The organism is Stutzerimonas tarimensis, from assembly GCF_042648805.1.
GTDB classification, from domain to species: Bacteria; Pseudomonadota; Gammaproteobacteria; order Pseudomonadales; family Pseudomonadaceae; genus Azomonas; species Azomonas tarimensis.
The window spans coordinates 110494-166226 of record NZ_JBHRXZ010000017.1 but is presented as its reverse complement, the minus strand read 5'-3'; the positions used below and the strand labels follow the sequence as shown (position 1 = coordinate 166226).

Here is a 55733-nt window from a genome sequence, read left to right as displayed (position 1 = left end):
TCGCTGGCCGGGCCATGGGCAGCGCGACGCTCCAGAAGGCTTGCCACGGCGAATGCCCCAGCACCCGGGCCGCTTCCATCAGGCCACGCCCCTGGGCCAGGAAGGCCGAGCGTGCCAGCAGGTAGACATATGGATAGAACACCAGTACCAGCACGGTGATGACACCGCCGGTCGAACGTATCCGCGGAAAGCGCACGCCACTGCCGAACCACTCACGCGCCAGCGACTGCACCGGCCCGGAAAAGTCCAGTACGCCGATGAAGACAAAGGCCAGTACGTAGGCGGGAATGGCGAAAGGCAGCATCAGCGCCCAGTCCAGCCAGCGCCGGCCGGGAAACTCGCACATGGTGGTCAGCCAGGCGAGGCTGACGCCAAGCAGCACCACGCCGACACCGACCCCGACCAGCAGCGTCAGCGTGTTGCTAATCAGTCGAAGCAGCTGGGTTTCCCAGAGATGGGACCAGATTTCGCGGTCGACCTCATGCCAGCTGAGCAGCAGCACGCTCAACGGCAGCAGCACCACGGCGGCGACAGCGAAGGAGAGCAGGTACCAACGGCGCTGAACGGGGTAAGCCACTAAAGCCTCGACAATCCGTGTGAGCCCCTTCGCCCGTACGGGAGTCTCAGGGGAGCGGTGGAGGCTGAATACTCAGCCTCCCCATGACCTAGTTCCAGCGTACCCGGTCCATCATGCGGATGGCTTCAGCCTGACGCCTGCCGGCGACCTCGACCGGAATCGCGTCGGCCTTGAAGTCACCCCAGGAGGCCACTTCGCTCGACGGCTCGACGGCCGGATTGGCCGGATACTCCATGTTGATCTGAGCGAACATCGCCTGGGCCTGCTCACCGGTCATCCACTCGACCAGCTTGAGTGCCGCCTCGGAATTCGGCGCGTGGCGGGTCAGGCCAATGCCCGACAGGTTCACGTGCACGCCGCGATCTTCCTGGTTGGGAAAGAACAGCTTGGCCCTGAGGTCCGGCTTCTGAGCATGCAGACGGCCGAAGTAGTAGGTGTTGACGATGCCGACGTCGCAAAGGCCAGCATCGATGGCCTGTATCAGGGCGGTGTCGTCAGCGAAGACGTCGGTGGTGAGGTTACCGACCCAGCCCTTGAGGGTCCGCTCGGTCTGCTCGGCACCAAGGGCTTCGATCATGGTGGCGGTGAGCGACTGGTTGTAGACCTTCTTGCTGGTGCGCAGGCACAGGCGGCCTTCCCAGTTCTCGTCGGCCAAGGCTTCATAGGTGCTCAGTTCGCCCTCCTCGACACGCTCCGGCGAATAGACGATGGTGCGCGCACGCAGGGTCAGGCCGGTCCAGGCATCGCTGGAAGAACGGTACTGGGCAGGAATGTTGTCCTTGATCGTCTGCGAATCGAACGGCTGGAGAATGCCCATCTCCTCGGCCTGCCAGAGGTTGCCGGCATCCACGGTCAACAGGAGGTCGGCTGGGGTGTTGGCGCCCTCAGCCCGGATCCGCGCCATCAGCGGAGCTTCGCGGTCGGTGATGAACTTCACCTGGACCCCGGTTTCCTTCGTGTAGGCATCGAATACTGGCTTGATGAGTTCGTCGATGCGCGAAGAATAAACCACCACCGCATCGGCGGCCTGCAGCGAAGCCGAAACCACACCTAACGCCAGCGCTGCGACAATTCCTTTAGCTGCCTTCATGGATGGTGCCTCTAGATCAGTAAAAGAGACCCCAAATAATAGTGAATCTTATTTGCCTTATCAATAAGGCATTGTGATTGTCAGGGCTTTGCCAGCACCGGCAGGTCTCCGCTGGTGCCCAGCGCCTGTCGCATGAATAACGCCTTGGCGGCAGGCAACGCCTCGACCTGGCGCAAGCCGATATTGCGCAGCAGCCGCAGCGACAGATTGTCGGCGTCGAACAGCCGCTCGAAGCCTTCCATGGCGGCCATCATCGTCAGGTTCTGTGGCATTCGTCGTCGCTCATAACGGCTCAGGACCCGTGGGTCGGCGAGCTCTTCACCCCGCCCTGCTGCCTGGAGCAACACTTCAGCCAGCACGGCTGCGTCGAGAAAGCCGAGATTCACGCCCTGTCCGGCAAGTGGGTGAATGGTATGGGCAGCATCGCCAATGAGCGCGAGCCCGGGTTGCACATAGCGCTTGGCATGACGCTGACGCAGCGGCAGGCAAAGTCTGGCGTCAGCCTCGAGCACGGCACCCAGGCGATACTCGAAGGCCTTGGCCAGGGCGTCGGTGAACGCCGCGGTCTCGAGCGCCATCATCCGCTCGGCCACAGCCGGCGTGCATGACCAGACGATCGAACACCAGTGATCCTGATCGCCTGCGCGCCGCAGGGGCAGAAAAGCCAGCGGACCGTCTTCGGTGAAACGCTGCCAGGCGGTGCGCAGATGCGGCTCGGCACAGCGAACGCTGGTGACGATGGCGTGGTGCAGGTAATCCCATTCGCGGGTTTCACAACCGGCCAGGCGCCGTACCGCCGACTGGCCGCCATCGGCGGCGACCACCAGAGGCGCCTGCAACTGGCGGCCGTCGGCCAGGGTGAGCGTCCACCGCGAGCCCTCCCGCCGAAGCCCCTCGAGCCTGGCCTCAGCCTGCAACTCCACCTGGGCACCGGCGTGCAGGCATTCGAGCAGCGCATCCTGGACGATGCGGTTCTCGACGATGTGCCCAAGCACTTCGGTATGCAGCGAGGTGGCAGCGAAGTGGATTTCGCCAGTGCCGGTACCGTCCCAGACATGCATGTCGGTGTAGGGGCTCTTTCGCCGCGCGGCAATGCCGTCCCAGGCGCCGAGGCGTTCGAGAATCCGCTGGCTGGCAGCTGACAACGCACTGACTCGAGGCTCGAAGGGGTCCTGCTCGGAAAAGGCCTGGGGCTGCAGGGAAGCGCCATCGAGCAGCAGGACGCGCAAGCCGCTGTCCTGCAGCGCCAATGCCAGGGCGCTGCCCACCATACCGGCCCCGACGATGATCAGATCAGCCTTCATCCCGCCTCCTCGCCCCTGTAGCGACCACCGTGGCGGCCATCATCGCACTGCCAGCCCCATGGCCTGGCGCGCGAACTCACGTTTGGCGGCCGGCAGCAGGTCCAGCGCCACCAGACCAAGGCCCCTTCCTGCCGCAAGCGCGGCCCCCGGATGACCGAACAGCCGAACCAGGCGGTCGGAAAAGGTCATGGTCAGGCGCTGATCGGTGCGCTGCGCGGCCAGGTAAGCCTGCAGGGTGGCCAGATCTCCCGGCGGCGCCGGACTGCGCAGCAAGGCTGCGGCCAGTGCCATCGCATCCCGCAGCGACAGGTTGTAACCCTGGCCGGCAATGGGATGCAGGCTGTGCGCGGCGTTGCCCAGCATCACCAGGCCCGAGCGCACCTGCTCATCGGCTTCGACCAGCGCCAATGGATAGAGATGCCGTTCGCCGATCTGGCGAAAGCCACCCAGGCGATAACCGAAGGCTCGCTCCAGCGCCCCGGCGAAGGCCCGGTCTGAGTCTTCGGCCAGGGCCTGGGCGTCCGCGTCCGGCCGTGACCAGATCAATGCGCAGCGATTCTCCGCCAGAGGCAGCAGCGCAACCGGCCCTTCATCGGTAAAGCGCTCGAAGGCCTGACCCGCATGACTAATCCCCGGGGTGACATTGGCGATCACCGCCGATTGACCATAGCTGCGCCGACGCACTTCGATGCCAAGCTGCTCGCGCAGGCCCGAGCGACCGCCGTCGGCGAGAATCGCCAATGCGCAATCCAGGTGACGGCCATCAGCCAGGCTGAGCCGGTAGCCACCCGCCTGCGGGGTCAGCCACTCGACCTCGGCCGGGCAGTCGCGGATCACCACTTCATCGTCCAGCGCCTGCCAGAGACAACGTCCGATCCAGGCGTTCTCCACCACGTAACCCAGCGCCGAGACGCCCTCGCTGCGCGCATCCAGCCGCGTCGCGCCGAACCGACCGCGTTCCGAGACATGGATCTGCAGGATCGGCTCGGCACGCTCGGCGATGCAGGGCCAGATGCCGAGGCGCCGGTACAACTGGCTTGTGCCCCAGGAAAGGGCCGAGGCCCTGGCGTCGTAGCTGGGCTGGTATTCGCCCCCTGGGATGAACGGTTCGATCAGGCGAATCCGCCATCCCCGTTCCCGCGCACCCTGCTGCAAGGCCAGCGCCAGGCTGGCACCTACCAGTCCGCCACCGATGATGGCGATATCGGTTTGGCTCACCGGGCGCGGCCCGCAGCCATCAGCGCTTCGATCTCGACGACTGTCTTGGGCACGCCGTGCGTGAGAATCTCGCATCCATCGGCCGTCACCACCACGTCGTCCTCGATGCGGATGCCGATGCCGCGCCATTGCGGCGCTACGCTCTGGTTATCGACGGCGACGTAGATCCCCGGCTCGACCGTCATGCTCATGCCGGGCTCGAGCACCCGCCACTCGCCAGCGACCTTGTACTCGCCGACGTCATGGACATCCATGCCCAACCAGTGCCCGGCGCGATGCATGTAGAACGGCTTGTAGGCTTCGCTTTCGACGAGCGCGTCGACTTCACCCTCGAGCAACCCAAGCTCGACCAGGCCAGCGGTGATCACCCGTACCGTGGCCTCATGCGCCTCGTTCCAGCGGCGTCCGGGCGCGATGTGCCTGAAGGCTTCTTCATTCGCCGCCAGGACCAGCTCGTACAGCGCTTTCTGCTCGTGAGAGAAATGCCCGCTGACGGGAAAGGTCCGGGTGATGTCACTGGCATAGCAGTCGATTTCGCAGCCGGCGTCGATCAGCACCAGATCACCGTCCTGAAGCAACGCATCGTTCTCGCGATAATGCAGGATGCAGGCATTGCGACCAGACCCGACGATCGAGCCGTAGGCGGCGCGCTTGGCCCCTCCCTGGCGAAAGGCATACTCGAGTTCGGCTTCGAGGTGGTACTCGTTGAGTCCGGCGCGGCAGGCCTGCATCGCCCGCACATGCGCTCCGGCGGACACCTGCGCGGCGTAACGCATGACCTCGACCTCGGCCTCGCTCTTGAACAGGCGCAGATCGTGCAGCAGGGGCTCGAGCATCACCAATTCGCGCGGCGGCTGGGCACCCTGCCGAGCCTTGGCGCGAATGGCGTTGATCCACTCGAGCAGTTGCTGGTCGAACTCGGGATGGCTGCCAATGGCGTAGTAGACCCGCGAGCGCCCCTCGATCAGTCCGGGCAGGATCTCGTCGATATCGCCGATGGGGAAGGCATCGTCGGCGCCATGATCGCGCACCGCGCCTTCCTGCCCGGCGCGCAGCCCGTCCCAGAGCTCTCGCTCCGGATTGCGCTCGCGGCAGAACAGCACGTATTCGCCATGCTCGCGCCCGGGGATCAGCGCCATCACGGACTCGGGCTCGGAAAAGCCGGACAGGTACTGGAAATCGCTGTCCTGGCGATAGTCGTGCTCCACATCGCGGTTACGGATATGCACCGGCGCCGCTGGCAGGATGGCGATACTGTCAGGCCCCATCTTTTCCATCAGGGCCTGGCGGCGACGTGCGTATTCCAAGCTCGGGATGCGGATCATGGGCAACCTCGGTCAGTGCAGGGAGGGTTTCGGCTGGTCGACAGGCGCCTTGGCGCACTCGGTGAACAGCAGCAGCGGCGCGACGCGCAGGTATTCCATCACTTCCATGTAGTCGTTCTCGCCGTCCTCGGACTCCTGCAGCACATCCTGGACCTGAGCGATCGCCGCCAGGTCTTCGAGCACCTCGGTGCCCTCCTCGCTCAGTGTCCGCTGGCCTGCCGCCAGCCCGAACCCGGCCAGAAAGCCCTGGCACCACTGGGCCAGCGCGAAAGTTCGCGACGACAGCGGCTCGTCGTCAGCAGGGAGCAGCAGGACCAGCGAAACATCGTCGCCGGTGAGCTCCCCGCGGACCATCTCCTGCAGGCCGACAAGTGCCTGGCGAAGACCGCCCTCGGGCTCGCTGCCGAGCAACTCGCCGGCATCTGCCAACCAGCCCTGCGTCTCGAAACCAGCACCCGCGCAGCTGCGCCCCAGCAGCAGGCCATGCAGTTCGGCAGGAGTGACGGGATTGGCGCTGCCTTGCAGCAGGCCAGCGAAGGCAGCGTAGGGTGAAGCGTTTTGAATCGACATGACGGCTAGGCGCAAACCCTGGCAATGACTAGAATGACTGTTCAGTATCCTAGCATTGGCTGGCAAACCAAGACCACCAAGCCCCTCTCCCGCCCGCGACCCGGTGAGCCCATGGAAGACGCCGACCTGAACCTGCTGGAGAACAAGCTGGATCTGCTGATTCAGCGAATCGCGCGGCTCGAATCCGAGAACCGGCAACTGCTGGATAATGAGCGGGCATGGCGGCAGGAACGCGCCCACCTGATCGAAAAGAACGAAATGGCACGTTTGAAGGTCGAATCGATGATTTCGCGCCTGAAAGCCCTGGAGCAGGATTCATGACTCAGTCGACGACCGTTACCGTGCACATCATGGACAAGGAATATTGCATCGCCTGTCCAGCTGAAGAACGCAGCAACCTGGAAAATGCCGCACGCTATCTGGACGGCCGGATGCGGGAAATCCGCAGCGGTGGAAAGGTCATCGGGTCCGACCGGATCGCAGTGATGGCAGCACTGAACATTACCCACGAGCTTCTCGAGCGCCAGCAGCATCTGCGAACCGAAGCCAGCAGCAGCCGCGACCAAGTACGCCGCTTGCTCGATCGGGTCGATGGCGCCCTCGCCAATAATCCGAAATCGATAGGCGACTGACGGACGGCCGGCACATTGCGGTATACTGGTCGCAACTCCCTGGCATGTTCGCCAGCTGGCGATGACCCTCTCCCGATACGTAATAAAATGGGGACTGTACGTGAGGCCGGTGTGCATGTCCGCCTGACGGAAAGCCTTAAGGTCTTCGGCAGTCACCACCTTGAACTTTCGGGTTCAAGGGCCTACGCCGGCAGCGGCATGCTGGGGAGCCATTCTTGACCCTCTCTGCGCAGGGTCTCTCCCGTCGCGAACTGCGGCGTCTTCTTCGCCAGGCCCGACGCCAGCTCGGCAGCTCGGCGCAACGTCAGGCCGCACGAAAGCTCCGCGGCCAACTGAGTCACCACCCTCTTTTTCGTCGCGCGCGACACATTGCACTCTACCTGCCCAACGATGGCGAAATCGACCCTCGCCCCCTGCTCGAAGAAGCCCAGCGACGCGGCAAGATCGTCTATTTGCCCCTGTTGAACGCCTGGCCGCGGACCCGCATGGTGTTTCAGCGAATCGAGCCGGGCGAAAAGCTTTACCCCAACCGCTTCGGTATTGCCGAGCCAAGGCCATCGCGCGCCCGTCAGCGACCCACCTGGGCATTGAGCTTGCTTCTGATGCCGCTGGTGGGATTCGATCCACAAGGCGGGCGCCTGGGCATGGGCGGCGGCTTCTACGACCGCAGCCTGGCCTTTCGTCAACGCCGGAACAATGCCACGCGCCCGGTGCTTATCGGGCTGGCCCACGAATGTCAGAAGGTTGACCAGCTACCCCTGGAGCGCTGGGACGTCCCACTGCAGGCAACCGTCACCGACGCCGGCTGGTACCCTGAAGCGCAGAGCAGGCTCAGCGCTGTACCTGACTGACCGGCAGAGGCTGGTCAGCCCTTTCGACCATGAGCCCCTGGGTGTAGCCGGTAGTGACCACCCCAAGGCCAAACAACATGACCAGCACCCACAGAATATCCGGCTTGCGCTTCATAGAATCTCGCCTTCCCCTTCAAGGGGCCCTGTTGCCACAGGGCCGCACCGCCCCGCTGCGAAAATGAGCCGAAGTTTACCGCGCGGCATTCTCAGGCAAGGTGCACCCATTCGCAATTGCCATCACCGCGCGTCAAGCTGACGTCAACTGGCGTGACGGCAAACCCCAAGGAGCAAGACCCATGCCGTATTGGCTGATGAAATCCGAGCCGGACGAGTTTTCCATCGAGGACCTCCAGCAGCGTCATGACGCGCGCTGGGACGGCGTGCGCAACTATCAGGCACGCAACTACCTGCGCAGCATGGGAGAAGGGGATCTGTTCTTCTTTTACCACTCCAGCTGCGCGGTTCCGGGCATTGCCGGAATCGGGCGGATCCTCTCCAAGGCTCGTCCCGACCCGACCGCACTGGACAGCACGAGCCCGTACCATGACCCCGCCTCCAGCGCGGACAACAATCGCTGGAGCGCAGTGGACGTGGGCTTCGTCAGCTCGTTCAGAGAGGTGTTGCCACTCAGCCTGCTCAAATCCCAGGAGACACTCGCCGGGATGCCCTTGCTGGCCAGGGGCAACCGGTTGTCGGTGATGCCCGTGAGCGAAGCCGAATGGCAGTCAGTACTGGCCTTGGCGAACTACTGAATGATCAGGTTGTTGAACAGCAGATCGTCCACCAACTGCTGGCCTTCCTCCTGCAGCAATACGTCCTGGACCCGCTTGAGCGCGACCTGCCGCAGCTCTTCCTTTCCGTCCGGACTACCCAGGCTCTCGTCGGTCTGCTCGGCGAAGAGCATGACCAGCTCGTTGCGAATCAGCGGCTCGTGATGCTTGACCCGGTCACTGGCCAGGCTGCTGCTGACGCGCAGCGCCACGTCCGCCTTGTAGTAGGTCAGCCTTGGCCCTTCGCCATAGTTACCGACCAGGGAAGGCGACAGGTTCACATAAGACACCGGGCCGGTTTCCGCCAGCACAGTGTTGAGCAGGGACCAAACCAGCAGGAACAACGCTATCCAGTACTTCACTGGCAACCTCGACAGGGTTCAGGCGGCCGGCGCAGCGGACCACCGAAAGACAGTCTTCAGCCCTTGCGGGGCGCGTAGGCGAAGACATCCGCTCTCATCTGATGCGCATCCATCCCCGCCGCCACCAGGGCGTCCAGGGTGCCATAGACCATCGCTGGCGACCCGCTGGCATACACATGCAGTCCGGCCAGATCGGGAAAATCTTCCACCACCGCCTCGTGCAGCAGGCCGCAGCGACCATCCCAGGCGCAGACGTCACTGACCACCCGATGAATATGCAGCCCGGGCAGCGCCTGCCAGTCCTGCCAGTGCGGCAGTTCGTAGAAGTCATCAGGCACACGCACACCCCAGTAGAGATGAAGGGGATGAGCGAAGCCATTGGCCCGGCAGTGCTCGATCAGGCTGTGCATCTGCGCCATCCCGGTGCCAGCGGCAAGCAATACCAGCGGTCCCGCCGGCAGGTCGGCCAGATGGGTATCACCGAAGGGCATGCGCACCCGGGCGAAACCTTCGCGCTTCAGGTGCGCCAGCAGGGCTTGTGCGGGGAGATCCCGCGCCAGGATGTGCAGCTCGAGATCGCGTCCCGCGTGCGGGGCCGAGGCAAGGGAAAAGGCCGAGTACTCCCCGTCTTCGCGCTGCAGCAGCAGATATTGTCCGGCGTGATAGCGCGGCACCCTGCCTGCCGGGGCGCGCAGCATGACGCGAGACACGTCGCCTCCCACCGCACGGCACTCGACCACCTGACAGACCAGCTCGCGCACGGGAAGCTCGCCCCGTGCCAGCACGCCGTCCCAGTGCAACTGGCAATCGCCCAGGGGTCGGGCAAGACAAGTGAAGACTTCGCCTTCGCTCACTTCCTTGCCGCGCTGGCTGACCCGGCCTTCCACCAGCAGCGCCGCACAGATGTGGCAGTTGCCGTTGCGACAGCTTTGCGGGCATTCGTAGCCCAGCCGCTGAGCCGCCTGGAGAACGGTTTCGTCGGGAGCGACGTCGAGCACCGCACCGGAGGGTTGCAGGGTTACTTTCACGCTGTGTCTCTCTTCATGCGGATCAGCCCGGCGACGGGGGCCCTGGACATCGGCCCGGCCTCGCCGCTCAGTCTATTCCCAGACTATTCCACAGGTCGTCGACCCGCTGCTTGACTGCCTCGTCCTGGATGATGGCTCGCCCCCACTCGCGGGAGGTTTCACCTGGCCATTTGTGGGTGGCATCGAGCCCCATCTTCGAACCCAGCCCGGACACCGGAGAGGCGAAATCCAGATAGTCGATCGGCGTGTTGTCGATCAGTACCGTATCACGCTTGGGATCCATGCGCGTGGTGATCGCCCAGATGACGTCGTTCCAGTCGCGGGCGTTGATATCGTCGTCGGTGACGATCACGAACTTGGTGTACATGAACTGGCGCAGGAACGACCAGACTCCGAGCATCACGCGCTTGGCGTGCCCCGGGTACTGTTTCTTGATGGTCACCACCGCCATGCGATAGGAACATCCCTCGGGAGGCAGGTAGAAATCGACGATCTCCGGAAACTGCTTCTGCAGGATCGGCACGAACACTTCGTTCAGCGCCACGCCAAGGATCGCCGGCTCATCCGGTGGCCGCCCGGTGTAGGTACTGTGGTAGATCGGGTCGCGCCGGTGGGTGATGCGTTCGACGGTGAACACCGGGAATCGGTCGACCTCATTGTAGTAGCCGGTGTGGTCGCCATAGGGACCTTCATCGGCCATTTCGCCAGGATGGATATGGCCCTCCAGGACGATTTCGGCACTGGCCGGCACCTGCAGATCGCTACCGATCGTCTTCACCAGCTCGGTGCGATTGCCGCGCAGCAAGCCGGCAAAAGCGTACTCGGACAGGCTGTCTGGAACCGGGGTCACCGCACCTAGAATGGTCGCCGGATCAGCACCGAGCGCCACGGCCACCGGATACGGGCGGTCCGGGTATTTCTGGCACCACTCGCGAAAATCCAGTGCGCCGCCGCGGTGGCTGAGCCAGCGCATGATGACCTTGTTGCGGCCAATCACCTGCTGCCGATAGATGCCCAGGTTCTGCCGCTCCTTATTGGGTCCGCGGGTCACGGTCAGGCCCCAGGTGATCAGCGGCCCGACATCGCCGGGCCAGCAGGTCTGCACCGGCAGCTTCGCCAGGTCGACATCCTCGCCCTCGATGATCAGTTCCTGGCAGGGCGCGTCCTTGAGCACCTTGGGGCCCATGGACAAGACCTTTTTGAATATCGGGAGCTTGGACCAGGCGTCCTTCAGCCCTTTCGGCGGCTCGGGCTCCTTGAGGAAGGCCAGCAGCTTGCCGATCTCGCGAAGCTCGCTCACGCTTTCGGCGCCCATGCCCAGCGCGACCCGCTGCGGTGTGCCGAAGAGATTGCCCAGCACCGGCATGTCGAAACCGACCGGCTTCTGGAACAGCAGCGCAGGCCCCTGCTTGCGCAGGGTCCGGTCGCAGATCTCGGTCATTTCCAGCACAGGGGACACAGGGACATCGACGCGCTTGAGCTCGCCGCGCTGTTCGAGGGCGCGAATGAAATCGCGGAGGTCGGAATATTTCATCGAAGCTTCAGGCTTCAAACTGCAAGCTTCAAGCCGTCATCAGGAGGCCGCAAACCCGCCGGCCACCTACAGCTTGCAGCTTGCAGCCTGCAGCTTATTTCCTCTTCATGGACATGAAGAATTCGTCGTTGGTCTTCGTGTCTTTCAGCTTGTCGAGGAGGAATTCGATGGCGGCGATCTCGTCCATCGGATGCAGCAGCTTGCGCAGGATCCAGATGCGCTGCAGCTCTTCCTCACCGGTCAACAGCTCCTCGCGACGGGTGCCGGAGCGGTTGATATTGATCGCGGGGAAGACGCGCTTCTCGGCGATGCGGCGGTCAAGCTGCAGCTCAAGGTTGCCGGTACCCTTGAATTCCTCGTAGATGACCTCGTCCATCTTCGAACCCGTTTCCACCAGCGCGGTAGCGAGGATGGTCAGGCTGCCGCCCTCCTCGATGTTGCGCGCTGCTCCGAAAAAGCGCTTGGGCTTTTCCAGCGCGTGGGCGTCGACGCCGCCGGTGAGCACCTTGCCGGAACTCGGGATCACCGTGTTGTAGGCGCGCGCCAGACGGGTGATGGAGTCCAGCAGGATGACCACGTCCTTCTTGTGCTCGACCAGGCGCTTGGCCTTCTCGATCACCATCTCGGCGACCTGCACGTGGCGGGTCGGCGGTTCATCGAAGGTGGAGGCGACCACTTCGCCGCGCACAGTGCGCTGCATCTCGGTCACTTCTTCCGGGCGCTCGTCGATCAGCAGGACGATCAGATGGCATTCGGGGTTGTTGCGGGTAATATTGCTGGCGATGTTCTGCAGCATGATCGTCTTGCCCGCTTTCGGCGGCGCCACGATCAGGCCACGCTGCCCCTTGCCGATCGGCGCACAGAGGTCGATCACCCGGCCGGTGAGGTCCTCGGTGGACCCGTTGCCGGCTTCCATGGTCAGGCGCTTGTTGGCGAACAGCGGGGTGAGGTTCTCGAACAGGATCTTGTTCTTGGCATTCTCGGGGCGATCGAAGTTGATGGTATCGACCTTGAGCAATGCAAAGTAACGCTCGCCTTCTTTTGGCGGGCGGATCTTGCCGACGATGGTATCGCCAGTACGCAGGTTGAACCGGCGGATCTGGCTGGGCGAGACATAAATGTCGTCGGGGCCGGCCAGATACGAGGAGTCTGCCGAACGCAGGAAGCCGAAGCCGTCCTGGAGGATTTCAAGCACTCCATCACCGGAAATCTCTTCACCGCTCTTCGCATGTTTCTTCAGCAACGCAAAGATCACGTCTTGCTTGCGCGAACGGGCCATATTGTCGATGCCCATCTGCTCGGCCATTTCCAGCAGTTCGGTGATGGGCTTTTGCTTGAGTTCGGTCAGATTCATAGAGTCGGGGAGGCGTGAAGAAAGCGTTGAGCTTGAGAAAAGCCGCGCAGCAGAGACGGACAGGTTCGCGATCGAAAGGGCGGGAGTGCGTCGGCGACGGCATGCAGGGGGCGACTGAAAACGTCGCGGCCCCGAATTTAGCACCGCCGGACCGGGGCGTCCAGCGTAACGGTGCAATCAACCCCGCCATCCGGCGGGGCGCAAGGCAGGGCCTTCGATCAGATATTGCTGTCGAGAAAGGCAGCAAGCTGCGATTTGGACAGCGCGCCGACCTTGGTCGCTTCGACATTGCCGCCCTTGAACAGCATCAGGGTCGGGATGCCACGGACGCCGTACTTGGCGGGCGTCTCCTGGTTTTCATCGATGTTCAGCTTGCACACCTTGAGCTTGCCTTGGTAATCCTTGGCAATCTCGTCGAGCACAGGGGCCACCATCTTGCAGGGTCCGCACCACTCGGCCCAGTAGTCCACCAGCACCGGGCCGTCCGACTGAAGCACGTCCTGCTCGAAACTGGAATCGCTCACGTTGGTAATGAAGTCGCTCATGGATCTCTCCAGGTCGTAAAACGGAAACTGCGCGACATGATAGCCCGGCTTTGCAGCCACAGGAAGGCAGGCGCCCTGCCGCGGGGCCGGGCGACACCTTTCGGACATCTTCAGCACAGTGATTCGTTGGCTAAGCAACCCGGGCATGGCACGATTGCGGCCCAGCCAGTGCTTCAGACCTAGTGGCGAGACAGATGGTCTGATCGAGGGTGACGAAAGGAAACCGGGCCCCCGGTCCACGACGGAAACCACCAGACAGGTCTTCAGCATGCCGCAAACCAAGAACTTCCCCCTGATTGCCGCCATCGACCTGGGCTCCAACAGTTTCCACATCGTGTTGGCGCGCCCTACCAATGGTGATCTGCGCATCCTCGAGCGCATGGGGGAAAAGGTTCAGCTTGCCGCCGGCATCGATGAAAGCCGACAGCTCAACGAGGCGGCCATGCAACGCGGCCTGGACTGTCTCAAGCGCTTCGCCCAACTGGTCAATACCCTGCCCGAGGGCGCCGTGCGTATCGTAGGCACCAATGCCCTGCGCGAAGCGCGCAACCGTGCCGAGTTCATCCGTCGGGCGGAGGAAATCATCCACCATCAGGTCGAGGTCATTTCCGGACGGGAAGAGGCGCGCCTGATCTACCTGGGCGTCTCGCATACCTTTCCGGGCCCGCCCGGCAAGCGCCTGGTGGTGGACATCGGTGGCGGCAGTACCGAATTCATCATTGGCGAAAGCTTCGATTCACAGTTGCGCGAGAGCCTGCAGATGGGCTGCGTCAGCTACACCCAGCGTTATTTCCACGACGGCAGGATCACATCCTCGCGCTACGCCCAGGCCTACACCGCCGCACGTCTCGAGCTGATGGCGATCGAGAAGGGCCTTTGCCGGCTGGGCTGGGACGAGTCGGTAGGCGCCTCCGGCACCATCCGCGCGGTCGGCCTGGCGATCAAGGCTGCCGGGCTCGGTAGCGGCGAGATCAACCGTGAAGGCCTGGCCTGGCTCAAGCGCAAGGCGTTGAAGATCGGCGAGACGGAAAAGCTCGACCTCGAGGGCATCAAGCCTGATCGCCGCGGCGTCTTTCCCGCCGGCCTGGCGATTCTCGAAGCGGTATTCGACGCCCTCGAGCTGGCCCAGATGAGCCATTCCGAAGGGGCCCTGCGTGAAGGAGTGCTCTACGATCTGCTAGGCCGCCACCATCACGAAGATGTCCGCGAGCGAACCCTCAAGAGTCTCATGGACCGTTACCATGTGGACCTCGAACAGGCCGCGCGGGTCGAGGCCAAGGCACTGGAAGCCTTCGACCAGGTCTGCGAGGCCTGGAATCTGGACGGCGGGCGTGACCGCGAACTGCTGGGCTGGGCCGCTCGGATCCACGAGGTGGGGCTGGATATCGCGCATTATCACTACCACAAGCACGGTGCCTACCTCATCGAGCATTCCGACCTGCCCGGCTTCTCGCGCCGTGACCAGGCGCTGCTGGCGCTGCTGGTCCGCGGCCATCGCCGCAACATCCCCCAGGCCAGGTTCGCGGAGCTGTCCGAGGACGGCATCACACTGACCCGACTCTGCGTGCTGCTGCGCTTCGCCATCCTCTTCCACCATATTCGCGGGCCGCAGCAAGCCCCGGAGATCCGCCTGCAACCTGGCGACAACAGCCTGGATGTGGTTTTCCCCGAAGGCTGGCTGCAAGCCCACCCGTTGACCCAGGCCGACTTCGCCCAGGAAGCGGAGTGGCTCAAGCGAATCGAATTCGCCCTGACGGTGAGCTGACGGCGGCAAGAACAGCGATTGCAGCGCCTCAGCCATGGCGCGCGGCATTTCGCTCCGCTCGCCTCCAGAGGCCCGGCTTAGCCGCGCACCCTCATGTTCGCCGTGGTCAGCCGCTCGAGCATGGTCGCCTGGGCGTTGCGGGCATTCTGGTTGCCGATGGGACTGTTGCGCAGGTAGCTGCCATCGGACTGCAGCACCCAGCTCTGAGTATTGTCGGTGAGGTAGGCCTCGAGCTCCTTTTTCACCCGGGTCAGCATCTTCTTGCCCTCCAACGGGAAGGAGGTCTCGACGCGCTTGTCGAGGTTGCGCTCCATCCAGTCGGCGCTGGACAGATAGAGCTTTTCGTCCCCGTCGTTGAGGAAGTAGTAAACCCGGCTGTGCTCGAGGAAGCGTCCGATGATCGAACGCACATGGATGTTGTGCGACACACCGGGAATGCCCGGTCGGAGGCAGCACATGCCACGCACGATAAGGTCTATGCGCACGCCACTCTGGCTGGCCTTGTACAGCGCGCGGATGATCTTTGGATCGGTCAGCGAATTGAACTTGGCGATGATGTGCGCCGGCTTGCCGTCATGGGCGTGCTGGCTCTCCTGCGCGATCAGGTCGAGGATGCCCTTCTTCAACGTGAAGGGCGCGTGCAGCAGTTTCTTCATGCGCATGGTCTTGCCCATGCCAATCAACTGGCTGAACAGCTTGGCCACGTCCTCGCACAGCGCCTCGTCGGAGGTCAGCAGGCTGTAGTCGGTGTAGAGCCGCGCATTGCCCGCGTGATAGTTGCCCGTACCCAAATGGGCGTAGCGCACGAAGTCGCCCTGCTCGCGGCGCAGTACCAGCATCATCTTGGCGTGGGTCTTGTATCCCACGACCCCGTAGATCACCACCGCACCGGCCTGCTGCAGGCGGCTGGCCAGCGCCAGGTTGGATTCCTCGTCGAAGCGCGCGCGCAGCTCCACCACGGCGGTCACTTCCTTGCCGTTACGCGCGGCCTCCACCAGCGCATCGACGATCTCCGAATTGGCGCCGCTGCGGTAGAGGGTCTGCTTGATCGCCACCACGGCCGGGTCCTTGGCTGCCTGGCGCAGCATGTCCACCACAGGCGTGAAGGATTCGTAGGGGTGCAGCAGCAGGATGTCCTGGCGAGCGATGACGTTGAAGATGTTCTCGCTGTTCTGCAGCAGCCGCGGGATAGTCGGCGTGAACGGTTGATATTGCAGTTCGGGATGGCTTTCCAGCCCGGTCACGCTGAACAGGCGGATCAGGTTGACTGGTCCATGCACCCGATACAGCTCGGACTCGGCCAGGCCGAACTGCAGCAGCAACTGGTCAGTGAGGTGCGGCGGGCAGTTGTCGGCCACCTCCAGCCGTACCGCATCGCCGTAGCGGCGCGAGAAAAGCTCGCCGCGCAGCGCCCGCGCGAGGTCCTCGACATCCTCGGCGTCCACCGCCAGGTCGGCGTTGCGGGTCAGGCGGAACTGATAGCAACCCTTGACGCGCATGCCGTGGAACAGGTCATCGGCATGGGCATGGATCATCGAGGACAGGAAGACGAAGTTGTCGCCGCTTCCGCAGACCTCCTCCGGCACTCGGATGATGCGCGGCAGCAAGCGCGGCGCGGGGATGATCGCCAGGCCCGAGTCGCGACCGAAGGCGTCCACGCCTTCCAGCTCGACGATGAAGTTCAGGCTCTTGTTCACCAGCAGCGGAAAGGGGTGGGTCGGGTCGAGACCGATAGGGGTCATGATCGGCGCGATCTCGTCGCGGAAGTAGCGGCGCACCCAGGTCTTGAGCTTGGTGGTCCAGTGCCGACGACGGATAAAACGGATCTGCTGCTTTTCCAGCTCCGGCAGCAGCACGTCGTTGAGGATCGAATACTGCCGGGCCACTTGCTCATGCACCAGCTCGGAAATCTGCGCCAGGGCCTGATGCGGCAGCAGCCCGTCGGGACCGGCCTGCTCACGGGCGAAAGTGATGAGCTTCTTCAGCCCCGCCACGCGGATCTCGAAGAATTCGTCCAGGTTACTGGAAAAGATCAGCAGGAATTTCAGTCGTTCCAGCAGCGGATAGGACTCGTCCAGGGCCTGTTCCAGCACGCGAATGTTGAACTGTAGCTGCGACAGTTCGCGGTGGATGTACAGGCTGTTGTCGTCCAGCCCAGGGATCGGCACGGCCGGCACCGGAAGGCTGGCCACCGGAATCGCCTCGACGGCATCGTTCAGGTCCTGCTCGGGCGCTGGTGGCACCAGGGGTGCCAGCTCGTCAACCGAGGTGCTGGAAGCTTCGTCACTCATGAGTCGTCATTGGCCCTTCTTGAGTTGTTGTGCGGCCCGCTTGGCAAAGTAGGTCAGGATGCCGTCGGCCCCGGCCCGCTTGAACGCCGTGAGCGACTCGAGGATCACCGCCTCGCTTAGCCAGCCGTTCTGTATCGCCGCAGTGTGCATGGCATATTCGCCGCTGACCTGATAGACGAAGGTCGGCACCCGGTAGGCCTCCTTGACCCGCCAGAGGATGTCCAGGTACGGCATGCCCGGCTTTACCATCACCATGTCGGCACCTTCGGCCAGATCGGCAGCCACCTCGTGCAGCGCCTCGTCGCCATTGGCCGGATCCATCTGGTAGCTGTTCTTGTTGCTCTTGCCCAGATTGCCGGCCGACCCCACGGCATCGCGGAACGGCCCGTAGTAGGCACTGGCGTACTTGGCCGAATAGGCCATGATGCGTACGTTGACATGCCCGGCCAGCTCGAGCGCCTCGCGGATCGCCTGGACGCGGCCGTCCATCATGTCCGAGGGCGCCACGACCTGCGCCCCGGCGTCGGCGTGGGACAACGCCTGGCGTACCAGCGCATCCACGGTAACGTCGTTCAGCACGTAGCCCTCCGCGTCGATGATGCCGTCCTGGCCATGCGTGGTGAAGGGATCCAGGGCCACGTCGGTGATGACGCCCAGCTCGGGGAAGCGTTCGCGCAGGGCACGGGTGGCACGCTGCGCCAGGCCGTCCGGATTCCACGCCTCGGCGGCGTCCTGCGACTTCTTGTCCGCCGGGGTGACCGGAAACAGCGCCACGGCCGGGATACCCAGCGCCACCAGCTCCTCGGCCTCGGCCAGCAGCAGGTCGATCGACAGCCGCTCGACCCCCGGCATCGAGGCCACTTCTTCGCGGCGATCCTCCCCTTCGAGGACAAACACCGGCAGGATCAGGTCATCCACGCTGAGGGTCGTCTCGCGGACCAGGCGACGGGAAAAATCATCGCGGCGGTTGCGGCGCAGGCGGGTGCCGGGAAACAGCCGGTGGGCAGAAACAAGACTCAAGACAGGACTCCAGGCCCGGCGCACGGGCGAGTGGGACAGTGATACCGCTGGCAGATGACCCCATGATGACACCCGCCGGCCCAGGCGACCATTGTCTCCAGCGGCGCACCGGTGTGCCAGTGCCGGGCGAACGCTCGCTGTGCCAGGGTATCCAATACCACAGACACCACGCTTAACCTGCGACGGAGCAGGCAGTAGCATGATCATCCGTCCCAACTCGAGCAGGAGCCATCCCATGAACAAGAAAGTCGCTGTGATACTGTCCGGCTGCGGCGTCTATGACGGCTCGGAAATCTACGAAAGCGTCGTCACCCTGTTGCGACTCGACCAGCGCGGCGCCAAGGTCCAGTGCTTTGCGCCCGAGATCGAGCAGATGCACGTCATCAACCACCTCACCGGCGAAGAAATGCCCGAACGCCGCAGCGTCCTGATCGAGGCAGCGCGCCTGGCCCGTGGCGAGATCAAGCCGCTGGCGCAAGCCCGTGCCGAGGATTTCGACGCCCTGATCCTGCCCGGCGGCTTCGGCGCTGCGAAAAACCTCTGCAACTTCGCTACCCAGGGCCCCGACTGCCAGGTCAATCCCGAGGTACTGGCGCTCACCCAGGCATTCGCCCAGGCCGGCAAGCCGATCGGCCTGATGTGCATCGCGCCGACCATGGCCACCCATATCTTCGGAACCGGCGTGACCCTCACCCTTGGCAGCGACGAGGCCGATGCCGCCGCGGCGGTTCGGCAGATGGGCGCCGAGCACCAAGCCTGCGCGGTGGACGACATCGTGGTGGACCACAAGCACAAGCTTGTCACTACCCCGGCCTACATGCTGGCGCAGACGATCAGCGAGGCCGCCGCGGGCATCAACAAGCTCGTAGACCAGGTGCTGGAGATGACCGAGGCCCGCTGACGGCCAGGCCTGCAGGCGGCATCCTGGCCGATCGATCAACCGTGCGGGGGCTTGGTTATTGCCTTGCCCCTTCGTACACTGCGCCGTCTTCCTGGACCTGATCGACCAGGCAAAAGCCCCTCCCGAGCGCGACCATGCTGTTACCGCTTTTTATGTCCGACATGCCGGCGGACTATCTCTCCATCCACAGTAGTCATGGCGCCGGTCTGGTGCTGTTGTCCTTTCTCATCGCCTCGACCGCCGGCTTCACCGCCCTGGCGATGGCCCACCGCATCAGCGTCAGTCGCAGCAGCGCCAGTCGCGCGTTGTGGCGTGCCGTGGGCGTGCTGAGCCTGGGCGGGGGGATCTGGTCGATGCACTTCATCGCCATGCTGGCGCTGGAGACCAGCCTGCCGATCCGCTACAGCCCCGGTATTACCGGCTTTTCCCTGGCGGTCGCGATCGCCGCGTCCTGGCTGCTGATGAGGCTGCTGGGTCGCGAGCGGCTCAGTGGTCGGCAATACCTCGGCGGCTCGCTGGTGGCCGGGCTCGGCATCGCCGGCATGCACTACATCGGCATGGCCGCGATGCGCTCGCAAGCCCAGGCGTTCTACGACCCGACCGGCGTCGCCGCCTCGGTGTTGATCGCCATTGCCGCGTCGCTGGCGGCGCTGGCGCTATCGATGCATTATCGCAACCGACCGGACCTGCACTGGCAACGGCTCGTCTGCAGCCTGGCCATGGGCGCCGCCATCTGCTCCATGCATTTTACCGGCATGCACGCCATGACCCTGGCCGTACCGGCCGACCAGGCCAACCTGCTTGCCGACCACCTGCACCAGGACGGCGAGCAGCTGGCCATGGGGGTGGCGATCGGCCTGATCGCCCTGCTGGTGCTTGTTGCAGGTGTTGTCGCCAGTTGGGCCGAGCAACGCTTCAGCCAGCAGCGTGCCATGCTCAACGAGGTGGAACAGCGCCTCGATGCCATCACCCACTACGACCCGCTGACCAACCTGTTCAACGGTCGCGCCTTCACCGAAGTGGTAGGTCAGGTGCTGGCGGCTCACCAGCATCTCCGCCAGGGCGTAGCGGTGCTGTTCATCGATCTGGACAACTTCAAGCGAGTCAACGACAGCCTCGGCCATCGCGCCGGCGATGAAGTCCTGCAACAGGTCGCCCAACGAATCCGGGCCGCCCTCGGTATCCGCGACGTCCTGGCGCGCTTTGCCGGCGACGAGTTCTGCGTGCTGGCATTGCTCGACACCAGTGACCATGCCGAGCAGCTGGCCGAACGGATCCTGGCCCATTTGCGTCCGCCCTTCTCCGTCAGCGGGGCCAGGCTGCAACTGACCGCCAGCGTCGGCATCAGCCTGTTTCCAGAAGACGGACAGGGCTTCGACGATCTCTTCAAGCATGCCGGCCTGGCGCTGGGCCAGTGCAAGGCCAGCGGCCGCAACCGCAGCCTGCGCTTCGATCCCCGCCAGGAGATGCGCGCCGCCGAGGACCTATCCCTCGAACAGGATCTGCGGCGCGCGTTGAACGAAGACCAGTTGGGCATTCACTACCAGCCCATCATCGATTGCCACAGTGGCGAGGTGGTCAGCCTGGAAGCCCTGGCGCGCTGGCAGCATCCCCGCCTGGGCGCCATCAGCCCGGAGCGCTTCGTCCAGTTGGCCGAGCAGTACGGCTTCATCGCCGAACTGGACAGCTGGGTCACCCGGCGGGCCTGCCAGGACTTGCAACGGCTCGGTCGTCCGCGCCTGCGGGTCGCGGTGAACTGTTCTGCACTGAACCTCGGTAACCCCAGACTTCCCGACGCCATCGCCGACATTCTCGCCGATACCGCACTGGCAGCGGAGCGGCTGACGGTGGAAATCACCGAAAACGCTCTGATGAACAACCTCAGCGCCGCCGTCGCCGTGCTCGAGTCGATCCGCGCGCTAGGGGTCAAGCTGTCGATCGATGACTTCGGCACCGGATACTCGTCGCTGGCCTACCTCAGCCGCCTGCCGGTGGACACCCTGAAAGTCGATCGATCCTTTGTCCGCGACCTGGACAGCCAGGCCAATGATCGCGCGATCGCCGCCGCCATCATCGCCATGGCACACAAGCTGGATCTGAAGGTGATCGCCGAGGGGGTGGAGCAGCCGACGCAGCAAACCTTTCTCACTGGAAACGGCTGCGACATGATCCAGGGCTACCTGTTCAGCCGGCCGCTGCCGCTTGACGGGCTGACCGACTGGCTGGCGCAACGCGCTGCGCTGAACGTGCTGGATCCGCAGGCTACCGCGACAGCCTAGTCAGCAATCGGTCCAGGGCGTTGGCAAAGGCCTGGCGGTCGCGCTCGCCATAAGCCGCCTGCCCACCACCGGCCTGCCCCTGCTCGCGCAGGTCGGTGAACAGGTTGCGCACCGCCAGGCGCTCGCCCATGTTGCGCTCGTCGAACTCGCGCCCGCGCGGGTCCAGCGCAGCCACGCCCTTCTTGACCAGCCGGTCGGCCAGCGGCACATCACTGCAGATCACCAGCTCGCCGGGCTCGGCGTGCTCGACCAGGTAGTCGTCCGCGGCATCCGGCCCGCTAGGCACGACAATCAGCCGCACGCAGGCAAAGGCCGGCTTGACCTGGCTCTGCCCGGCCACCAGCACCACCTCGAACTTGCGCTTGAGGGCGAACTTGATCACTTGGTCGCGGGCGCCACGGGGGCAGGCGTCGTTATCAATCCAGACTCGCATCAGGCAACGCTCATCCAAGGGGGGAGTCAGTGGGCTCGGCAACAACCCGCGAGGCGGGTTCGGCCGCTCCTGCCTGGCCATTCCAACGCCTCACCATGCGCTGGAAGAACAGGCTGTTGGGAATGTGCACAAGGTTCGTTTCGCCCGACTCGCGGTGCTCTTCGAGGGTGGTGTAGAGCAGGTTGATGTCCAGCACCCTGCCCTTCACCCCGGGCTTTTCGCCGTTCTCGATGAGCTCCACCCGATCCCCCAGACGAAAGGGGCCCGCAGAGAAGATGAAGACCGCGCACAGGAGATTGGACAGCACACTCCACATGGCGAAGAAGGCCACCGCCGCCACCGCGACGAAACCGGAAAAGGCGGTCCAGAGCACAGTGGCCGACATGCCGAAGCGTTCGAGCACCATGATCAGCGCGACACCGATGATCAACCAGTGCAAGCCGCCACGCACCGGCAACAGGAGTTCCTGCGGCAGCGGATAACGTGCGGCCAGGCGCGCCATGAAGCGACTGACAAGGCGCGACAGCACGAAGGCGAGCGAAATGATCACCAGGACCTGCAGCACGACCAGCAACTGCGCCCCCCATTGTTCGAGCATGGCGTTCACGTGGCCTGCTCCAGTTGCGCCTGCAGGACCTCCAGACGCTCCAGGGCCATCAGCCAAGCTTCTTCGAGCTCGCCTTCGCGCACCTTGAGTTCGGCCTGTTCGGCCAGTAGCTGACGCAGCTCGTCCTTGCGCGCGGCCTCGTACAGCGCGCTGTCGCCAAGGCGGGTTTCCAGCGTTGCCAGCTTTTCGTGCAGCTTGCCCAGCGCCTTCTCCAGCTTGTCCGCTTCGCGCTTGTGCGGTGCCAGTTGCTGACGCAGGGCCGCGGCAGCCTGGCGCTGAGCCCGCTTGTCGGTCCTGTCGGCACCCTCGGTCGAACCGGCCGCCACCTGGGCCTGCGCCTGACGACTGCGGAAATCCACCAGCCAGCGCGCGTAGTCGTCGAGATCGCCCTCGAACGGCACCACCTGCCCTTCAGCCACCAGCAGGAACTCGTCCGTGGTGCTCTTGAGCAGATGACGGTCGTGGGAAACCACCAGTACCGCGCCCTCGAAGTCCTGCAAGGCCAGGGTCAGGGCCAGGCGCATCTCCAGATCAAGGTGGTTGGTCGGCTCGTCGAGCAGCAGCAGGTTGGGCTTTTCCCAGGCGATCAGCGCCAGTGCCAGGCGAGCCTTTTCACCACCGGAGAAGTTGTCTACCGCCTCGTCGCAGCGCGCACCGCGAAAATCGAAGCCGCCAAGAAAATCCCGCAGGGTCTGTTCGCGCTCGTTGGCAGCGATGCGCTGCAGGTGCAGCAGCGGGCTGGCCTTGGGATCCAGGGCGTCGAGCTGGTGCTGGGCAAAGTAGCCAATGACGAGGTTCTCGCCTTGGGTCAGCCGCCCGCCAAGCGGCGCCAGCTCTCCAGCCAGGGTCTTGATCAGCGTGGACTTGCCCGCGCCATTGGGTCCCAGCAGGCCAATCCGCGCACCCGGTGACAGCTGCAGCTTGACCGGCCCCAGCACGGCCTTGTCGCCGTAGCCCAGACGCCCTTCGTCCAGGTCCAGCAACGGGCTCGACACCTTGTCCGCTTCGCGAAAACGAAAGTCGAACGGCGAGTCGACATGGGCCGGCGCCAGTTCTTCCAGCCGCTCGAGGGCCTTGATGCGACTCTGGGCCTGGCGCGCCTTGGTTGCCTTGGCCTTGAACCGGCGGATGAAGTCTTCCATGTGCGCGCGTTGCGCCTGCTGCTTTTCGTAAGCCTGCTGCTGTTGCGCCATGCGCTCGGCGCGGGTGCGCTCGAAGGCGGAGTAGCCGCCCCGGTAAAGCGTCAGCTTGCGCTGCTCGACATGGGCGACGTGATCGACCACTGCGTCGAGAAAGTCACGATCATGGGAAATCAGTAGCAGCGTGCCGGCATAGCTCTTGAGCCAGTCCTCGAGCCAGAGGATCGCGTCCAGATCAAGGTGGTTGGTCGGCTCGTCGAGCAGCAGCAGGTCCGAGGGGCACATCAATGCCTGCGCCAGGTTCAAGCGCATCCGCCAGCCACCGGAGAAGTCGCCCACCGGGCGGTCCATCTGCTCGGAAGCGAAGCCCAGCCCGGCGAGCAGCTTGCGCGCACGGGCATCGGCGGTGTAGCCGTCGGCGTTGTCCAATTCGGTGTGCAGGCGAGCAATGGCGCTGCCGTCGTGGGCGGCCTCAGCCTGCGCCAACTGCTGCTGAATCTGCCGAAGGTGCTGGTCGCCATCCAGGACATAGTCCACCGCCAGCCGGTCAAGGCTGTCCACCTCCTGGCGCATGTGAGCGATGCGCCAGTCCGGCGGCAACTGGCAGTCGCCGCCGTCGGGCGTCAGTTCACCCCGCAGCAGGGCGAACAGGCTGGATTTTCCGGCACCATTGGCGCCGATCAGGCCGGCCTTGTGGCCGGCATGCAGGGTCAGTTCGGCGCCATCGAGCAGGCGCTGCGGACCGCGCTGGAGAATAAGGTTCGAGAGTCGGATCATAGGTCGGTGAGTCTATCAGTTCCGCCCGCCGGGCCACCCCGAGCGCAACGAAAAAAACCGCCCCGGGCACTGCCAGCTGCGGGTGGGCCTGCATCAGGAGAACCTCATGACCGACCTCTGGCGCTTCGCCAGCGCCTGCTATGCGCAACCTGGCATCGAAGCCCTGTGCCTGGAGCAACAGGCTCGGGGAGCCGACGTCTGCATTCTGCTCTGCGGGGCCTGGCTGGAGCGACGCGGGGTCGGCTTCGACTCCGCCCGAATGGAGGAACTGATCGACCTGGCGGACGACTGGCAGCAGCGAGTGATCCGGCCACTTCGCCAGCACCGGCAGGCCTGGAAGGAGCCGGCCCAGGCCGACGCCGAACTGGCGCTGCTGCGCGAGCGCCTCAAATCACTGGAACTGGAAGCTGAACGGGTGCTTCTGGCACGTTTGGAGCGGCTCACCCGGCCCTGGCCGAGCGGGAAAGGCGAATCAGCCTGGCTCGATCGGCTTGTCGCCGAGCCCCAGGCGCTAGCTCGCTTGCGCAGCGCCGCCAGGGCTGTCGGCTGAGGTCGCGGGGGCAGGCTCGGGTTCGCGGGAAAGCCCATTGCTCTTGGGCGTCACACCAGTCCGCGAAGGACGAGTACGCTTGCGCGGCGCGGGCTCCGAGCCTGTGGCTGCCAACTCGCCTGGGCGCAGGATTCGCCGTCCGACTTCGTCCAGCTCACGGCGCCCCTCTGCGGCCGCCCGCTCGACGGCACGAATTCCGTCAGCCAGCGCCCGGCTGCGCTCGATATCGCCCTTGAGCTCGCCCAGGTACGCCAGCAGGCTGTGCTGCCGCGCCTGCACCAGGGCGAACAATTCTTCCAGTTCGCCAAGCTTGCGTTCGGCCCGTTTCAGCGCCTTCGGCTTGCCCTCGTCCAGCGCGGACTTGCGCTTGTCGTGCGCCTTGAGCAGCTTGCCCTGGATCCTGCCCCGCTCCTTTTCGAGCCGAGCCGAAAGCTTCTCGGCGTCCTTCAGCGACTGGCTGCAGGCCTTGTCGAAATAGGTCAGGAGGTCGCCGGAAAGCTTCTCCAGCAGTTGCAACGGAGTCGACAGTTTCTGACGCTTGGCCATGGGCACCTCGAGCTTGGCGGCAGAGTCAGGCTGTGGCCGCCGTCTGCTTATGGGCGGTATGCAACACTTCGATCAAGCAGTCCTCGAGCTCGAAACGCTCGGCCAGGAGCCCTCCCAGGCGGGCAAGGTCATCGGCCAGCATGGGGCTTTCCAGGCAATTCCCCTGCTCGCACTGATCATTGAAAGCCAGCACCATTTCGGTGATGGCCTGGATCCGTGGATAGATCTGGTTTGCCAGCTCCAGCCCTCGAACGTCGTCAAAGGCTTCAGCCTCTTTGCTGAGTTGCTCGTAGATCTCGAAATGCCCGGCCGAGCAGTAGTCCAGGAGGATTTCGCAGAACTCCTGCAGTTGCTGAGGACTTGACGACGCCAGATCGCCCTCCAGTCGTGCGAAGGTACTCGACAGCTCGTGCCGTTCCTGCAACCAGCGATCGATCAACAGATGGACCCCACCCCAGCGTTCCTGAGCATTTCGGCAGCTTTCGAGCATGGTGACCTCACTTCCCTAACGATTATTCTGGCCTGCGGGGCGCAAGCCGTGGTGAGCGCCTGCGTGGCAGAGAGCGCTTGATGCGCCTGACCAGACTATGCCGCCTGCCACTCGCGTTCAACCCACGGCCGACGAACCATTCGCCGATTCACGGGTTCGAGTCCACCAGAGACCATTGGCGCTTGCGAGGAGTTCGCCGCTTCGCTCAGGTGCGGCGAAACAATTGCCAGCCGCAGGCGGCGATCATCGCCAGGAACACCATGAGGCTCCACTCGGGGATGCTGAGACCGAACAGCGTCCAGCCGACCTCGGCGCACTCGGCAGTGCCGTGCAGGACCAACCGAACGATTTCCTGGAAGGGCAGCGCCTCCATCATGTAGTCGAGGCTCGGCAGGCAACTCGGTAGCTGGTCGGCCGGGACGCTCTGCAACCAGATCTGGCGCCATGCGGTCGCGCCACCGGACACCGCGAAGAGCAGAGCGATGACCGCATAGACGCGGCGCCCCAGGCGGGCCGGAGCATGCAGGGCGGCGACCAGGCAGACAAGGCCAAAGCCCATGACCGCGATTCGCTGCACGATGCACAGGGGACAGGGTGCGAGACCGACGACATGCTCGAGATAGAGCGCACCGGCGATGATCGCCAGGCAACCGAGAAAGCCGATGAAGAAGGTCGAACGGGTACTGGCCAACGCCATGGGAACTCCGCGGGGCGGGAAAATCCGGCTACGGTAAGGAAAGCGGCGGCGGCTGACAAGCCGGAGCCCGGCCGGCTCCCTGACCGACCGGGCTCGGCATGGGGCTAACGCAGCACAGGCAGGCTGCGGTCGAGCAGGCCGAGGCCTTCCTGGAACAGCAGGTTGCTGCGCTCCACCTCGCCCAGGCGGGCGAGGAGACGCGCCAGCTCTGCGCAGGTTTCGGGGCGGTGGGCGAACCTCAGGCTGCTCTCCAGGTAGCCGCGCGCCTTGCCCCACAGCTCGTTGCGCAGACAGAGTCGGCCCAGCGCCAGCAGCAGCGCAGGATCATCCGGGTGATCCTTCAGCCAGGCTTCGGCCCGCGCCAGCTGACGGACCGGGTCGTCACCATGGACCCGGCCGTAGGGCTCGACCAGCAGAGGGCTGAAATGCCGCTTGATCGCGCCGTGCAGCACGTCCTCGGCCTTGGCTTCGGCACCCAGCCGGACCAGCCCGTCGCTGTAGGCCCGAACCACCACTGGATCCTGCCTGAGCCCGGTGGGCACGCTTTGCCAGCGCTGCTGCAGCTTGACCAGCGCCTCTTCGCGCTCGGGCTCCTCGACGTTGCCCAACGACTCCAGCGCCGCAGTCCAGGCCAGTCGCTCCAGTTCATCCAGGCGCGCGGTGGGCAACACCTTCAGCTTGCGCAGTTCAGGCAGCAGCGTGCACAGCGCGACCCACTCCTGTAGCTGGACATGCAGCTGCTGCAGCAGCTGCATGACCTGGACATTACGCGGATAGTCCTGATGCAGCGTCTTGAGCAGGTCCCGTGCGTCCGCGTACTCGCCACGGTCGATGAGCAGCCGTGCGCGGGTCAGGCCTACCGCCAGCGTCGCGTCGGGCTCGCGTTTCATGGCTTCATCGAGCAGGGCATCGGCTTCGGCGTACTGGCGCATCTCGTTCGCCGCCCTGGCCGCGCCGAGGTAATGCATCAATGGACGACCATCCTTGTCGGCGGCAACCCGCAGGTGGTCGAGCGCCTGGTTCCACTGCCCCTCGGCCAGCTCCCGCTGCCCCAGCCGCGAGGCCTTGCCGATACGGCGCTGGCGATGTTTGCGCGACCAGGGGTTGACCAGCGCGCCGGACGCCACCAGCAGTCCCAGCAGACGGTTGAGCAGAAACGCCAGCAGCCAGAGCACGAAAAGGATGCCAAGGAACACCCAGAACGTGGATTCGTAGCGGAAGCGGTCATAGGTGATCAGTACGTAGCCCGGGCTTTGCAGGAAGGCCCAGCCCAGCCCCCCGAGCACCGCCAACAGCAGCACGAGCGATAACGCCAGTCGTTTCATGTGCGTACACCCTCATCCGCCGCCTCTTCGGGCGTCTCTCCATCAGCCGGTGCGGGCGCCTCCGGCTGGGCGGAATCCTGCGGTGCGTCGTCATCCTGACGGCGCTCCTCGATGTAGGCCTGCAACGCTCGCAGCGAAGGCGTCAGGTCCGGCAACTCCACCGCAACCTGCCGCTGCGACAGTCCGGCAAGGCGCTGGGACAGCGCACGGCTCTGCTCGTTGTCCTCGCTGAACTGCTCGTCGAGCAGCGCACGGGCCTGCTCCAGCGCCTGGCGGAACACTTCGGTATTGCTGTTGAGCACTGCCCACTGGGCCTGTTCAATGGCCAGCGCCAGCGCCAATCGCACCTGCCCGAGGCTCTGCCCGGCAAGCAGCGGGCGGGTATCATTATCGGCGTCGAGGTCGACCCGCACGTAGCGCTGCAGCTGGTCGAGCCACTGCTGCCAGCGCCGCTGGCCGGGCTGCGCCGCAGCCTCCTCGCCCACCTGGAACTCAGGAGCCTGCTCCACCACCCGACTGGCCTGCCCGCGAAGCGCGCCGAGCTGCAGGAACAAGCCGGTGCGATCGAGCTGCGGCAGGCTACGCAGCGCCTCCAGGCCCTCGAGTAGCCGCCGCCGCGCGCCATAGGCGCCAGGGTCATCCTGCGCCTGCAGGATCAGGTCGGCCTCTTCGATCAACGCCGCGGCGCTGTTCACGTCCTGCATGGCCGACAGGCGCAGCATCGCCATGCGCAGCAGGTGCTCGGCCTCGGCCAGGCGCCAATGCTCGCGGCTTTCACCGAGGACATCTTCCACCCGGTCGGCCAGCCGTTGCTGCTGGCTTTGCAGGCGGCCCAGCAGGCGCGCACGGTCATCCAGCTCGTCAGCCGACGGCAATTGCTCGAGGCGCTCCAGACGCGGCATCCACTCACGTTCGCGCTCGCTCAGTTGGCGGGTCTGCCGGGACAGCTCCTGCACAGCGTTCAGTTGCGCACCGACCCGTTGCTCCACCCGCTGATCGATCTGCTGTTCAAGATCGGCCAGGCGTGACTGCTGCACCAAGCTGTAACCGCCTGCGCCCAATCCGGCCAGTCCCACCAGGAGCGCCAGCAGGGCCAGGCCCTTGCCGCTGCCGCCACCATCACGGCCGGAACCGCTATCGGCGCCACGCCTGCGCTTGCCGTTGCCCGTACCGCCAGGACTGCCTGGGGGATAATCAGACGTAGTGGTCCCGGTTCCCGAGGGCTTGGCGGTGGCCTCGCCTGGCCGGCCTTCCGATGGCTTGCCGGGCGCGGCAGCCGGCTCCGACGTCCCCCCTGGGGTGGAAGAGGGTCGGGATCCGGCAATGGGTGCGGCGGCGGCGCCGCCATCTGCGGGGGAATCCGCTGCGGGGGCACCGGCCGGGGAGGTGTTCTTGTCTTTCGGATGCTTCTCTTTGTCAGCTTCGCTCACGTTTCCGTCCTTTGCATCATGAAGCGGTCGGCGCGGGAAGTTCCCGCAAGGCCACCTGCAGGGCCTGCTCACCGGCCCCGCGACATTCGACGATTTGGGTTGCACCGAGCTGCCGTGCCGCTTGCGCTACACGCGCACTGGGCACGAAGAGAGGTAGCCGCCTCAGCCTTGGCCAATCATCTCCCGCAAGATCCCGCAATGATTCGAGACCCTGCCCACTGCTGACCACCAGTCCGTTGAGGCGTTCCGACTCGACAAGCCGCGACAGGGACCCGGCGGGGTAGCTTGGCGTGACGCGCCGATACAGCACCAGCGCATCCACCTCGGCCCCGCGTGCGCGCAACGTCTGGGCGATCAGATCGCGCCCACCCTCGCCCTTGAGCAGAAGCACACGGGGGTCGGCAACCGCCAGCGCGTCCGCCAGTGCCGGCAGCGCCAGTAATGCTTCACTGTCGTCGCCCTGCTCAGGCCAGGTCACGTCGAGGCCATAGTCGGCCAGGATTGCCCCGGTGGCCGGCCCCACACTGAACCAGCGTTGGCCGAACGGCGGCTGCGGCCAGTAGCGGTCAACGTATTCGAGGCCCAGCCGGGCGGCCGGCTTGCTGATAACGATGACCGCCTGATAGCGATCCAGCTCCATGATCCGGCCCCGCTGCCCGGGCGTCTCGGCCAACGCCTCGGCGGCCAGCAGCGGCATGCAGGCGCAGTGTGCACCCGCCTCGGACAGGCGTGCCGCCAGCGCAGCGCACTCGGCGGCCGGACGTGTCAGCAGCAGGCGCCAGCCCTTCACTCAGCGGCATCCCCACCGTAGATCGCGGAGAGAATCCGCCCGGCGCCCTGGGCCAGCAACTCCTCGGCCAGGCGCACCCCCAATGCTTCGGCATCCTCAATAGGCGCACGCCCCTGGGCATGCAGCAGCTCGCTGCCGTCGGGCTGGCCGACCAGGCCGCGCAACCACACGCCTTCCGCTTCAAGGACGGCGTAACAGGCAATCGGGACCTGGCAGCCGCCGTTGAGGTGTCGGTTGAGGGCACGTTCGGCGCTGACGCGAACCGCGGTGTCCGGATCGTTCAGCGGCGCCAGCAGGCTGTGAATCTCTTCGTCGCCGCTGCGGCACTCGATACCCACCGCACCCTGCCCACCGGCCGGCAGGCTGTCGTCGACGCTGAGGGTGGAACGGATCCGCTCGCCGAAGCCGAGGCGTATCAGGCCGGCCGCGGCCAGGATGATGGCGTCGTACTCGCCAGCGTCGAGCTTGGCCAGACGGGTGTTGACGTTGCCGCGCAGGAACTGGATTTTCAGATCCGGCCGACGTGCCAGCAACTGGGCCTGGCGGCGCAGGCTGGAGGTGCCCACCACGCTACCGGGCGGTAGCGCGTCGATGCTTTCGTACCGGCCCGACACGAAGGCGTCACGCGGATCCTCGCGCTCGCAGATGCAATAGAGGCCGAGCCCCTCGGGAAAGTCCATGGGCACGTCCTTCATGGAGTGCACGGCGATGTCGGCCTCCTGATCCAGCAGGGCGGTCTCCAGTTCCTTGACGAACAATCCCTTGCCACCGATCTTCGCCAGTGGCGCATCGAGCAACTTGTCGCCGCGACTGACCATGGGCACCAGGCTCACCTTGAGCCCCGGATGCGCCTGCTCGAGGCGCGATTTGACGTATTCGGCCTGCCATAGGGCCAGGGCACTCTTGCGGGTGGCGATGCGAATCTCGCGAAGGGACATGACAGCTTCCGGCAGAAATTTTGCCGGCATGATAGCAAGCCTTAAGCCTCAAGCGCCTGCGCAGCGCAGCGACCCGCTGCAATCTGCTTCGTTTTTGCTTGCAGCTTGCAGCTTGCAGCTAAAGATTCTGCATCAGCTTGCGCACACCCGGGACGTGGCGGCGGCTGACGGTCAGGCCTTCGGCGCCCATACCACGGAGGAACAGCTGGAAGTGCCCCAGCGGCGTGCGCTGCAGTCGCTCGATGCGTTCGCGCACCACCAGCGCATTGCGGTGGATACGCACGAAGCGATCACCGAACTCGTCCTCCAGCGCCTTGAGCGGCTCGTCGAGCAACACCTCGCCCCCCTCATGGCGCAGCGTGACGTACTTGTGGTCGGCGATGAAGTAGATCACCTGATCGAGCGGAATGAGTTCGATGCCCTTGCGCGTGCGGGCGCTGATGTGGGTACGCGGCCCGGTACCAGCCACGGCCGCCGGCCGAGTGAGGGCCGCCAGCTGTACCCGATTGGGGCGCTCGGCGCTGCGCAGCGCCTCCTGGAGGCTTTCCTTGCGGACGGGCTTGACCAGATAACCGACTGCGCTGATCTGGAAGGCATCCAGGGCGAACTCGTCATGGGCGGTGCAGAAAATCACAGCGGGCGGCGCATCGCGCTCGCAGAGTTTTGCGGCGACCTGAAGACCGTCGAGCCCCGGCATGCGGATATCCAACAGGACGATATCCGGGCGCAGCTCATCGATCAGCCCGAGCGCCTCCTCGCCATTGCTGGCAGCAGGTTCGAGGGCACGGTAGCCGTCGAGCTCACCTACCAGTCGGCTAAGGCGCTCGCGGGCTAGTGGTTCGTCATCGACAATCAGGACATTCATAAAGATCCGGCTTCCTGCGTTGGCCTCGCACAAGGATAGCGAAGACAGGTGTAATGGCGACCTTCACGCCGTTCCACGCTGAGACTCGCTCCCGACCCGAAAAGTGCCGCTAATCGCGCTTCGATGTTCGCCAGCCCCTGGCGCGGGCGCCGCGAAGACCGTGGTCTCGGGACCTGTTTCGCAGGGGAGTGTTCAATGGAGAGACAGCGCTGCGCCAGTTCAAGCTCGTCGCGCCAGGGGTGAGGATGCCGGGACGGGCCAGATTTGAAGAAATCGTTGGTGGAAGCTGGCAGGCGATGGCATTCCAGGGGCGGCAGGGCAATCGCGGCAGTGTCGATGCTCGCCATGCCGACAACAAGCCGCTCGTCGGGAAAGCAGTGACGACGCCTGCAAACGCTACACAACGCACAGTCCGGAGGCGCCCGATCTGGCTGACCGGGGCCTTTTTTCCAGCGGCCCCTACAGCCTTGCCCTGCTATCATGCGCGGCTTTCCCGTTCAGCCAGCACACCTCAGCGAGCGCATTCATGACCGACAAGACCAACCAGTCCTGGGGCGGCCGTTTCAGCGAGCCCGTCGACGCCTTCGTCGCCCGTTTCACCGCCTCCGTCGAGTTCGACAAGCGCCTCTACCGCCACGACATCATGGGCTCCATCGCCCACGCCACCATGCTGGCGAAGGTCGGAGTACTCAGCGAGGCCGAGCGCGACACCGTCGTCGACGGCCTGCAGGCGATCCAGGGTGAAATCGAGGCCGGCACCTTCGACTGGCGCGTCGACCTCGAAGACGTGCACATGAATATCGAGGCCCGCCTTACCGAGCGCGTCGGAGTGACCGGCAAGAAGTTGCACACCGGGCGTTCGCGCAACGACCAGGTGGCCACCGACATTCGTCTCTGGCTGCGCGACGAGATCGACGCGATATTGGGCGAAATCACCCGTCTGCAGCAGGGGCTGCTGGACCTTGCCGAGGCCGAAGCCAATACCCTGATGCCCGGCTTCACCCACCTGCAGACCGCCCAGCCGGTGACCTTCGGCCACCACCTGCTGGCCTGGTTCGAGATGCTCGCCCGCGATCACGAGCGCCTGGTGGATTGCCGCAAGCGGACCAATCGCATGCCGCTGGGCTCGGCCGCGCTGGCTGGCACCACCTACCCCATCGACCGGGAAATCACCTGCGAGCTGCTCGGTTTCGAGGCGATCTCCGGCAACTCGCTCGACGGCGTCTCGGATCGCGACTTCGCCATCGAATTCTGTGCCGCGGCCTCGCTCGCCATGATGCACCTGTCGCGCTTCTCCGAAGAGCTGGTGCTGTGGACATCCGCCCAGTTCCAGTTCATCGACCTGCCGGATCGCTTCTGCACCGGCTCCTCGATCATGCCGCAGAAGAAGAACCCGGACGTGCCCGAGCTGGTGCGTGGCAAATCCGGCCGGGTGTTCGGCGCGCTGACCGGCCTTCTGACCCTGATGAAGGGCCAGCCGCTGGCCTACAACAAGGACAACCAGGAAGACAAGGAGCCCTTGTTCGACGCCGCCGACACCCTGCGCGACTCGCTGCGCGCCTTCGCCGACATGGTCCCGGCGATCCGCCCGAAGCGCGAGAACATGCGCGAGGCGGCCCTGCGCGGCTTCTCCACCGCCACGGACCTGGCCGACTACCTGGTGCGCAAGGGCCTGCCGTTCCGCGATTGCCACGAGATCGTCGGCCACGCGGTGAGATACGGCGTGGAATCCGCCAAGGACCTGGCCGAGATGAGCCTGGACGAGCTGCGCCGCTTCAGCGACCAGATCGACGAGGACGTGTTCGCCGTACTGACCCTGGAGGGCTCGGTGAACGCCCGCGACCACATCGGCGGTACCGCGCCGGCCCAGGTTCGCGCCGCAGTCCAGCGCGGCCGCGCCTCGCTGGCCAGCCGCTGAGCCCCGTACGGGTGGAACTCGCCTGAGTTCCACCTCCTCTGAAGGTGATACTTCGAGGGGGCTGCCATGCCGGATCTGCGAAACCTGCTCCTTAACCAGGAGACCCAGGGTGCCGAACTTTTCGAGTCGGCCAAGGATCGCCTTAACTTCTATCGAGCCGAGATCCATTTCGAATCGACCCTGCTGGCCGAACGCACCAGCACCTACCTGTCGTCCCAGTCCTTTCTGATGATCGCTTTCGCCTCGTCCATGGCCAATACCAATCCGGAGTGGGGCGGCCTGTTCCGCCTGGTGATTCCCTCGATCCTGTCGCTGCTCGGCTTCATCACCTCGCTGCATGCGATTCCCGGGATCAAGGCCAATTTCGAGGTGATCGAACGCTGGCACCAGAAGCAGGCGGAACTCTTGCAACTCGAGGGGCACGTCGGCCTGTTGCCGAACAATGAGTCAGCCCTGTTTGGCGAGGGCACCAACCCGAGCGGAGGCAAGCGGTACAAGCGAACCCTGCTGTTTTCGCTGCGCACACCGCTGATATTCGGCGCGGTATGGGTCATCTTTGGTCTATTCTGCATCGTTCTGCATTTTGTCGACTGACCCCGATACGAGGAGCTCCGCGTACCGATGAGTGGCACCAACGAAGATGACGAAACCTTCGCCGAACAGGCGCTGCTGGAGGCCATCGAAAACCAGCTCGAGGCCGATGACCCATCGGCGGTGAAAGCCACGCTGAACAAGCTGACCCTGGTTGGCTATTCGCGGGAAGAAAGCCTGCAACTGATGGCGCGGGTGCTGGCCGACGAGATCCAGCAGATGATGAGTCTCGAGCGTCCCTTCGACCGAACGCGCTACGAGGCGCTGCTGCGCCAGTTGCCGACGCTGCCGGACGACGACGAGGAGGCCGGCAGCGACGCAGCTGGCGATCAGTAGCGTAGCTGTATCTCCACCCGGGTCAGCGGCTCGTCCGCCACCTCGAAAGCGCTGGCCTCGTAGGAAGGCGGCCCCATCACCCGGGGATTGTTGGACAGGCCGTACCCCTCGGCGGGGAACATGCCCAGGCGGCGGTTGAGCTGACCATTGTCGTCCTCGTCGTGATAGGCGAGGACCGCGTAGCGCCCCGGCCCCACCTCGAACTCGACCATGACCGTGCCGGGCTCGGCGGCCAGCTCGCGGGTGGCGAAGGCCTGGTCCGGCTTGAGAAAGCCTTGCGGGTCGGCGTACACGGCAATGCGCAAGGTGCCGCGATCATGCTGCACCTCGTGAAGCTCGACCTGCAGGGTCTGCGCAAGGCATCCGCTGGCGGCGAACAACGCCAACAGGGCCAATGGCGATCGGCTGTTCAATGCGGCACTCCTGTGATCATTCGCTGCGCCTGAAGGGTCCGGCAAACGCCGCCCGCGGTCAACCGACTCAGGCTGCCAGCCAGGCGAATTCCCGCAGGCAGCCCACCAGGGCCTCGCTCTCGCGGCGCAGCTCCTCGACCCTCGATCTCGCCTCTCCGCGGCGCCCTTGCTCGCACTCGGCCAGCAAGGCGGCGGCCAACCGCTGGACCTTGCGGTGGCGCTGGCCGATCTCGACAAAGGCCGGGTGCGCATCGAAGTGTTCACGACCCTCCTTGGCGTACCAGGTGGCAAAACGTCCACCGCTCGGATCCTGGGTCGGCAGCAGGTCGTGTCGGCCTAGCAGGTAGGCCTCGACCTCGTCGCGCCAGGCCGAATGCTCGACTGTCGCCAGCAGCACCGGCAGGGCGCGCGGTGACAGGCTTCGCCCTGCCCAGGCGCGCCAGGACTCGCAGGGCTGCCATCGGCTGGCCCAGCCAGACAGCTCGTCTGCCGGCATCGGCCTGCCAATGGCGTAGCCCTGGGCCAGTTCGCAGCCCATCGCCAGGAGCATTTCGCCCTGCCATTCGGTTTCCACCCCTTCGGCGATGAGGCGGCGGTGAAAGGCCTTGGCCAGGCCGTGTACCGCCTCGACCACCGCCATGTCGCCGGGTGCCGAGGGCATGGCCTGGACAAAACTCTGGTCCAGCTTCAGGGTATCGGCCGGCAGCCGGCGCAGGTAGGCCAGGGAGGTGTAGCCGGTGCCGAAGTCATCCAGCGCGAAGCGCACGCCGAGTTCGCGGCAGGCGTTCATCATCCGCGCGGCATAGTCGATGTCCTCCAGCGCATGGGCTTCCATGACCTCCAGCTCCAGACGCTGCGGGGGCACATCGGGATGACTGTCGAGCAGGGTTTTCAGTGACGGCAGGAAATCCCGGTTCTGGATGTGCCGTGCCGAAAGGTTGACGCTCACCGGAATATCCAGCCCCTGGCGCTGCCAGGCCGATATCTGGCCAAGCGCCTGGGCGATCACCCACTGGCCGACCGTGACGGAAACGGCGTGGTGCTCCACTGCCGGCAGGAAGGCCGAAGGCAGCAGCAGCCCGTGCTCCGGATGCTGCCAGCGAATCAGGGCTTCGGCGCCGACCAGCTGGCCGCTGCGCATGTTCACCCGCGGCTGGTAATGCAGGCAAAACTCGCCGCGCGCCAGCGCCTGGTGCAGCGCCTCCAGGGTCTGGTTCGGCTCGTTGCTTGGCCTAGTGTGCTTGATATCAAAGATGTGATAACGGTTCTTGCCGGTCTGCTTGGCGATGTACATGGCCTGGTCGGCATGGCGCAGCAACTGGTCGGCCTCGACATCGTCCAGCGGATAGAGCGTGACGCCAATGCTGGCGCTCACGTGCAGGACCTCCCCGGCGACCGCCACCGGATCGGCGAGGGCCTGCAGCAGGCGTTCCAGCACCGGCACGCAATCGTGCTGACGAACCATGTCGACGATCACCACGGCGAACTCGTCGCCGCCCAGGCGGGCCAGGGTGTCGCCTTCACGCAGGAGCGACTTCATGCGGTTGGCCAGGATGACCAGCAAGCGGTCGCCCACGGCATGCCCGTGGCGGTCGTTCACCGCCTTGAAACCATCCAGGTCGATGTAGGCGACCGCCACCTTGTCGCAATGACGATGGGAGCGAACCATCGCCTGCTGCAGGCGATCGGCCAGCAACAGGCGGTTCGGCAGGTCGGTCAGCGGATCGTAATGGGCGCTGCGTTCGAGTTGCTGCTGGTGTTGCTTCTGCTGGGTGATGTCGTTGAACAGCGCCACGTAGTTCTTGACCTGACCCTGCTCATCGCAGACCGCGCTGATGTTGACCAGCTCGGCGTACAAGTGACCTTCCCGGTGACGGTTCCAGATTTCCCCGGACCATTCGCCCTTTTCGCGCAGGGCCTTCCACACCTCGGCATAGAAATCCGCACCGTGCAGCCCTGATTTCAGCAGGCCCGGGGTGCGTCCCAGCACTTCCTCCTGGCGGTAGCCGGTGATCCGGCTGAAGGCTTCATTGACCGAGACGATGCGCACGCTGGCATCGGTGATCATGATGCCCTCGCTGGCGTGGGTGAAGACGCTTGCGGCGAGCTTGAGCTGCTCCTCGGAGACCTTGCGCGCGGTGGCATCCTGGATGGTACCGGCCATGCGCAGCGGCTGTTGATCGTCACGCCATTGCACGACCTTGCCGCGAACCACGATCCAGACCCAGTGGCCGGCCTTGTGCCGCATGCGCATCTCGACGCGGTAGTGCTCGATCTCCTGGCGATAGCAGCGATGCACATCGTGCATGGCCCGCCGGAAATCGCCTGGATGAGCCAGGCGGCGCCAGGTCGACAGGCTCAAGGGTGCCAGCTCGCTAGGTCCATAGCCCACAATCCAGGCCCAGCGTTCGTTGCACACCAGACTGTCGGTCCGCAGGTTGTACTCCCAGGTACCGGTATGGGTGCCCTCGATGACTTCCTGGAGACGCTGGCTCTGCTCGCGAAAGCTGCGCTCGCGCTCGGCCAGGCGGCGTTCGGCGAGCTTGCGCTGGGTGACGTCGTGCCAACTGCCGAGCACCAGGCGGCGGCCGTCCAGTTGCAGCGGGGAAAAGATCACCTCGCCGATGCGCTCTGTCCCATCGGCAGGTTGGTGAGCCCACTCGAAACGCTGGGTTTCGCCGGCCTGCGCCCTTCTCACCCGCTCGAGGGTCTGCGCCCTGGCCCCCTGCGCAGCGTCCACTGGACTGCCCAGCAGCGTCGCACGATCAGGGTAGCCGAGGGTGGCAATGGCCGCAGGGTTGGCATCCAGGTGCCGGTTGTCGTCCATCAGCCAGAGCGGGTTGGGCAAGGTGTCGAAAATGCTGCGGTAGTAGCTGTTCTGCCGCTCCAGTTCCTGCTGACGCGCCATGGCCATGGCCAGCCGCGCCTCGAGCGCCGCCTGATGGGCGACCATCGCTTCCAGCGTTGCGCCCTCTTGGGCAGCGCCGTCCATGCCGGTACCCTCCGGCAAGGCGGACGGCAGCAACTGGTCACTCGTCTGATTCATCGACTACCGCAGCCCCACGGACGTTCGTCATGACGCGCCCGGCGTAAGCGCCGGAAAAGTGATACCAATATAGCATCATCAGTGTGACGAAAAAGCGTTACCCGTCCCTAGGGTCTGTTGCCGTTTCGTCGCGAGCCGCGTTGCAGCGGCAAATGGCGCCAGGTCGGGCGGCGTTCCGCAGGCGCGGGACGCAGGTAATGGTCCTTGCCAAGTCCCGCAACGCCGCATGACGCTATTTGCCGCGCAACCCAAAGGGCCGGGCCTGTTTTTGCGCGATGCGGCGTTTCTCGTCGCTTATTTGGAATGACCAAACTTCGCTCCTCGTGCCTTGCCTCGCGCAAAAACAGGCTCCGGCGCGGCCGCGAACGAATGGCAACAGACCCTAGTCGCGAATACCGTCCGTCAGACCGGCGCTAGAGCAGGCGGGCCGCGCGGCGCCGGAACCAGCCGGTCAGCGAAAGCCGGTCACGCTGAGTCGGCAAGACTTCGTGAGGCACCTCGGCAGAAAGAAACACCACCAGGTTTCCCGCCAGTGGAGCCACGTCCAGGGCCGGCCCCTGGCGCAGGTGCATGCGCATGCAGCCGCCGTCGGCCGACTGCCATTCGGTGTTCAGGTAGAGGACGACCGTGACGATCCGGCTGTCGTCATCACGAAAGCAGTCCAGATGCGTCTTGTAGAACGCCCCTGGGGGATAGAACGCGAAGTGGCACTCGAACTCCTCGAGGCCGAGAAAGAACGCCCGGTTCAGTTCCTGACGCAAGGCTTCCATGTGCGTCAGGTAGCGATCGCAGGCCGGTGACTGTCCCACTTCGATCCACCGGATGCGATCCCCGCGGACGCCCTCACGCACGGCCAGTCCCGCCGCGCGGCCTACCCCGGCGGGCTCGAGTTCGCCCAGGGATTCGCGCTGGCGACACTCCTCGGCGAGGGCGTCGATCAACGGCTGCTCGACGAATCGCTCCTGCAGCGACCAGCCGCAGCGGGCCAGGTCCTCAATGATGGGTTGCAGCGACAAGGGGGGCACTCCTGAAGGGATGATGGAGTCTATCAGCGGCTCCTCGACAAGCACGCATCCGGGGTCAAGAATAGCGTCGCCGCCATTCAGGAGTCGCCATGCGCCTGCTCGCCCTGTGTTTGCTTATGACCGCCAGTTTCGCCAGCGTCGCCGACGCTTATCGGGATCTCTACCAGACCGCAGGCTGGCAGCAGCAGCGCGTGCATTTCCGCGATGCCCTGGAAGCGGCGCAGCAGCGCTACCAGCCGACCCTGCCGCCGGCGGTGTTCAACGCGCTGGTAGCCAACAGCAACCAGCGCTTCGCTGCGCCTGCGATCGACCAGCGCGCCATGAATGCCTTGCGCGCGCAGCTCGCCGATCCGCAGCCGGCCCTGACATTCTATCGCTCGCCCTTGGGGCGCAAGATCGTTGCCGCCGAGGTAAAGGCCACGCGTCCGGACGAGGTCGCCAGGCACGCCGATGGCGTACCGCGGCTCGAAGCCGGCAGCAACCGGCAGTTGCTCATCCGCCATCTGGCCCAGGCGTTGCCCGCCAGCGAGGCAGGTGCAGAGGTCAGCCTGGCACTGGGCGGTGTGGCTGCCGACAGCCTTTCGCAGATGGTGCCCGGCCTGCTTTCCGGCGCCTACGCCCAGAGCCTGCTGCAAAGCCAGCGCCAGCGCCTGGTACAGCAGGTCGAAGCGGATCTGGACGATATCCTGCTCTACGTATACCGCGACCTGTCCGACCCGGAGCTGGAGGAGTATCTTGAGTTCGCCCGTTCAGCCGAGGGCCAGGCCTATTACCAGGCCGCGCTCGGAGCCCTGCGCGCCGGTCTGGCGGTGGGCCTCAGCGGCAGCGAACTGGAGTGGGACCGCGGGATATGAGGCCAGTCGGCACTCACGCCAGTCGCTCATCGAGAAAGGCAAAATACTCGCGGCGGATGTCTTCGCGTTCGTTGACCAGATGATGGCGGGCGTCGGCCAGCCTGAGGATTTCCGGCTGGGCGAATTTGGCTTGCAGCACCGGCAGGTTGTAGCGCCAGTCCACCGTCATGTCCTGCTCGCCCTGGATGATGATCGGCCGGTAATGGCAGGCCGGGGCTGCCTCGACCTGGGGGATCCAGCGGTCCAGCGCACCGACCCAGGCGGTGGGCAGGGTCGCGGCCTGCAACGGATCGCGACGCTGGAACTCGAGAAAGGCCCGGTCGCCGGAGTTGTCGCTGAACTGGCGCGGGATCCCGTCGACGAAATGCCGCAGCAGCTGATAGCTCAGCCGCGAACGCGCCCAGGCGCGCGGGCGCACCAGCGGCGCCAGCAGGATGCTCTGGCCCAGCCTGGCGGCGGCCGGCTGGCGCAGCAGGTGATCCAGCAGGATCGCCCCGCCAGTGCTCTGGCCGAGAAGGTGCCAGGGCTGCGGCAATCCCAGCCGCTCTGCTTCAGCCATGAGCGCCTGCAGTACCACCTGGTACTCGGCGAACTCGTTGATGCTGGCCGGCGCGCCACTGGACAGTCCGTGGCCTGGCAGGTCGCAGCCGAGCACCGCGAATCCCCGCGCCAGCCCCCAGGCCACGACGTTCCGGTACAACCCCATGTGGTCGTAGTAGCCGTGCAGGACCAGCAGCGTGGCGCGAGGCTCATCGGCGGTCCACAGCTGCAGCACCACCTCGTAGCCGCCAACCTGGCGCTTGCCCTGGCGAATATGCACGTCGGCCCGCGACGACAGATCCAGGCCATAAAAGCCCAGGTACTCGCAGGCGGCCGGCGATGGCCCGACAGCCATGTCCAGGTCGCCCAGCTCGGCGCGGATCAGCTCCGGCTGAATCACTCGGGTCTCTCCTCTCGGGATGATATTCAGATATTCTGCCGAGCGCCCGGGCATGGCAAGCTAGTCGCCCCTCGCCGCCCCTCGCCGCCCCCCCGAACCGATGCCCAGAATCCCGAGACTCCTGATCGCCGCCGTGCTGCTCTGCGCCGCTGCTGCCGCGTTGTTGCTGGCCATACGCTGGTACGAGGAAAGTTTCCGCGAGGCAGGCGAGCGCGCCGCGATGTTTTCCGGTGAAGCCCTGAAGCTGCCAGCGGAACTGGCCGGACCTGGTCCGGTGCGGCTGGTGCATTTCTGGGACCCGGCCTGCCCCTGCAATGTCGGCAACCAGCAGCACCTGGCTGAGATGCTGCTGCGTTACCGCGACGCCCCGGTGGCCTTCTACGCCGTGCAGCGCCCGGGCAGCCGCGGAAAGCTGCCCCCGCCGCTACAGGCGATCGAGACGCTGACCGACTTCCCGGGGAGCGAGACACTGCCGGCCAGCCCAGCCGTGGCGCTCTGGGACGCTCGGGGCGAGCTCGTCTATCTGGGTCCCTACAGCGAAGGGGCCGTGTGCACCTCCGATAACAGCTTCGTCGAACCCATCATCGACGCACTGCTGGCCGGCCGCCAGGTCCGCGCCACCCAGGCGCTGGCGGTGGCCTGTTTCTGCGACTGGCCACACAACGCCCGATAGGCCTCAGATACGCCATGGCCGAGCGATAAACCTGAATGGCTGCCAGTGTTGCGCCATTAGCGTCTCTACTACCGAGACCCGCCACCCATCGACACTGAATGCCCTGAGCCTAAGCCAGAAACAGCTGACCGGCCGACTGGAAGATCAATGCCCGCTTCCAGGTCTCCTGAGTCCCTGCCGCCGCCTTAACGCCGTGGCGGCGCGCCCAGTGGCGGCAGGTTGGCGACTGCGGCTCCCTCGTTGGCCTGGCGCATCGCCAGCCGCCGGTTGCGCTCAGCGCGGCGGGTCAGGTACCAGGCGATGAAGGTGACCAGCGAGACCGCCAGCAGGATGAGGCTGGCCACTGCGTTGATCTCCGGCCGCACCCCCAGGCGTACCGCCGAGAAGATTTCCATGGGCAGGGTAGTGGCGCCCGGGCCTGCGACAAAGCTTGCGAGCACCAGATCATCCAGCGACAGGGCGAATGCGAGCATGCCGCCGGCCAGCAGCGAGGGGGCGATCATCGGCACCGTGATCAGGAGAAATACCTTCCACGGCCGCGCGCCGAGGTCCATCGCCGCTTCCTCGATGGACAGGTCCAGCTCGCGCAGGCGCGATGACACAACCACCGCCACGTAGGCCGTGGCAAAGGTGGTGTGGGCGATCCAGATGGTGCTCAAGCCACGCTGCGCCGGCCAGCCGACCAGTTGCGCCATGGCCACGAACAGCAAGAGCAGCGACAGGCCGGTGATCACCTCTGGCATCACCAGCGGTGCGGTGACCAGCCCGCCGAACAGGGTGCGCCCGCGAAACCGCGCGATGCGGGTCATCACGAAGGCTGCCAAGGTGCCCAGCACCACCGCGGCCAGCGCCGTGAAAAAGGCGATCTGCAGCGACCGCCCCACTGCCGTCATCAGTTGGGTGTTGTCCAGCAGTCCGGTGTACCAGCGTACCGACCAGCCGCCCCAGACAGTCACCAGGCGCGAGGCGTTGAACGAGTAGATGACCAGGATCACCATCGGCAGGTAGATGAAGATCAGCCCCAGCACCAGGATCAGATTGGAGAAGCTCCAGCGTTTCACGGCTTGCCCTCCAGCGCTTTCGCCTGGTTCCGGTTGAAGAAAATGATCGGCACGATGAGGATCAACAGCATGATGACCGCCAGCGCCGAGGCCACCGGCCAGTCACGGTTGTTGAAGAACTCCTGCCAGAGCACGCGACCGATCATCAGCGTCTCGGGGCCTCCCAGCAGCTCGGGGATGACGAACTCGCCCACCACTGGAATGAACACCAGCATGCAGCCGGCGATGATGCCGTTCTTCGACAGCGGGACGGTGATCCGCCAGAAACTGGTGAAGCGGCGGGCGCCCAGGTCCGATGCTGCCTCGAGCAGGCTGGGGTCGTGCTTCACCAGGTTGGCGTAGAGCGGCAGGATCATGAACGGCAGGTATGAGTAGACCACTCCGATATACACCGCGATATTGGTATTGAGGATCTGCAGCGGACTGTCGATAAGGCCGATGCCCATCAATGCGCTGTTGAGGATGCCGTTGTTGCTGAGAATGCCCATCCAGGCGTAGACGCGGATGAGGATCGCGGTCCAGGTCGGCATCATGATCAGCAGCAGCAGTACCGTCTGCAGGTCCTTGCGCGCGTGGGCGATGGCGTAGGCCATGGGGTAGCCGATCAGCAGGCAGAGCAGGGTGCTCACCAGCGCGATGCGCAACGACCCCAGATACGCGGCCAGATAGAGCGAATCCTCGCTGAGGAAGATGTAGTTGCCCAGGTTGACCAGCACCTGCAGCTGCTGGTCGGCGTACTCGAAGATCGCCGTGTACGGGGGAATCGCCACGGCCGCTTCGGCAAAGCTGATCTTCAGCACGATGACAAAGGGCAGCAGGAAGAACAGGCCGAGCCAGACGAAAGGAACGCCGATCACCAACTGGCGGCCGAGGCGTGCGCGCAATTCCCTCATGAGTGCAGCACCACGCCAGCGTCGCCCTGCCAGTAGAGATAGACCTGATCCTCCCAGGTCGGGCCCTTCAACCGCCGCTCGGCATTGGCGGCGAAGGCCTGGAGAATCAGCCCGGAGGCCAGGCGGATGTAGTAGATCGAATGGCCGCCCAGGTAGGCGATGTCATGCACGGTGCCGCGCTCCCAGTTGTACTCGGGATGCTCCAGCTCCGGCGGATCGACGCTCATCAGCAGCTTTTCCGGCCGCAGCGCATAGGTGGCCTGCTTGTCCTGTGCACGGGTACTGATGCCATGCCCGATATAGATGGGCCGCTCCAGTTGCGGACAGCCGATCACCGCATGGTCTTCGGCGTCCTCGATGAGTTCGCCGTCGAACAGGTTGACGCTACCGATGAATTCACAGACCAGTCGGTTGGCCGGGGTCTCGTAGATGTCCATCGGGCTGCCCACCTGGGCGATCCAGCCCTGGTGCATGATGGCGATGCGCTCGGCCATGGTCATGGCCTCCTCCTGGTCATGGGTGACCATCACGCAGGTTACGCCGACCCGCTCGATGATCTGTACCAGTTCCAGTTGCATCTGCGAGCGCAGTTTCTTGTCCAGCGCGCCCATGGGTTCGTCGAGCAGCAGCAACTTCGGCCGCTTGGCCAGGGAACGGGCCAGGGCCACTCGCTGGCGCTGGCCGCCGGAGAGCTGGTGGGGCTTGCGGCTGGCGTACTGCTCCATTTGCACCAGCTTGAGCATTTCGCCGACGCGTTGTTCGATTTCGCCCCTGGCCAGGCCGTCCTGCTTCAGGCCGAAGGCAATGTTCTGCTTCACGCTCATGTGCGGAAACAGGGCGTAGGACTGGAACATCATGTTGATCGGCCGATCGTAGGGCGGCAGATCGGTGATGTCCTGACCGTCGAGAAAGATCCGGCCCTCGCTGGGCCGTTCGAAACCGGCGAGCATGCGCAACAGGGTGGACTTGCCCGAACCGGAACCGCCGAGCAAGGCAAAGATCTCGCCGCTGTGGACGTTCAGCGAGACATCGTCCACGGCGACCGTCTCGTCGAACTTCTTGGTGACGCGGTCGATACGCAGCAATACCTGCTTGCTCTGGCTCTCACCGGTCAAGGCCTTCTTGAAGGCACTGGAAGCAACCGCCATTACCGAAACTCCCGAAAATCTGGATGGCACCGCGGATATGGCAGCGCAGTGAAGGGCCGATGGTCAGGCACTTCCCGGGTCAGAAAGCCGGCCGGCCTGTGGCGAGCGCGACTGTGTATTGGAAAATTCGCAGGAAATCAACGGGACCCGCCTCATCGCGGGGCCGGTCCCGTTGCTGCCTGACGACAGGCTCACTTGCCTGACTTGACCCGCGTCCAGCTACGGGTAACGGCACGCTGGACCCGCGGGTTCAGCTCGCTGAAGGTATAGAGCTTCTGGCTCGCGGCTTCAGTCGGATAGATGCCCGGGTTGTCGCGAATCTCTTCATCCACCAGCGGCGTGGCCGCGCGGTTGGCGTTGGGGTAGGCCACGTAGTCAGTGATCGGCGCGATCACTTCAGGGCGCATCAGGTAGTTCAGGAAGACATGGGCTTCCTCGACGTTCTTGGCGTCCACCGGAATCGCCATCATGTCGAAGAACGAGGCTGCGCCTTCCTGAGGAATGGCGTACTCGACCGGCACGTTGTTCTCGGCTTCCTCGGCCCGCGCCTGGGCCTGGAACACGTCGCCCGACCAGCCCACCGCCACGCAGATCTCGCCATTGGCCAGATCGGTGATATAGCGCGAGGAGTGGAAGTAGCGCACATGCGGACGGATCGACATCAGCAGCTCTTCGGCTTTTTGCACGTCGTCCACATTGGCGGGGTTGGGGTCCAGCCCGAGGTAATGCAGCGCGGCGGCATAGACCTCGTCAGGGGCGTCCAGGAAGGAAACGCCGCAGGAGCGAAGCTTCTCGATGTTTTCCGGCTTGAACACCACGTCCCAGGAGTCGATGGTGTCGACGCCCAGTGCGGCCTTGACCTGTTCGGGGTTGTAGCCGATCCCGGTGGTGCCCCACAGGTAGGGGAAGGCGTACTGATTGCCCGGATCGGCGTTGTCCAGCGCCTTGAGCAGCGAAGGGTCGAGATTTTCCCAATTGGGCAGCTTGGACTTGTCCAGCGCCTGGAATACCCCGGCCTTGATCTGCTTCGCCAGGAACTGGTTGGACGGCACCACCACGTCGTAACCCGAGCCGCCGGACAGCAGCTTGGCCTCGAGCACTTCATTACTGTCGAACACATCGTAGACGACGCGGATACCGGTTTCCTTGGTGAAATTCGCCAGCGTGTCCTCAGCGATGTAGTCGGACCAGTTGTAAACATGCAGTACCCGCTCCTGCGCCTGCGCTGCACCGGCGACGGTGCCGGCCAGCGTCAGGGCGAGTAGGGTCTTGGCGAAAGGTGTCATCCTTAATGCTCCTGTTGTCGTCAGTCGGGCAGTTGCGCAGCCAGTTCCACGCCTGCGGAGTCTGGCAAGGTCGAGAGGTGCATTTCAATCACCGCTGGCTGCCTTTTGCTAGCATAAGCAAGCTCCAGGCCAGCCTCTCTGTAACAGATCATTCCACCTCGCCTGCGGTGAGATCCAGGCACAGCCGCGCCTTGCTCACCAATTCGTCGATCTGCGCCTCGCTGATCACCAGCGGCGGCGAGATGATCAGGGTATCGCCGACTGCTCGCATCACCAGACCGTTGTCGAGGCAGTGCTCCCGGCAGCGCATGCCGAGCTCGATGCCGCTGAAGCGGGTGCGCGTCCGCTTGTCCTTCACCAGCTCCAGCGCACCGAGCATGCCCAGACCGCGGGCTTCGCCCACCAGGGGATGATCGGCCAGCTCGCGCCAGCGCCGTTGCAGATAGGGCGCAGTGTGGGTCCTGACCCTATCGATGATGCCCTCGCGCTTGAGGATCCGCAGGTTCTCCAGGGCAACCGCGGCGGCCACCGGATGGCCGGAATAGGTAAAACCGTGGAAGAACTCGCCGCCCTCATTGAGGACCGCCGCCACCTCGTCGCGCACGATCACTCCCCCCATGGGCACGTAGCCCGAGGTCAACCCCTTGGCGATGGGCATCAGGTCCGGCGCGCTGCCGTAGTAATCGCTGCCGAACCACTCTCCAGTGCGACCGAAGCCACAGATCACTTCGTCGGCGATGAACAGGATGTCGTAACGGGCAAGGATCTCGTGAATCTTCGGCCAGTAGCTGTCCGGCGGAATGATCACCCCGCCAGCTCCCTGGATCGGTTCGGCGATGAAGGCCGCGACTTTCTCCACGCCGACCTGGAGGATTTTCTGCTCGAGTTGCTCGGCCATTCGCACACCGAAGGCCTCCGGGTCCTCGTCACCGCCCTCGCCATACCAGTAGGGCTGGTCGATGTGTTCGATGCCGGGGATCGGCAACCCGCCCTGGCCGTGCATGGCCTTCATGCCGCCAAGGCTGGCGCCGGCAACGGTCGAGCCGTGGTAGCCGTTCCAGCGCCCAATGATGACCTGCTTCTGCGGCTGCCCCTTGACCGCCCAGTAATGGCGCACCATGCGCAACACGGTGTCGTTGGACTCGGAGCCGGAGCCGGTGAAGAACACATGGGTCATGCCGGCAGGAGCGATTTCCGCGATCGCCTCGGCCAGCTCCAGCACCGGCGGGTGGGCGGTCTGGAAGAACAGGTTGTAGTAGGGTAGTTCGCGCATCTGCCGCGCCGCCGCTTGCACCAGCTCCTCACGGCCGTAACCGACGTTGACACACCAGAGCCCGGCCATGCCATCCAGGATGCGGTTGCCCGCGCTGTCCCAGAGATAGACGCCCTCGGCGCGGGTGATGATGCGCGAACCCTTGGCATTGAGAGCCTTGTAGTCGCTGAAGGGCGGCAAGTGATGTCGACGCCCCAGGGCCTGCCAGTGTTGCGTGTTGCCTTCTGTCACATCCGCCTCCGTTTGGGTTTTGCCGCCTCGATGGTTGACGCTGTGCTCACTCTCCTGCTTCTGATGTGGGCTGAAGCCCACCCTACGAGGCCACGCTAGTCCAGGCTCCAGCACTCTTACCGAGCGATTTCAAACCGAAAGCATGAGAAATTCGCGTTCCCAGGAGCTGATGACCCGGTTGTAGTTTTCCTGCTCGGCGCGTTTGACCGCCACGTAACCGGTGATGAATTTCTGCCCCAGATAGGGCTCCAGGTCTCGGCAGTTCTCCATTCGCTCGAGCGCCGCTTCCAGTGACAGGGGCAGCCGCAGGTTGCGCCGCTCGTAGCCCCGTCCCTGCACCGGGGCGCTGGGGCTCAGCTGCTCGACCATGCCGATGTAGCCGCACAGCAGGCTGGCGGAGATGGCGAGGTAAGGGTTGGCGTCGGCGCCGGCGAGACGATTCTCGACTCGCCGGTTCTGCGCATCGGAATCAGGGACGCGCAGGCCCACGGTGCGGTTTTCCTCACCCCATTCCACGTTGACCGGGGCCGAGGTATCGGGCTGGAAACGCCGGAACGAGTTGACGTTCGGCGCGAACAGCGGGAGCACCTCGGGGATGTACTTCTGCAACCCACCCACGTGGTGCATGAACAGTTCGCTCATGGAGCCATCAGCATTGGAGAAGATGCTTTGCCCCTGCTGGTCGAGGACGCTCTGGTGGAGGTGCATGGCGCTGCCCGGTTCACCGGTCATGGGCTTGGCCATGAAGGTGGCCGCGACGTTGTGCTTGAGTGCCGCTTCGCGCATGGTGCGCTTGAACACCAGGATCTGGTCGGCCAGGTGCAGCGGATCGCCGTGACGGAAGTTGATCTCCATCTGCGCCGTGCCTTCTTCATGGATGAGGGTATCCAGATCCAGCCCCTGCGCCTCGCACCAGTCGTACATGTCCTCGAACAACGGGTCGAATTCGTTTGCCGCATCAATGGAAAACGACTGGCGGCCGGTTTCCTGGCGGCCTGACCGCCCTACCGGTGCCTGCAAGGGGAGATCCGGGTCCTCGCAGCGCTTGGTCAAGTAGAACTCCATTTCCGGCGCCACCACCGGCTTCCAGCCCCGATCGGCATACAGGCGCAGCACCTTCTTGAGGATGTTGCGCGGCGAGATCTCGATCGGATTGCCCTGCTTGTCATAGGTGTCGTGAATCACCTGGGCGGTGGGTTCGATGGCCCAGGGCACGAGAAACACGGCGCAGGGGTCGGGCCGGCAGAACATGTCGATGTCCGCCGGGTCCAGCAGGCGGTAGTAGACCTCGTCCTCGACGTAGTCGCCGGTGACCGTCTGCAGCAGCACGCTCTCGGGGAGGCGCATCCCCTTTTCGAGCACGAATTTGCTGGTGGGAGATATCTTGCCGCGAGCGATACCGGTGAGATCGCTGATCAGGCATTCCACCTCGGTGATCTTGCGTTCCTTCAGCCAGCTCGTCAGGTAATCGAAGTTGCTCATGATGGTCGCTTCCGGTCTCTAGCGCTGCCGCGAACGGGCCAGACAGGCCACGGCAAAGGCGTCGAACAAGGTCAGGTAGTCGGGGTTGTCCTGGACTTTCCATTCGGGATGCCACTGCACGCCCAGCGCGAAGCTGGCCGCGCCCTCGACGCTGAACGCTTCGATCAGGCCGTCCGGCGCCAGCGCCTCGATCCGCAACCCCGGCCCGAGCCGCTCGACACCCTGACCGTGCAGGGAATTGACCTGGATTTCTCCCGCCAGCCCGATGTCGGCCAGCAGACCACCGGGCTGCACCTGCACCGCATGCCGGAACCCGTATTGCATGTCTACCGGGTCGCCCTGCACTTCGCGGTGATCGGCGAAGGGACCCGCGGCATGCACCTTCTGGTAGAGGCTGCCGCCAAAGGCCACGTTCATCTCCTGGAATCCGCGGCAGATGCCCAGGACCGGCACCCCGGCGGCCACCGCTTCGCGTATCAGCGGCAAGGTGGTGCTGTCACGCGCCGGGTCATGCGGTGTGCCGGCCTCGCTGGCCGCGCCCTGGTAATGACGAGGCTCGACATTCGAGGGAGAGCCGGTAAAGACCAGGCCGTCTACGCTTTCCAGCAAGGCCTCGCGATCGATCAGCGAGCCCAGCGAGGGTATGACGAAGGGCAAACCGGCGATGGCGGCGGCGCGCAGGTACTTGTCGCCGGCGATGTGAAAGACATGATGGCCAATCTGCGTGGTACAGGCGGAGACGCCGATCAATGGCATGCGTGCCATGGGAAACCCGTTCACGTCGAGAAGTTGAATAGGAGGTTAGCCTTGTTCATTTTTTCTTACAACCACCCCCGAAAATTCCGAACAGGCCCGCTTCACGAGCTCGGCACCGTTCCGGTCCACGCCCAAAAAACGGACACAGCCGCGCCATATCAGGGCACTCTATGCGGCTATTGACACTCTGCCGGCTTTTCGGCTTGACTGCCTTAAAGCCAGAGATTGATTGAAATTTTTAACAAATCGAAGGTGCACACCATGTCACCCCCGCCACGCGTCGTTCAGCTCAATGAGGCGAACGCCTTCCTCAAGGAACACCCCGAGGTTCAGTTCGTCGATCTGTTGATCGCCGACATGAACGGTGTGGTCCGCGGCAAGCGCATCGAGCGCGCCAGCCTGCATAAGGTCTATGAAAAGGGCATCAACCTGCCCGCCTCCCTTTTCGCGCTCAACATCAACGGCATCACGGTGGAAAGCAGTGGCCTGGGACTGGACATCGGTGATGCCGACCGCATCTGCCTGCCGATCCCCAACACGCTGAGCAAGGAACCCTGGCAGAAGCGCCCTACCGCTCAGTTGCTGATGACCATGCACGAGCGCGACGGCTCACCGTTCTTTGCCGATCCGCGCGAGGTGCTGCGCCAGGTAGTGGCTCGCTTCGAGGAGGAAGGCCTGACGGTTTGCGCCGCCTTCGAGCTGGAGTTCTACCTGATCGACCAGGAAAACGTGAATGGCCGTCCGCAGCCCCCGCGCTCGCCGATCTCGGGCAAGCGACCGCATTCGACCCAGGTCTACCTGATCGATGACCTCGACGAGTATGTCGACTGCCTGCAGGACATTCTCGAAGGCGCCAAGGAGCAGGGCATCCCGGCCGACGCCATCGTCAAGGAGAGCGCGCCGGCGCAGTTCGAGGTCAACCTTCATCACGTCGCCGACCCGATCAAGGCTTGCGACTACGCGGTCCTGCTCAAGCGGCTGATCAAGAACATCGCCTACGACCACGAGATGGACACCACCTTCATGGCCAAGCCCTACCCCGGCCAGGCCGGCAATGGGCTACACCTGCATATCTCCATCCTGGATCGTGACGGCAACAACATCTTCGCCAGCGAAAACCCTACCGAGCACCCCACGCTGCGTCATGCCATCGGCGGGCTGCAGCAGACCATGGCCGCCTCGATGGCGTTTCTCTGCCCGAACGTGAACTCCTATCGCCGCTTCGGCGCCCAGTTCTATGTGCCGAACGCGCCCTGCTGGGGCATCGACAACCGCACAGTGGCCCTGCGCGTGCCTGCCGAGAGCGCCGATTCGGTGCGTATCGAACATCGGGTGGCCGGTGCCGACGCCAACCCCTACCTGATGATGGCTTCAGTACTGGCGGGAATTCATCATGGCCTGTCGCGCCAGCTCGAACCCGACGCGCCGATGGAGGGCAACTCCTACGAGCAGGCCGAACCCAGCCTGCCGACCAACCTGCGCGACGCATTGCGTGCGCTGGATGACTCCGAGGTGATGTCGCGCTACATCAGTCCCGACTACATCGACATCTTTGTCGCCTGCAAGGAGAGCGAACTGGCCGAATTCGAGTATTCGATCTCGGACCTCGAGTACAACTGGTACCTGCATACCGTCTGAGTACGGGGGCTGCTCATCTTTTGTGACGCAACCGGCGCCCCCGGACGCAACGGGGCTGGCGTCCGGGCTGTCCTTGCTCTGCACGTCTCATCAACAGCTGAGCAGGACTAGGCCCATGAATCCATCCACCCACGCGCTGCTGGCGGTCGGCACCTACACCGAGTCGATGGCCGACTCCGAGGGACAGCCTGGCGCCGGTATCCACCTGCTGCGGCTCGACCTTGCCAGTGGCGAACTGAGCGAAGCCGTGGTTCATTCCGGGCCGGTCAACCCCACCTACCTCACCAGCGCGCTGGACAAGCTCTACAGCATCCGCGAGGTGGGCCGAGACGCCAGCCCGAGCCTGGACGTATTTGCCCTGGACCGAGCCGCAGCGACCCTTACCCCGCTGTCCAGCCTGTCGACGCCTGGCTCGGGGCCCTGCCACGTCTCGGTCGACAGCCTGCGCAGCCTGGTGCTGGTGTCCAACTACAATTCCGGCGAAGTGCTGGCCTACAGCCTGGATCCCGACGGGCTGCCCTGGGACGAACCCGTGGTAATGACGCGCAGCGGCTCCGGCCCCGACAGCGAGCGCCAGGACGGCCCGCATGCGCACTGCGCCAGGACCTCACCGGATGGCCATTTCGTCTATCTCTGCGACCTGGGCACCGACAAGGTCATGCGCCATCCGGTGATCGACGGTCGGGTACGCACCAGCGCGGACCTGACCCTGGCCGCACGCCCTGGTGCCGGCCCGCGCCATCTGGACTTCACTCCCTCCGGGCGCCATCTGCTGGTCAACAATGAGCTCGCCTCGAGTCTGTCGCTCTATCGACTGTCAGGCGACGAGGTCGCGCTTGTTCAGGAGCTGTCGACCCTGAGTGGCGAGGTCGAAGGCAACAAGGTGGCAGCGCTGTGTATTCACCCGTCCGGTCGTTTCGTCTACGTGTCCAACCGCGGGGAAGACAGCGTCTTTGCCGCACGCCTGGACGAAGCGGCAGGCAGCCTGACCCGCCTCGGCAGCTGGAAGGCAGGCGGGCGCACGCCACGCGGCATGGCGGTATCGCCGGACGGCCGGTTCCTGCTGGTGGCGTCCCAGGACGATGGCCTGATCCAGGTGTTTCGCATCGAACCGGATGATGGCGGACTGCAGCCGCTGGAGACCCGCTACCCGATCGACAGCGCCGTCTGCCTGCACTTCACGTGAACACCGCGGGCTTGCCCGGGCGAAGCGGCTGGCGTCCAATGGGCGCCTATCCGGAGATCCCCATGCGCCCCGTCAGCCCGCGAAAATCCAGAGCCAGCAGCCAGCAGCGCATCGATGCGATCCTCTCCGCCGCTCGCGCGCTGCTTGCCGAGCAGGGTCTGGGTGCCCTGAGCATGTACAGCGTCGCCGAGCGCGCGGGTATCCCGCCCTCTTCCGTGTACCACTTCTTCGCCAGTGTCCCGGCGGTGCTCGGAGCCCTCACGGCGGAAGTGCATGCCGCCTTTCGCGCCTGCCTCGAAGCCCCGGTCGATGCAGCCGAAATCCATGACTGGCGCGACCTTTCGCGACTCATCGAGCAACGCATGCTGGCCCGTTACGCCGAAGACCCCGCAGCCCGGCAGTTGATCCTCACCCAGCATGGCCTGGCGGAGATCACCCAGGCCGATGTCCGCCACGACCTGGAGCTCGGTCGGCTGATGCAAGGGTTGTTCGAGCGGTTCTTCCGACTCCCGCCGTTGCCTGAAGAGCTGGATGTCTTTTCCCTGGCGCTGGAGCTGAGCGATCGCGTCTATGCCCGCTCGATCCAGTTGCATGGAGAGATCACGCCACGCCTGGCCGAGGAAGGCATGCGGGTGTTCGACGCCTACCTGGGGCTCTATCTTCCGCCCTGTCTTCCCCGACGGTAAATCCGATTCTCATCGGCTCCTGACCCTAACCAAAACGACCGACAACGAATATTGGCTTTTATTATCGATATTTATCGAATATAACTAGGCCACTTACCCGCAGCTGGAACCTGATATCTCCTGCCTGTCCAACACTGCATCGCTCGCGCCGAGGTTTTGCCATGACCCGCACCGTCACCGTCGCCGCCACCCAGATGGCCTGCTCATGGGATCGTCAGGGCAATATCGCCCGGGCCGAGAAGCTCGTGCGCGAGGCCGCCGCGAAGGGCGCCCAGATCATTCTCATCCAGGAACTGTTCGAGACGCCCTATTTCTGCCAGAAACCCAACCCTGAATATCTGCAGATGGCTACGACGGTCGAACAGAACCCCGCCATCACGCACTTCCAGAAGGTCGCCGCCGAGCTGGCAGTGGTGCTTCCCATCAGTTTCTTCGAGCTGGCCGGCCGTGCGCGCTACAACAGCGTGGCGGTAATCGATGCCGATGGCCGCAACCTCGGCACCTATCGCAAGAGCCACATCCCGGATGGCCCGGGTTATCACGAGAAATACTATTTCAACCCGGGGGACACCGGCTTCAAGGTCTGGGACACCCGCTATGCGCGAATCGGCGTCGGCATCTGCTGGGATCAATGGTTTCCGGAGACAGCCCGCAGCATGGCGCTGATGGGCGCGGAACTACTCTTCTACCCCACCGCCATCGGCAGCGAGCCGCATGATCCGAGCATCACCTCCCGCGATCACTGGCAGCGTGTCCAGCAGGGTCACGCCGGTGCCAACCTTATGCCGCTGATCGCCAGCAACCGCATCGGGACCGAAGAACAGGACGGCTACGACATCACCTTCTACGGCTCGTCGTTCATCGCCGATCAGTTCGGCGCCAAGGTCGAGGAGATGGACCAGACCAGCGAAGGCGTACTGGTGCACAGCTTCGATCTCGATCGGCTCGAGCATGTGCGCAGCGCCTGGGGCGTCTACCGCGACCGCCGACCCAATCTCTACCTGCCGATCAGGACGCTGGACGGCTATAACGAGTGCAAGTGAGCCCTACCCCGCACCCTGAGGCGCCCGATCCATGACGACGCTCTGTAGTACGCCCCGCACCGATGGTTTCCGCATGCCCGCCGAATGGGAACGGCACAAGCAGACCTGGATGCTCTGGCCCGAACGCCCGGACAACTGGCGGGCCGGCGGCAAGCCCGCCCAGGCCGCCTTCACCGAGGTGGCAAGGGCCATCGCACGTTTCGAGCCTGTCAGCGTTGGCGTTTCCGCGGCGCAGTACGACAACGCTTGCGCGCGACTCGAGCACCCGCGCATCAGGGTGGTGGAGCTCAGCAGCGACGATGCCTGGGTGCGAGATACCGGGCCCACCTTCGTCATCAATGGCGAGGGCGAAGTCCGCGGGGTGGACTGGGATTTCAATGCTTGGGGCGGTTTTCAGGGCGGCCTCTACGCCCCCTGGCAGCGTGACGATCAGGTGGCACGCAAGATTCTCGCCCTCGAACACTGCTCGCGCTACCGAACCCGAGGCTTCGTGCTCGAAGGCGGCGCCATCCACGTCGACGGTGAAGGCACCCTGCTGACCACCGAGGAATGCCTGCTCAACCCGAACCGCAACCCGCATCTGACGCGCCAGGCCATCGAGGAAACGCTGCGAGAGTACCTGGCGGTCGAGCGCATCATCTGGCTACCCGAAGGGCTCTACAACGACGAGACGGACGGCCACGTCGACAATTTCTGCTGCTTCGTCCGTCCGGGAGAGGTGCTGCTGGCCTGGACCGACGATCCGCAGGAGCCCAATTACGACCGCTGCCGCGCCGCCCTCGAGGTGCTGGAAAAAACCCCGGACGCGCGCGGTCGCCTGTTGCGCGTCCATCGGCTGCCGATACCCGGCCCCCTCCACGCCACCGAGGCCGAATGCGCTGCGGTGGACCGGGTGGCCGGCAGCCAGCCACGCAATCCGCTGATTCGCCTGGCCGGCTCCTATGTGAACTTCCTCATCGTCAACGGCGGCATCATCGCACCGGCGTTCGGCGACCCGCTGGATGCCCAGGCCGAAACCATCCTGCGCGACTGCTTCGCCGACCGGGAAGTGGTGATGGTGCCCGGCCGGGAGATCCTGCTGGGCGGGGGCAATATTCACTGCATTACCCAACAGCAGCCTGCCTGAGCCATATACCCTCGGGGGTACATGGCCTGGGCCGCAGACGGGTGCCGCCGGCGGCTGACGCAGAATGTAACGATTGGATGCAGCGAAACATGGCCGCTTTCAGCCAGCGCCCGGAGCACGCCTGA

Annotated in this window: 54 protein-coding genes, 1 other RNA gene and 1 pseudogene (1 of these 56 running past the window's edge); 19 read left to right on the top strand and 37 right to left on the bottom strand. The window is 64.6% G+C overall.

Features of this window, described 5'->3' with window-relative positions:
- From ACFOMF_RS07740 to ACFOMF_RS07715, 6 genes are all read right to left on the bottom strand, one after another.
- Window positions 1–577, bottom strand: the 5' end (the start) of a protein-coding gene (locus ACFOMF_RS07740) for an ABC transporter permease (protein WP_386363210.1). Its footprint begins 1037 nt before the window's first position; the window shows 577 of its 1614 coding nt (coding positions 1–577); it begins with the start codon at window positions 575–577; its stop codon lies off the left edge, out of view.
- Window positions 578–665: 88 nt separating this feature from the next.
- Window positions 666–1667, bottom strand: coding sequence for an extracellular solute-binding protein (locus tag ACFOMF_RS07735; protein WP_386363207.1), 1002 nt, complete (start codon window positions 1665–1667; stop codon window positions 666–668).
- Between the two features lie 80 nt (window positions 1668–1747).
- Window positions 1748–2971 carry a 2-octaprenyl-3-methyl-6-methoxy-1,4-benzoquinol hydroxylase gene (locus ACFOMF_RS07730; protein ID WP_386363204.1) on the bottom strand — a complete coding sequence of 408 codons (1224 nt, stop codon included), beginning with the start codon at window positions 2969–2971 and terminating at the stop codon, window positions 1748–1750.
- A 39-nt stretch (window positions 2972–3010) separates the two neighbouring features.
- The gene (gene ubiH, locus ACFOMF_RS07725) at window positions 3011–4189 is read right to left on the bottom strand and encodes a 2-octaprenyl-6-methoxyphenyl hydroxylase (protein WP_386363201.1); all 1179 of its coding nucleotides are present in this window, start codon (window positions 4187–4189) and stop codon (window positions 3011–3013) included.
- Window positions 4186–5514, bottom strand: a complete 1329-nt coding sequence (gene pepP / locus ACFOMF_RS07720; RefSeq protein WP_386363198.1) for a Xaa-Pro aminopeptidase — start codon at window positions 5512–5514, stop codon at window positions 4186–4188. Before pepP ends, ubiH begins: the two co-directional genes overlap by 4 nt.
- Before the next feature lie 12 nt (window positions 5515–5526).
- Complete coding sequence (locus tag ACFOMF_RS07715; protein WP_386363195.1) at window positions 5527–6084, bottom strand: YecA/YgfB family protein; 558 nt, start codon at window positions 6082–6084, stop codon at window positions 5527–5529.
- A 111-nt stretch (window positions 6085–6195) separates the two neighbouring features.
- Between ACFOMF_RS07715 and ACFOMF_RS07710 the strand changes: the two genes are divergently transcribed.
- From ACFOMF_RS07710 to ACFOMF_RS07695, 4 genes are all read left to right on the top strand, one after another.
- The gene (locus ACFOMF_RS07710) at window positions 6196–6405 is read left to right on the top strand and encodes a TIGR02449 family protein (protein WP_386363192.1); all 210 of its coding nucleotides are present in this window, start codon (window positions 6196–6198) and stop codon (window positions 6403–6405) included.
- On the top strand, window positions 6402–6716 hold the full coding sequence (locus tag ACFOMF_RS07705; RefSeq protein ID WP_386363190.1) for a cell division protein ZapA: 315 nt from the start codon (window positions 6402–6404) through the stop codon (window positions 6714–6716). Before ACFOMF_RS07710 ends, ACFOMF_RS07705 begins: the two co-directional genes overlap by 4 nt.
- A 33-nt stretch (window positions 6717–6749) precedes the next feature.
- Window positions 6750–6928, top strand: a non-coding RNA gene (ssrS, locus tag ACFOMF_RS07700) — 6S RNA.
- Window positions 6929–6931: 3 nt separating this feature from the next.
- Window positions 6932–7567, top strand: coding sequence for a 5-formyltetrahydrofolate cyclo-ligase (locus ACFOMF_RS07695; RefSeq protein ID WP_386363187.1), 636 nt, complete (start codon window positions 6932–6934; stop codon window positions 7565–7567).
- On the opposite strand, the gene ACFOMF_RS07690 is transcribed toward ACFOMF_RS07695, so the two are convergent.
- A complete protein-coding gene (locus tag ACFOMF_RS07690) occupies window positions 7548–7682 on the bottom strand; it encodes a hypothetical protein (protein WP_386363184.1) in 135 nt (44 codons plus the stop codon). The two genes, ACFOMF_RS07695 and ACFOMF_RS07690, sit on opposite strands and share 20 nt — an antisense overlap.
- A gap of 181 nt (window positions 7683–7863) precedes the next feature.
- On the opposite strand from ACFOMF_RS07690, the gene ACFOMF_RS07685 reads away from it, so the two are divergent.
- On the top strand, window positions 7864–8319 hold the full coding sequence (locus ACFOMF_RS07685; RefSeq protein WP_386363182.1) for an EVE domain-containing protein: 456 nt from the start codon (window positions 7864–7866) through the stop codon (window positions 8317–8319).
- Here ACFOMF_RS07685 and ACFOMF_RS07680 read toward each other — a convergent pair.
- The 5 genes from ACFOMF_RS07680 to trxA all read right to left on the bottom strand — a co-directional run bounded on the left by ACFOMF_RS07680 (window position 8313) and on the right by trxA (window position 13160).
- The gene (locus ACFOMF_RS07680) at window positions 8313–8660 is read right to left on the bottom strand and encodes a flagellar basal body-associated FliL family protein (protein WP_386363602.1); all 348 of its coding nucleotides are present in this window, start codon (window positions 8658–8660) and stop codon (window positions 8313–8315) included. The two genes, ACFOMF_RS07685 and ACFOMF_RS07680, sit on opposite strands and share 7 nt — an antisense overlap.
- Before the next feature lie 95 nt (window positions 8661–8755).
- Window positions 8756–9727 (bottom strand): CDP-6-deoxy-delta-3,4-glucoseen reductase, encoded by a 972-nt coding sequence (locus ACFOMF_RS07675; protein WP_386363179.1) that lies wholly within the window; start codon window positions 9725–9727, stop codon window positions 8756–8758.
- Window positions 9728–9794: 67 nt separating this feature from the next.
- Entirely contained in the window at window positions 9795–11261 is a 1467-nt protein-coding gene (gene ubiD / locus ACFOMF_RS07670; protein ID WP_386363176.1) for a 4-hydroxy-3-polyprenylbenzoate decarboxylase, read from the bottom strand.
- Between the two features lie 94 nt (window positions 11262–11355).
- Window positions 11356–12615, bottom strand: a complete 1260-nt coding sequence (rho, locus tag ACFOMF_RS07665) for a transcription termination factor Rho (protein WP_386363173.1) — start codon at window positions 12613–12615, stop codon at window positions 11356–11358.
- Between the two features lie 218 nt (window positions 12616–12833).
- Window positions 12834–13160 carry a thioredoxin TrxA gene (trxA, locus tag ACFOMF_RS07660; RefSeq protein ID WP_386363170.1) on the bottom strand — a complete coding sequence of 109 codons (327 nt, stop codon included), beginning with the start codon at window positions 13158–13160 and terminating at the stop codon, window positions 12834–12836.
- 268 nt (window positions 13161–13428) lie between these two features.
- Here trxA and ppx point away from each other — a divergent pair, with 268 nt between their 5' ends.
- Complete coding sequence (gene ppx, locus ACFOMF_RS07655; RefSeq protein ID WP_386363167.1) at window positions 13429–14925, top strand: exopolyphosphatase; 1497 nt, start codon at window positions 13429–13431, stop codon at window positions 14923–14925.
- Between the two features lie 77 nt (window positions 14926–15002).
- Here ppx and ppk1 read toward each other — a convergent pair whose 3' ends face one another.
- Both ppk1 and hemB read right to left on the bottom strand, forming a co-directional pair.
- The gene (ppk1, locus tag ACFOMF_RS07650) at window positions 15003–17216 is read right to left on the bottom strand and encodes a polyphosphate kinase 1 (RefSeq protein WP_386363164.1); all 2214 of its coding nucleotides are present in this window, start codon (window positions 17214–17216) and stop codon (window positions 15003–15005) included.
- A 6-nt stretch (window positions 17217–17222) separates the two neighbouring features.
- Window positions 17223–18236: a porphobilinogen synthase gene (gene hemB / locus ACFOMF_RS07645; protein ID WP_386363160.1), complete on the bottom strand. Its 1014-nt coding sequence runs from the start codon at window positions 18234–18236 to the stop codon at window positions 17223–17225.
- Window positions 18237–18471: 235 nt separating this feature from the next.
- Here hemB and elbB point away from each other — a divergent pair, with 235 nt between their 5' ends.
- Window positions 18472–19137: an isoprenoid biosynthesis glyoxalase ElbB gene (gene elbB, locus ACFOMF_RS07640; RefSeq protein WP_386363157.1), complete on the top strand. Its 666-nt coding sequence runs from the start codon at window positions 18472–18474 to the stop codon at window positions 19135–19137.
- Between the two features lie 137 nt (window positions 19138–19274).
- Window positions 19275–21416, top strand: a complete 2142-nt coding sequence (locus tag ACFOMF_RS07635) for a putative bifunctional diguanylate cyclase/phosphodiesterase (protein ID WP_386363600.1) — start codon at window positions 19275–19277, stop codon at window positions 21414–21416.
- Here the strand turns inward: ACFOMF_RS07635 and ACFOMF_RS07630 are convergent.
- From ACFOMF_RS07630 to ACFOMF_RS07620, 3 genes are read right to left on the bottom strand one after another with little or no spacing between them, the layout of a single operon-like run.
- Window positions 21400–21849, bottom strand: a complete 450-nt coding sequence (locus ACFOMF_RS07630) for a YaiI/YqxD family protein (RefSeq protein ID WP_386363154.1) — start codon at window positions 21847–21849, stop codon at window positions 21400–21402. The two genes, ACFOMF_RS07635 and ACFOMF_RS07630, sit on opposite strands and share 17 nt — an antisense overlap.
- 10 nt (window positions 21850–21859) lie before the next feature.
- Window positions 21860–22447, bottom strand: a complete 588-nt coding sequence (locus ACFOMF_RS07625; RefSeq protein WP_386363597.1) for a mechanosensitive ion channel domain-containing protein — start codon at window positions 22445–22447, stop codon at window positions 21860–21862.
- Between the two features lie 5 nt (window positions 22448–22452).
- Window positions 22453–24372 carry an ATP-binding cassette domain-containing protein gene (locus ACFOMF_RS07620; protein ID WP_386363151.1) on the bottom strand — a complete coding sequence of 640 codons (1920 nt, stop codon included), beginning with the start codon at window positions 24370–24372 and terminating at the stop codon, window positions 22453–22455.
- Between the two features lie 106 nt (window positions 24373–24478).
- On the opposite strand from ACFOMF_RS07620, the gene ACFOMF_RS07615 reads away from it, so the two are divergent.
- Entirely contained in the window at window positions 24479–24922 is a 444-nt protein-coding gene (locus tag ACFOMF_RS07615; protein WP_386363148.1) for a TIGR02444 family protein, read from the top strand.
- Here ACFOMF_RS07615 and ACFOMF_RS07610 read toward each other — a convergent pair.
- The 9 genes and pseudogenes from ACFOMF_RS07610 to ACFOMF_RS07570 all read right to left on the bottom strand — a co-directional run.
- Entirely contained in the window at window positions 24884–25468 is a 585-nt protein-coding gene (locus tag ACFOMF_RS07610) for an AlgP family protein (RefSeq protein WP_386363145.1), read from the bottom strand. The two genes, ACFOMF_RS07615 and ACFOMF_RS07610, sit on opposite strands and share 39 nt — an antisense overlap.
- A gap of 25 nt (window positions 25469–25493) precedes the next feature.
- Window positions 25494–25958: a sigma D regulator gene (gene rsd / locus ACFOMF_RS07605; protein ID WP_386363142.1), complete on the bottom strand. Its 465-nt coding sequence runs from the start codon at window positions 25956–25958 to the stop codon at window positions 25494–25496.
- Window positions 25959–26163: 205 nt separating this feature from the next.
- Window positions 26164–26655 (bottom strand): disulfide bond formation protein B, encoded by a 492-nt coding sequence (locus tag ACFOMF_RS07600; RefSeq protein WP_386363139.1) that lies wholly within the window; start codon window positions 26653–26655, stop codon window positions 26164–26166.
- Window positions 26656–26759: 104 nt separating this feature from the next.
- Window positions 26760–27980, bottom strand: a complete 1221-nt coding sequence (locus ACFOMF_RS07595; protein WP_386363137.1) for a heme biosynthesis HemY N-terminal domain-containing protein — start codon at window positions 27978–27980, stop codon at window positions 26760–26762.
- The gene (locus ACFOMF_RS07590; protein ID WP_386363134.1) at window positions 27977–29410 is read right to left on the bottom strand and encodes a uroporphyrinogen-III C-methyltransferase; all 1434 of its coding nucleotides are present in this window, start codon (window positions 29408–29410) and stop codon (window positions 27977–27979) included. The genes ACFOMF_RS07595 and ACFOMF_RS07590 overlap by 4 nt, the downstream gene beginning before the upstream one ends.
- Before the next feature lie 16 nt (window positions 29411–29426).
- Window positions 29427–30200, bottom strand: a complete 774-nt coding sequence (locus tag ACFOMF_RS07585; protein WP_386363131.1) for a uroporphyrinogen-III synthase — start codon at window positions 30198–30200, stop codon at window positions 29427–29429.
- A complete protein-coding gene (gene hemC / locus ACFOMF_RS07580) occupies window positions 30197–31138 on the bottom strand; it encodes a hydroxymethylbilane synthase (protein ID WP_386363128.1) in 942 nt (313 codons plus the stop codon). The genes ACFOMF_RS07585 and hemC overlap by 4 nt, the downstream gene beginning before the upstream one ends.
- A 118-nt stretch (window positions 31139–31256) precedes the next feature.
- Window positions 31257–32003, bottom strand: a complete 747-nt coding sequence (locus ACFOMF_RS07575) for a LytR/AlgR family response regulator transcription factor (RefSeq protein WP_386363125.1) — start codon at window positions 32001–32003, stop codon at window positions 31257–31259.
- A pseudogene (locus ACFOMF_RS07570) lies at window positions 32000–32158 on the bottom strand (sensor histidine kinase); the annotation flags it as partial. The gene ACFOMF_RS07575 and the pseudogene ACFOMF_RS07570, both read right to left, overlap by 4 nt.
- Before the next feature lie 371 nt (window positions 32159–32529).
- Between ACFOMF_RS07570 and argH the strand changes: the two are divergent.
- The 3 genes from argH to ACFOMF_RS07555 all read left to right on the top strand — a co-directional run bounded on the left by argH (window position 32530) and on the right by ACFOMF_RS07555 (window position 34848).
- Window positions 32530–33921 (top strand): argininosuccinate lyase, encoded by a 1392-nt coding sequence (argH, locus tag ACFOMF_RS07565; protein ID WP_386363122.1) that lies wholly within the window; start codon window positions 32530–32532, stop codon window positions 33919–33921.
- 66 nt (window positions 33922–33987) lie between these two features.
- Window positions 33988–34515: a hypothetical protein gene (locus ACFOMF_RS07560; protein ID WP_386363119.1), complete on the top strand. Its 528-nt coding sequence runs from the start codon at window positions 33988–33990 to the stop codon at window positions 34513–34515.
- A gap of 27 nt (window positions 34516–34542) precedes the next feature.
- Window positions 34543–34848, top strand: a complete 306-nt coding sequence (locus ACFOMF_RS07555; RefSeq protein WP_386363116.1) for a hypothetical protein — start codon at window positions 34543–34545, stop codon at window positions 34846–34848.
- Here ACFOMF_RS07555 and ACFOMF_RS07550 read toward each other — a convergent pair.
- The 3 genes from ACFOMF_RS07550 to ACFOMF_RS07540 form a co-directional block, all read right to left on the bottom strand.
- Window positions 34842–35261, bottom strand: a complete 420-nt coding sequence (locus ACFOMF_RS07550; protein WP_386363113.1) for a DUF2141 domain-containing protein — start codon at window positions 35259–35261, stop codon at window positions 34842–34844. The genes ACFOMF_RS07555 and ACFOMF_RS07550 overlap by 7 nt on opposite strands.
- Before the next feature lie 67 nt (window positions 35262–35328).
- Window positions 35329–38307, bottom strand: coding sequence for a sensor domain-containing protein (locus tag ACFOMF_RS07545; protein WP_386363110.1), 2979 nt, complete (start codon window positions 38305–38307; stop codon window positions 35329–35331).
- 413 nt (window positions 38308–38720) lie between these two features.
- Complete coding sequence (locus ACFOMF_RS07540; protein WP_386363107.1) at window positions 38721–39323, bottom strand: 2OG-Fe(II) oxygenase; 603 nt, start codon at window positions 39321–39323, stop codon at window positions 38721–38723.
- A gap of 98 nt (window positions 39324–39421) precedes the next feature.
- On the opposite strand from ACFOMF_RS07540, the gene ACFOMF_RS07535 reads away from it, so the two are divergent.
- On the top strand, window positions 39422–40186 hold the full coding sequence (locus ACFOMF_RS07535) for a hypothetical protein (protein WP_386363105.1): 765 nt from the start codon (window positions 39422–39424) through the stop codon (window positions 40184–40186).
- A gap of 13 nt (window positions 40187–40199) precedes the next feature.
- Here ACFOMF_RS07535 and ACFOMF_RS07530 read toward each other — a convergent pair whose 3' ends face one another.
- A complete protein-coding gene (locus tag ACFOMF_RS07530) occupies window positions 40200–41180 on the bottom strand; it encodes an alpha/beta hydrolase (RefSeq protein ID WP_386363102.1) in 981 nt (326 codons plus the stop codon).
- Window positions 41181–41226: 46 nt separating this feature from the next.
- Between ACFOMF_RS07530 and ACFOMF_RS07525 the strand changes: the two genes are divergently transcribed.
- The gene (locus tag ACFOMF_RS07525) at window positions 41227–41799 is read left to right on the top strand and encodes a DUF6436 domain-containing protein (protein WP_386363099.1); all 573 of its coding nucleotides are present in this window, start codon (window positions 41227–41229) and stop codon (window positions 41797–41799) included.
- A 185-nt stretch (window positions 41800–41984) separates the two neighbouring features.
- Here the strand turns inward: ACFOMF_RS07525 and ACFOMF_RS07520 are convergent, their stop codons facing one another.
- The 7 genes from ACFOMF_RS07520 to ACFOMF_RS07490 form a co-directional block, all read right to left on the bottom strand.
- On the bottom strand, window positions 41985–42860 hold the full coding sequence (locus ACFOMF_RS07520) for an ABC transporter permease subunit (RefSeq protein WP_386363097.1): 876 nt from the start codon (window positions 42858–42860) through the stop codon (window positions 41985–41987).
- On the bottom strand, window positions 42857–43753 hold the full coding sequence (locus tag ACFOMF_RS07515) for an ABC transporter permease subunit (RefSeq protein ID WP_386363095.1): 897 nt from the start codon (window positions 43751–43753) through the stop codon (window positions 42857–42859). The genes ACFOMF_RS07520 and ACFOMF_RS07515 overlap by 4 nt, the downstream gene beginning before the upstream one ends.
- A complete protein-coding gene (locus ACFOMF_RS07510) occupies window positions 43750–44901 on the bottom strand; it encodes an ABC transporter ATP-binding protein (protein WP_386363092.1) in 1152 nt (383 codons plus the stop codon). Before ACFOMF_RS07510 ends, ACFOMF_RS07515 begins: the two co-directional genes overlap by 4 nt.
- A gap of 191 nt (window positions 44902–45092) precedes the next feature.
- The gene (locus ACFOMF_RS07505; protein ID WP_386363089.1) at window positions 45093–46187 is read right to left on the bottom strand and encodes an extracellular solute-binding protein; all 1095 of its coding nucleotides are present in this window, start codon (window positions 46185–46187) and stop codon (window positions 45093–45095) included.
- Between the two features lie 148 nt (window positions 46188–46335).
- Window positions 46336–47691: an aspartate aminotransferase family protein gene (locus tag ACFOMF_RS07500; RefSeq protein ID WP_386363086.1), complete on the bottom strand. Its 1356-nt coding sequence runs from the start codon at window positions 47689–47691 to the stop codon at window positions 46336–46338.
- Window positions 47692–47820: 129 nt separating this feature from the next.
- Window positions 47821–49173 (bottom strand): glutamine synthetase family protein, encoded by a 1353-nt coding sequence (locus ACFOMF_RS07495; protein WP_386363083.1) that lies wholly within the window; start codon window positions 49171–49173, stop codon window positions 47821–47823.
- A gap of 18 nt (window positions 49174–49191) precedes the next feature.
- Complete coding sequence (locus ACFOMF_RS07490) at window positions 49192–49938, bottom strand: gamma-glutamyl-gamma-aminobutyrate hydrolase family protein (RefSeq protein ID WP_386363080.1); 747 nt, start codon at window positions 49936–49938, stop codon at window positions 49192–49194.
- A gap of 252 nt (window positions 49939–50190) precedes the next feature.
- On the opposite strand from ACFOMF_RS07490, the gene ACFOMF_RS07485 reads away from it, so the two are divergent.
- The 5 genes from ACFOMF_RS07485 (at window position 50191) to aguA (ending at window position 55608) form a co-directional block, all read left to right on the top strand.
- A complete protein-coding gene (locus ACFOMF_RS07485; protein WP_386363077.1) occupies window positions 50191–51567 on the top strand; it encodes a glutamine synthetase family protein in 1377 nt (458 codons plus the stop codon).
- Between the two features lie 115 nt (window positions 51568–51682).
- The gene (locus ACFOMF_RS07480) at window positions 51683–52753 is read left to right on the top strand and encodes a lactonase family protein (protein ID WP_386363074.1); all 1071 of its coding nucleotides are present in this window, start codon (window positions 51683–51685) and stop codon (window positions 52751–52753) included.
- 62 nt (window positions 52754–52815) lie between these two features.
- On the top strand, window positions 52816–53439 hold the full coding sequence (locus tag ACFOMF_RS07475; protein WP_386363072.1) for a TetR/AcrR family transcriptional regulator: 624 nt from the start codon (window positions 52816–52818) through the stop codon (window positions 53437–53439).
- 161 nt (window positions 53440–53600) lie between these two features.
- Window positions 53601–54482 carry an N-carbamoylputrescine amidase gene (gene aguB / locus ACFOMF_RS07470; RefSeq protein WP_386363069.1) on the top strand — a complete coding sequence of 294 codons (882 nt, stop codon included), beginning with the start codon at window positions 53601–53603 and terminating at the stop codon, window positions 54480–54482.
- Window positions 54483–54513: 31 nt separating this feature from the next.
- The gene (aguA, locus tag ACFOMF_RS07465; RefSeq protein ID WP_386363066.1) at window positions 54514–55608 is read left to right on the top strand and encodes an agmatine deiminase; all 1095 of its coding nucleotides are present in this window, start codon (window positions 54514–54516) and stop codon (window positions 55606–55608) included.
- Window positions 55609–55733 lie beyond the last annotated feature (125 nt).

Coding starts and splice junctions, on each gene's coding strand:
- ACFOMF_RS07485 (WP_386363077.1), top strand. CDS start 50,191: ATGTCACCCCCGCCACGCGTCGTTCAGCTCAATGAGGCGAACGCCTTC.
- ACFOMF_RS07690 (WP_386363184.1), bottom strand. CDS start 7,682: ATGAAGCGCAAGCCGGATATTCTGTGGGTGCTGGTCATGTTGTTTGGC.
- ACFOMF_RS07475 (WP_386363072.1), top strand. CDS start 52,816: ATGCGCCCCGTCAGCCCGCGAAAATCCAGAGCCAGCAGCCAGCAGCGC.
- ubiD (WP_386363176.1), bottom strand. CDS start 11,261: ATGAAATATTCCGACCTCCGCGATTTCATTCGCGCCCTCGAACAGCGC.
- ACFOMF_RS07545 (WP_386363110.1), bottom strand. CDS start 38,307: ATGAATCAGACGAGTGACCAGTTGCTGCCGTCCGCCTTGCCGGAGGGT.
- ACFOMF_RS07480 (WP_386363074.1), top strand. CDS start 51,683: ATGAATCCATCCACCCACGCGCTGCTGGCGGTCGGCACCTACACCGAG.
- ppx (WP_386363167.1), top strand. CDS start 13,429: ATGCCGCAAACCAAGAACTTCCCCCTGATTGCCGCCATCGACCTGGGC.
- ACFOMF_RS07595 (WP_386363137.1), bottom strand. CDS start 27,980: ATGAAACGACTGGCGTTATCGCTCGTGCTGCTGTTGGCGGTGCTCGGG.
- aguA (WP_386363066.1), top strand. CDS start 54,514: ATGACGACGCTCTGTAGTACGCCCCGCACCGATGGTTTCCGCATGCCC.
- ACFOMF_RS07555 (WP_386363116.1), top strand. CDS start 34,543: ATGAGTGGCACCAACGAAGATGACGAAACCTTCGCCGAACAGGCGCTG.
- ACFOMF_RS07710 (WP_386363192.1), top strand. CDS start 6,196: ATGGAAGACGCCGACCTGAACCTGCTGGAGAACAAGCTGGATCTGCTG.
- ACFOMF_RS07505 (WP_386363089.1), bottom strand. CDS start 46,187: ATGACACCTTTCGCCAAGACCCTACTCGCCCTGACGCTGGCCGGCACC.
- ACFOMF_RS07630 (WP_386363154.1), bottom strand. CDS start 21,849: ATGCGAGTCTGGATTGATAACGACGCCTGCCCCCGTGGCGCCCGCGAC.
- ACFOMF_RS07705 (WP_386363190.1), top strand. CDS start 6,402: ATGACTCAGTCGACGACCGTTACCGTGCACATCATGGACAAGGAATAT.
- ACFOMF_RS07615 (WP_386363148.1), top strand. CDS start 24,479: ATGACCGACCTCTGGCGCTTCGCCAGCGCCTGCTATGCGCAACCTGGC.
- ACFOMF_RS07685 (WP_386363182.1), top strand. CDS start 7,864: ATGCCGTATTGGCTGATGAAATCCGAGCCGGACGAGTTTTCCATCGAG.
- ACFOMF_RS07620 (WP_386363151.1), bottom strand. CDS start 24,372: ATGATCCGACTCTCGAACCTTATTCTCCAGCGCGGTCCGCAGCGCCTG.
- ACFOMF_RS07715 (WP_386363195.1), bottom strand. CDS start 6,084: ATGTCGATTCAAAACGCTTCACCCTACGCTGCCTTCGCTGGCCTGCTG.
- ACFOMF_RS07490 (WP_386363080.1), bottom strand. CDS start 49,938: ATGGCACGCATGCCATTGATCGGCGTCTCCGCCTGTACCACGCAGATT.
- rho (WP_386363173.1), bottom strand. CDS start 12,615: ATGAATCTGACCGAACTCAAGCAAAAGCCCATCACCGAACTGCTGGAA.
- argH (WP_386363122.1), top strand. CDS start 32,530: ATGACCGACAAGACCAACCAGTCCTGGGGCGGCCGTTTCAGCGAGCCC.
- ACFOMF_RS07530 (WP_386363102.1), bottom strand. CDS start 41,180: ATGCCCGGGCGCTCGGCAGAATATCTGAATATCATCCCGAGAGGAGAG.
- ACFOMF_RS07525 (WP_386363099.1), top strand. CDS start 41,227: ATGCCCAGAATCCCGAGACTCCTGATCGCCGCCGTGCTGCTCTGCGCC.
- aguB (WP_386363069.1), top strand. CDS start 53,601: ATGACCCGCACCGTCACCGTCGCCGCCACCCAGATGGCCTGCTCATGG.
- pepP (WP_386363198.1), bottom strand. CDS start 5,514: ATGATCCGCATCCCGAGCTTGGAATACGCACGTCGCCGCCAGGCCCTG.
- ACFOMF_RS07535 (WP_386363105.1), top strand. CDS start 39,422: ATGCGCCTGCTCGCCCTGTGTTTGCTTATGACCGCCAGTTTCGCCAGC.
- ACFOMF_RS07510 (WP_386363092.1), bottom strand. CDS start 44,901: ATGGCGGTTGCTTCCAGTGCCTTCAAGAAGGCCTTGACCGGTGAGAGC.
- ACFOMF_RS07610 (WP_386363145.1), bottom strand. CDS start 25,468: ATGGCCAAGCGTCAGAAACTGTCGACTCCGTTGCAACTGCTGGAGAAG.
- ACFOMF_RS07730 (WP_386363204.1), bottom strand. CDS start 2,971: ATGAAGGCTGATCTGATCATCGTCGGGGCCGGTATGGTGGGCAGCGCC.
- ACFOMF_RS07600 (WP_386363139.1), bottom strand. CDS start 26,655: ATGGCGTTGGCCAGTACCCGTTCGACCTTCTTCATCGGCTTTCTCGGT.
- trxA (WP_386363170.1), bottom strand. CDS start 13,160: ATGAGCGACTTCATTACCAACGTGAGCGATTCCAGTTTCGAGCAGGAC.
- hemC (WP_386363128.1), bottom strand. CDS start 31,138: ATGTCCCTTCGCGAGATTCGCATCGCCACCCGCAAGAGTGCCCTGGCC.
- ppk1 (WP_386363164.1), bottom strand. CDS start 17,216: ATGAGTGACGAAGCTTCCAGCACCTCGGTTGACGAGCTGGCACCCCTG.
- ACFOMF_RS07575 (WP_386363125.1), bottom strand. CDS start 32,003: ATGAATGTCCTGATTGTCGATGACGAACCACTAGCCCGCGAGCGCCTT.
- ACFOMF_RS07560 (WP_386363119.1), top strand. CDS start 33,988: ATGCCGGATCTGCGAAACCTGCTCCTTAACCAGGAGACCCAGGGTGCC.
- elbB (WP_386363157.1), top strand. CDS start 18,472: ATGAACAAGAAAGTCGCTGTGATACTGTCCGGCTGCGGCGTCTATGAC.
- ACFOMF_RS07625 (WP_386363597.1), bottom strand. CDS start 22,447: ATGCTCGAACAATGGGGGGCGCAGTTGCTGGTCGTGCTGCAGGTCCTG.
- rsd (WP_386363142.1), bottom strand. CDS start 25,958: ATGCTCGAAAGCTGCCGAAATGCTCAGGAACGCTGGGGTGGGGTCCAT.
- ACFOMF_RS07735 (WP_386363207.1), bottom strand. CDS start 1,667: ATGAAGGCAGCTAAAGGAATTGTCGCAGCGCTGGCGTTAGGTGTGGTT.
- ACFOMF_RS07495 (WP_386363083.1), bottom strand. CDS start 49,173: ATGAGCAACTTCGATTACCTGACGAGCTGGCTGAAGGAACGCAAGATC.
- ACFOMF_RS07515 (WP_386363095.1), bottom strand. CDS start 43,753: ATGAGGGAATTGCGCGCACGCCTCGGCCGCCAGTTGGTGATCGGCGTT.